Raw genomic sequence first — 56,566 nt, 5'->3', positions numbered from 1 at the left:
CGAACAGATACTCTGGCTCTACCTGTTTGATTCATGGGACCTGTACCCTGAAAAACCCAGGCTCAGATATCGCCTTGCAGGCCTGGTGTTCTTCGCCGCCTTCGTGGGGCTAATACACACGATGTTCTGGACAAAGTTCCTCCATGTAGCAAGTCCCGAGGGATTCTTTGGGGTGGCGTTTGTGCTGATGACGACCATTTCAGGGTTCATCCACATAGTGGTATGGCGTCAGTCCGGAAACATGGTTTTCACGTTCATACCACACTTTCTTCTGAACCTCGGCCCGCTCTTCTGGACGGGCTATAGCATAGTACCATACCTGTGGAGGTGAGAACCTGCGTCTCTGGTCGCTCCACCCAAAATACCTTGACGCCAAAGGGCTCGTGGCACTCTGGAGGGAAAGTTTACTGGCTAAAAAAGTGCTCGAAGGAAAGACCAGGGGGTACAGAAACCACCCGCAGCTTGAACGTTTTAAAAACCATTCAGAGCCGTTAAAGGCCATAAACGCCTACCTCTTTGAGGTATGGAGGGAAGCGGAAAGGAGGGGCTACCGCTTTGACATCAGGAAGATAGAGGTAGTGGAACTCAAGGAAAAGATCCCGGTCACGAAGGGCCAACTTGAATATGAGTTTCACCACCTCCTCAAGAAACTTCAGAAAAGAGATCCAGAGCGATATGAAACATTGAAAAGCGAAAAGGATATCCACGCCAGTCCTGTGTTTCTGATCATCGAGGGAAAAGTAGAACACTGGGAAAAAGGAGTCTTCCCTTGAATGGATACGAACCTTTTCTGGTTTACCCCGTTCTCATGCCTTCGTTTTCTTTCACTGGATACAGTCATATCCTTTTCTATCCACGAACACTTAAGGCAAGAACCCATAAAAACAAAATAACCCGGCCAAAACGGCCGGGCTGTTCATATCGATCTGGTAGCGGGGGTGGGATTTGAACCCACGACCTTTGGGTTATGAGCCCAACGAGCTGCCAGACTGCTCCACCCCGCACCGTCTAATCCCGTTTTTATAATATAGCATCACCCCGTTAGGTTGTCAAGAGGGAGAAACTCTTGAAAGGTTTCCCCAATGTATGATAAAATAATCAACGAACGAGCGGGTGTAGCTCAGCTGGTAGAGCACCAGCTTCCCAAGCTGGGGGTCGCGGGTTCGAATCCCGTCGCCCGCTCCACAACCCGGCACATGCCGGGGTATGTTTTTGTGGTATAATCATCCTTGACCCCAGTCTGGGGAAGAACCTGGGCTGGCGGAGACTGATAAAATGGAGGTGTTCGGTGGTGTCTCTCGACCCTGAAAAGAAAAACGAAATCATCAAGGAATTCCAGATCCACGAGAACGACACAGGATCCGTTGAGGTGCAGATCGCTCTTCTCACTGCGAGGATCAAACATTTGACAGAGCACCTGAGAAAGCATCCAAAGGATTTCCACTCCAGAAGAGGACTCATGAAGATGATCGGAAGAAGAAGAAAAATGTTGAAGTACCTGAGACACAAGAAACCGGAAGTTTATCGAGAACTCATCGCCAAGTTAGGAATCAGGAAATAAAATTCTAAGGAGGGGGAAGCGGGCTTGTTGCCCGCTTCCTGATTTAAATTGATTGGGTAGAGGTGATAGGAATATGAAGGAATGGCGACGTAACATCCTTGGAAGAGAACTCGTAGTTCAGTACGGAAAAGTAGCGAAACAATCGAGTGGTTCAGCCCTGGTGAGGTTTGGTGACACAGTTGTTCTGGCAACCGCAAACATTTCAGACAAAGCAGTGGAAGGAATCGACTTTGTACCTCTCACCGTTGAGTTCCAGGAAAGGTTCTACGCTGCCGGAAAGATCCCCGGTGGTTTCATAAAGAGGGAAGGTAAACCCAGCGAATCCGCTATTCTCTCAGCCCGCCTCATCGACAGACCGATAAGGCCTCTCTTTCCAAAAAAACTCAGAAACGAGGTCCAGGTTATCGTGACCGTGCTTTCGGTGGATCCGAACGTTCCACCGGACGTTGTGGGAATCTTTGCCGCGTCCCTCGCATTGAACGTTTCAAAGATACCGTTTGAAGGTATAGTGGCGGGTATCAGGGTTGGTTACAGAGACGGACAGTTCATAGCCTTACCCAGTGAGGAAGACATAGAAAAGGGCCTGATGGATATCACCGTTGCTGGAACAAAAGACGCTGTCACCATGGTCGAAGGTGAGGCGAAAGAAGTAGCAGAAGAAGATATGGTGAAGGCCCTGAGATTCGCGCATTCCGTTATAAAAGAACTCGTCGATTTCCAGGAAGAGATTCTCTCAGAGTTCAACGTGGAGAAAATCCCCGTTGTCGAGCCCACACCACCTGAAGGCCTCGTTGAGGCTTTCAAAGATCTTCTAAACAAAGAAGAACTGGAAAGAAGAATCCTCGTAAAGGTGAAGAAGGAAAGAGAAGTGGCTCTCAAAGAGTACGAAGAACAGCTTCTGAATCAGATTGCAGAAAAATTGTCCGTAACCGATTTGGAAGGAATCAAACCCTTTGTCTCGGAACTCTATGAAGATGCCGTCAAAAAAACAATGAGGAGATTGATAGTGGAGAAGGGTATCAGAGCGGACGGGAGAAAACCGACCGAGATCAGACCCATCTCCTGCGAGGTTGGATTGTTCCCGAGAACACATGGCTCTGCTCTTTTCACCAGAGGGGAAACACAGAGTCTCGGCATCGTTACTCTCGGCGCTCCCATGGACGTTCAGATCATAGACACACTCCTCGAAGAAGGCGTTAAGAGGTTCATGCTGCACTACAACTTTCCTCCGTTCTGTACAGGAGAGGTGAAGCCGCTCAGAGGTCCCAGCAGAAGGGAAATCGGGCATGGACATCTGGCAGAAAGAGCTCTGAAGAACATGCTTCCACCCGAAGAAGAGTTCCCCTACACCATAAGAGTGGTTTCTGAGATCCTGGAGTCCAACGGTTCTTCCTCAATGGCCACGGTGTGTTCAGGATCCCTGGCGCTGATGGATGCTGGAGTTCCTATCAAGAAACACGTTGCAGGAATAGCGATGGGGCTCATTCTTGAAGAAGACGCCGAGATCATACTCACAGACATCATTGGAATGGAAGACCACTACGGTGATATGGACTTCAAAGTGGCTGGAACAAGAGATGGAATCACCGCCTTTCAGATGGACTGTAAGGTCTCAGGTGTCTCAGATGAACTCCTCATGAAAGCGCTCATGCAGGCAAGGGAAGCGAGAATGTACATTCTCGACAGGATGTATGAAACCATCTCTGCTCCAAGACCGCATCTGTCCAAGTATGCACCGATCATAAAGGTAACCAAGGTCGATCCAGAAAAAGTGGCGGATGTCATAGGACCTGGAGGCAGAGTGATAAAGAAGATCATAAAAGACTTCGATGTGAAGGTGGAGATCGACGACGAAACAGGCCTCGTCAAGGTCGTTGGAAGTTCTGAAGAAAACGTTGACAAGGCCATCGAACTCATAAGGGAAATAGCCAAAGAAATAGAAGTGGGAGAAGTTCTGGAAGGAAAGGTCACAAGGATAGAACCTTACGGACTGTTCATAGAGGTGAGACCAGGTAAGATAGGCCTCCTTCATCAGAGCAAAGTAGGAGAAGATATGAGGCAGTTCTTGAAAAAGGTGAAAGTCGGTGATACCATAAAGGTACAGGTGATCAACATAGACGACCTCGGAAGACTGCAGTTCAAACGTGTCACAGAGGGGGAAAACACTCAGCATGGAAAGACACACAGTAAACGAAATTGAGATTTTCACCATACCATTCGACAAGGCGCGGACGATCTCCTGCGCCTTTTTAATTAAAAAGGGATCCGCTCACGAACCAGAAGAACTTGCGGGGATCTCCCATTTCATAGAACACATGGCTTTCAGGGGAACAAAAAGCTACGATCACTTTTCTCTCAAGTACACCGTAGAAGTGGTTGGAGGAACTCTCAATGCCTTCACCGATAAACTCGCCACCGCTTATTATGCAAAAGTTCCGGAGTTTCACTTCGGAAAAACGCTGAACGTGTTGAAAGAGATAACTTTCTATCCCATTTTCTCTCCCGAAGACACCGAGATAGAGAGAAAGATCATTCTTGAAGAGTACAAGATGTCCCAGGATGATCCAACCAGTAAACTCTTCGATACTCTGGTGGAAACTGTCTGGCCCGGGCCCTACGGAAGGCCCATCATTGGAAGGAAGGAAACTATTGAGAAGATCTCGTCGGAAGATCTCAGAGAGTATCACAGGAAAAACTACAATCTTCCGGATACCAAAATCATCCTCGCTGGAAAAGTAAACGATGACTACCTTTCTCTTCTGGAAAAAGAATTGAGCGAATTAGAAAGGAACAAGCCAGGAGATCCTCTTCCACCTCCACCTTCGTTCGAACACACGGAACCCAGATACATCGTGAGGAACGACCTAGAGCAGGTACACATTGCCTTGGCAAGACCCATCTGTGGAAGAAACAGCGAAGATATATACCCGCTTTATGTTCTCAATACTGCTCTGGGAAGTGGAATGAGCTCCATTCTGTTCCACGAAATAAGGGAGAAAGAGGGCTTCGTTTACGATGTGTTCTCTCAGATCTACGCGCTGAAGGAAACAGGAATCATCATCGTGTACGCGGCTCTTTCTCCTGAAAAGATAGATGAGTTCTTCTCGAAGATGAAAGAAGTTCTCTCCAATGAATCTCTCTTCATGAAGAATTTCGAATACGGAAAGACGAGATACCTTGGAAAGCTCGATATGGTCACAGACAATCCAGCCGGCATGATGAGTTTTGTGATCGATAATCTCTCTCACGACTCTCTGGAAACCATAGAGGAAAGGGTCGAGAGAATAAAGAACGTTTCGAAAGAAGACTACAGAAGGGCCTACGAGAGATTTATTGCGGGTAACTGGAGCGTGTTCGGAATAGGACCTGAGTCCGGGAAGATTATTGAAAAACACGAGATGATCGTTTGAGGAGGGATTGGATGAAAGAAGCCCTGACCTTTGACGATGTGCTGCTTGTTCCACAGTACAGCGAAGTCCTTCCAAAAGACGTGAAAATAGACACCAGGCTCACAAGACAGATACGAATAAATATACCACTTGTGAGTGCCGCCATGGACACAGTGACCGAAGCGGCTCTGGCAAAGGCTCTCGCAAGGGAAGGCGGCATTGGAATCATTCACAAAAATCTCACTCCCGATGAACAGGCGCGCCAGGTATCGATCGTAAAGAAGACCGAAAACGGCATCATATACGATCCTATCACCGTAACCCCGGATATGACGGTGAAAGAAGCAATTGATCTCATGGCAGAGTACAAAATAGGTGGACTTCCCGTTGTGGACGAAGAGGGAAGGCTTGTTGGCCTGCTCACAAACAGAGATGTCAGGTTCGAAAAGAACCTTTCAAAGAAGATAAAAGATCTGATGACACCAAGAGAAAAGCTCATCGTTGCCCCTCCAGACATCTCCCTTGAAAAAGCAAAAGAAATTCTCCACCAGCACAGAATAGAGAAACTTCCCCTCGTCTCAAAAGACAACAAGCTCGTTGGATTGATCACCATCAAGGACATAATGAGTGTGATAGAACATCCCAACGCGGCGAGGGACGAAAAGGGAAGGCTTCTCGTGGGCGCAGCGGTTGGAACGAGTCCTGAAACCATGGAAAGGGTGGAAAAGCTCGTAAAAGCGGGTGTGGATGTGATCGTCATAGATACCGCTCACGGTCACTCCAGAAGAGTGATAGAGACCCTCGAGATGATAAAAGCAGACTACCCGGATTTGCCGGTAGTGGCCGGAAATGTGGCGACCCCGGAAGGAACGGAGGCGCTCATAAAGGCGGGAGCGGACGCTGTGAAAGTAGGTGTGGGTCCCGGATCGATCTGTACAACGAGAGTGGTAGCTGGTGTTGGTGTTCCGCAGCTCACAGCCGTTATGGAATGTTCTGAAGTTGCGAGAAAGTACGACGTTCCCATCATAGCGGATGGAGGAATCAGATACTCTGGAGACATTGTGAAAGCACTTGCAGCCGGTGCCGAGAGTGTCATGGTCGGAAGTATCTTTGCCGGTACCGAAGAGGCACCGGGAGAAACGATACTGTATCAGGGTAGAAAGTACAAGGCCTACAGAGGTATGGGAAGCCTTGGCGCTATGAGATCTGGAAGTGCGGACAGATACGGTCAGGAAGGGGAAAACAAGTTTGTCCCCGAAGGAATAGAGGGTATGGTGCCGTACAAAGGAACCGTAAAAGACGTGGTGCATCAGCTTGTGGGCGGACTCAGATCCGGTATGGGATACATCGGTGCCAGAACAATAAAAGAACTCCAGGAAAAGGCAGTCTTCGTGAAAATCACTCCAGCTGGAGTGAAAGAAAGCCATCCACACGACATCATCATAACGAAAGAATCTCCGAACTACTGGGTCCAGGCTTAAGAGAGTTTCTTTATGATTTCGTACTCTTTCATCGCTTCTTCGTGCATGCCGATTTCTTCGTAAAGACGGGCGAGCTTCAATCGAAGCTTCACGTTTTCCGGCTGTTTCTGGAGCAGCTTCAAATAAATCGAAGCTGCTCTTTTTTTCATGCCGATTCTCCTGTAAAAAGACGCTCTGAATCGAGCAGAAAGAAACGGTAGAGCAAGAAGAACCAGGAGAAACGGGTAATATCTACCTCTTTTCTCTTCAGACACCTTCGACTTTTTTGAAACAGCGGCCAGTTTTTCTCTGAGCTTTTCCTTGGGAATGGTGAGCTGTTCGTACTCGTCGAGGATCTCTTCCACGTTCCCAGAGGCGTTCACCTTTGCAGAGATGGAAAAGTATTTCTTTATCTGTTCTTCGAGTTCGTCTGTTTCACTGTATCCCAAGTGATGTGCCACTTCAAAAAGTCTCAGAATATAGGAGTAACTCTCCTCTTTCAGAGGTATCTCCTTTGCTTTTCTCACAAGATGGTAGGCTATTTCTTCGGCATTTTCCACCTTCGAGAGAGCCTCCACCACCTCGAATGAGAACACGAAAGGATCTTCAAGAAACCTGTTCACAAGATCTTCGGCGAACTTCTCGGGGTTTTCTATTTTCAAACTGATGCCGAGTTTCCAGAAAAATGGTGAAGAGAGAAATTCCTCCACGTCTTGCAGTTTCTCAGCAAAACTCTTCAGCTCTGGAAAGATTTTTTCCAGCAGTGGTGATTCTTCCTCGGAGAACATTTCTTCTGTGTCTCTTAGTTTTTCAAGGAGACCATGAAAGTCTTCTGAGATGATTTCCCGAGAGAGGGAGGGGTGTTTTTCAACGAGCTTTTTTTTGGCAAAGAGAAACTCTCCAACATTTTCTAATTCTGGATCAGAGGGGTGCTTTTTCATGTAGTCGAGAAAAAGATCTATGGCATTGTCCAGATTCGTCTTCGAAAGGCTTTTTATTTCCTCAAGGGATAGCGCCATAGTTAGAAGAGAAGGTATCAGTAGAAGAAGAATGAAGATAATTCTCAAAACTCTCACCCCGCCTCAAAAAGGGGCCTGAGAAATTTCCTCCAGAAGACTTTGAAAAACAGAGCGAGCGGCACTCCCACAAAAGATCCGAACAATCCGAAGAGTTTCCCAAAAAACAGGATGGACAAGATTATGTAAACGGGATTCAGCTTTTCGAGGCCTTTCATCAGCTGAATGAAGACAACGAAGGCAACGGCATGTATGAGGATCGCAAAGAGTGCTATGAGAAGAACACCTTTCACACCGAGAGTGAGAGAAAAAAGAAGTACAGGGATGTATTCCAGGACCACTCCAACGATTGGAATGAAGTTGGTCACAAAAGCCCAGAGGCTTATGATGGCGCTGTACTTCAAGTTGAAAGCTTCGAAAACAATCCAGTAAGAGAGTCCTATTATCACAGCATTTATGAAGATGACCCTTATGTACCTCCCCATACTCGCGTACACATCACGGAAAAACTCTCTCGCTTCCGCTCTTACACTCTTTGGATAGATGAGAACAAAGAAGCTGGCTATTTCGCGAATATAGAACACGGTGTAGCCGAGTCCGAAAAGCGTGAAAACAATTATCGTGGTAACAGAGACAAAATTCGTTGTTACAAGCGAAAAGACATAGTTCAGGAAATCTGTGAGCTTTGGTTCAAGAAAATTCATGATCTTATCGAACACCGGCATCAGTTCAGGAGATTTTATGTAGTCTTTCCATATCTTGCTTTCAAAAACTTTTGTCATGAATTCGATGAAACTCCCAAACTCGTTGAAAACAGGAGGAATGATCATGTAAAGCGAATAAACCATCACGAAAAAGAAGAGAAGAAGTGCTGCTACCCTGGAGAAGTACTTTCCAAATTTCAGCTTCTCCAGGAAACGAATGACCGGATCCAAAAGGAGCGTGAAGAACACCATCAACACAATCACTGCAAAGACATCCGGGAAAATCTTGAATACGAGAAATGAAATCAATATGTACAGTGTCGTGAAGAAAAAAGCTTTGTCCTCTAAGATCTTCCTGAACTCCTTCAACTTATTTCCCTCCGAGTTTTTCGAGACTCCACTCGACTATCGTTTTGAAAAACTCTTTCTGGTGCTCTGGATCTTCAAAAAGTTCATGGTATCCTCCAGGAAAGCTCACCAGTTTTTTCTCTGTGCTCAGTGCTTCGAAAAACTTCTTGCTTCCCTCAAAAGACACCACCCTGTCATCAGTTCCGTGAAGAATGAGAACAGGAACCTTTATCCTTTCAGCGTCTTTGAGAACCTTTTTCATATGGGAAAGCATATCTGAAGCGAGCTTGAAGGAGATTCTGTCGTGAACGAGGGGATCTCTTATGTACGCTTCCACCGCTTCTCTGTTCCTGGAAAGATCGCTCGGGTTTATCCCGTTGCTCATCGTGAGGAATGGAACAAAAAAGGACAGAAACCTCACCATGAATTCAAGGACCGGAGAATGGGTATCTGGAAGCAGGATAGCGGGGGCCGACACCACCAACCCTTTCTGGTTCTCTGGCTGAAAAATCTGAGTGAATCTGATAGCTATCAATCCACCGAGACTGTGACCAAAGAGCACGAACCTTTCCAGATCTTTCGTGATCTCGTTCAATATTTTAAAAACGTCATCAAAACGAAGGTGCCCTCTTCTTCCGGGAGATTTGCCGTGACCTGGTAGATCGAATGTGACCACCTGAACACCCTCTGAAACGAATTCTCTCACAAGTCTTCTGTACCTCCCGGAGTGTTCACCGAGACCGTGTACGATCACAACTGTACCTTTCCAGTCTTCTCCGTGTTTCTGGATGTTCATTCTCATCCCCCCAGAGATCTTTCTATTCTTCTCAAAAAGATCTCCTTTCCAAGAAGAGGAATAATGTTGACGAGTTCAGGACCTTCTTCTCTACCAGTCAGAACTCTTCTCAACGTCATATAGAATTCTTTGGGCTTTACACCGTGTTGTTTCAGTACCTTCTTGAAGACAGGTGTGATTTCTTCCATGGTCCACCGAACGTTCTGGAGCTCTTCTTTGAGCTGTGAAAACACTTCTTTCATTTCTTCTGGTATTTCAACAGGTGCTGGATCTTCAAAGAAGAAGCGGGACTCTTCAGGAAATTCTGAAAGCACCTCTACTCTCTCTTTTGTGATCTCCAATACCTTTTTAAAGTACTCCTCGTCGATTATTTTTATCCCGGCTTTCTCAAAGAACGGCTTTGCCAGTTCTGCGAGCTTCTCAATCGGCATGTTCCTCAAATAGTAACCGTTCATCCATTTCAACTTCTGTGGGTCGAAAATCGCAGGGTTCGGGCTGAGCCTGTCCAGAGAAAACGAAGAAATCAATTCTTCGAGAGTGAGGAGTTCTTTACCCTCTGGGTGAGACCATCCAAGAAGTGCCAGATAGTTGACAAGCGCCTCCGGAAGATATCCCATGTCTCTGAACGCTTCCACAGAAGTGGCTCCATGTCTCTTGCTCAGTTTTTTTCCATCGGGTCCCAGTATGGTGGAAACGTGCGCAAAAACGGGGGGAGCCTTTTCAAACGCTTCATAGAGAGCGAGCTGTCTCAGTGTATTTGAGAGATGGTCGTCTCCACGGATAACGTGTGTTATTTCCATGAGCATGTCATCCACCACACAGGCGAAATTGTAGGTGGGAAGACCGTTGCTTCTCATTATCACAAAATCCCCAATTGCTCCTGTCTTGAACACAACTTCACCTTTCACCACATCGTTCAACACATAGTCTTTTCTGGGCATCTTGAAAAACACAGCCGGCCTCAAACCCTTTTCTTCGTATTCCCTTCTTCTCTCGGGAGTATCAAACTTTTCGAACATCTCCTGGGAGTAGTGTGGTGCCTTTCCTTCAGAGAGGAGTTTCTCCCTCATCTCTTCGATCTCTTCAGGGTAAGCGTAAACGTAATAGGCCTTCCCCTCCTTTACAAGCCTTTCAGCGTGTTCTCTGTATATCTCCACTCTCTCGCTCTGCCTGTATGGACCGTGGTCTCCTCCCACGTCCGGTCCCTCATCCCACAGAAGACCAAGCCACCTGAGAGATTCCATGAGCTTCTCTTCGTACTCCCTCTCAGATCTCTCCAAATCGGTGTCTTCTATTCTGAGGATGAACTTTCCTTTTTCTTTCCGTGCGAAAAGAAAGTTGAACAGAGCGGTTCGAGCTCCTCCAACGTGGAGAAAGCCAGTGGGGCTCGGTGCGAATCTCACCCTTACCAATTCAGAACACCTCCCAGTGTGTATTCGCTGTTGAGGATCTTTTTCAGTACTTCCTCGGGTGAATTCGGCGCTCCTGATATGTCGATGTACCTTCTTCCTATATCAGAGGGAAAATGGGCGTCCGATGTCACTATCACCCTGAGATTCTTTTTCTGGGCATTTTCTTTTCCCTCTCTACTCACCACTTCAGCAACAGGAATCTCGAGATCTGGAAAGAAACCGAGCTGGTAGAGAACACCGAATCTCTTCTCAACATGCGCGTAAACCGGTATCCCTCCAAATGATCGAATCAGCTCTACAGCCTGAGACAGTGTGAGATCTGAAGGAAAACCGAGTGGAACGTCTTCGTAGCCCGTGTAATTCCCCTTTTCGTCTACAAAGAGCTGATAGCCCATTTTCTCATGATCGTGTTTCACCGATGGAAGATGTTCGTAAACGATCTTCGTGACTTTCAATGCGCTTTCGATATCGGAAAAAAAGCCGAGCACGTGAACATCTTCCACCGTCTGTATCTCTATTCCAGGGACAACGAGTTTCTTCATTTTCAGAAAAGCAGGAACGTTTTTTGCGCTGTTGTGATCAACTATGCCGAGAATCTGTACATCTCCCGATGCCCTCTCCACAACGGGCGGTATCATGAGCAGATCTGCGCACGGTGACAGACACGTGTGCACATGTAAATCCGCCTTCATCTCAACCCCAGCTCGTACACCTTCCCAGAAACTATGAAGGAGTTCTCCTGAGATTTAAGGAGCACCACTCCGTTCTCCTCTGCCTTCTTCACAGTGTCCTTTTCGTATTCGTGACCGTCACAGAGAACGATTCCCTTTATTCCGACAACCGTGGCAACCGCTATTATGTTGACGTGAGACTGCACTGTGATCCAGAGTGTCGAAGGCTGGGCTTTCCCCAGCACTTCACTCAAAAGGTCACAGGTGAAACCGTGTTCCACTTCCGTGTTCAGATCACCGCACACATGTTCAAGCCCCAGTTTTTCCACTATCTCCCTTATCCTCACCTCTATCCCTCCTGAAGAACACCATCTCAACGATTACACCCTTTCCCACTTCTGAGATGATGACCATTTTATCGGAGTACCTTTTCATGTTTGGAAGCCCCATCCCTGCACCAAAGCCGAGCTCTCTGATGTGGTCTGGAGCCGTTGAATAGCCTTCTCTCATCGCGAGTTCCAGATTTTCTATCCCTTTTCCTCTGTCTTCTACCCTCACCGTGATTTTCTCATTGTCGATGAAGCAGTATATGTACCCATCGGATTCGCTGTGGATGACAACGTTTGCTTCCGCTTCGTAAGTAGCTATTGCAATTCTTCTTGCCAGTTCTTCATCCACTCCTCGCTCTAAGAGAAACCTCTTCAATTTGGAAGCCCCTATCCCGATCATGTTCACATCGAAGTAATCTATGTGGAAAACAAAATCCGCTTTTCCTTTTTCCAGGACCTCTCCCGTGATCAGTGAGGTTCCTTTTTCCAAGACTTCTTCCATCCTTTTGTCGTGCAGATACATGATGCCGAGTTTTGCCAGAAGAAAATAGATGATGTCGTGCTTTGTCACGATCCCCACAAGTTTTCCCTCATCGTCGACAACGGGAAATCTCCCATAACCGTATTTCTCAAAGGTCTTGACGGCGTCCTGGAGGGTGTCTGTTTCTTTCAGACATACCACGTTCTTCGTCATGCGCTTTTCAACACTGTCTTTTATGTAACTTCCCTCAAGGGCTTTTATGATGTCTTCCAAACTGACGATTCCCACTACCCGTTTTTTGTCATCCACTACGGGCACACCTGAGATCCTCTTTATCCTCATAATCTCTTTCACGTGAAGAAGTGTCTTGTCCGGTGTTACGTATATAACGTCCGGATTCATGAACTCGGAAACTCTGACATCCTGGAAAATGGCTTGCAATCTGTCTATGATGGAAACGCTCATTCTATCGCTCTCCTGACGGGCTTCAAACCTTTCATGTAAAGTCTGCCACAAGTTTCGAACATGGAAAGATTCGTTGCAAGAACGGTGATGTTGCATTCTTTCGCAAAATTGACTATAGTCTCAGGAATATCTTTTTTTCTGACGAAGAGAACAGCGGGTATCCCCACCACCATGGCGGTTCGCACGGCCTGTGGAGAGTGAAGCCCTGTGATCAGAAGAACGTTCGGCTCAGCAAACGCGAGAACATCACTCATGAGATCTGTGGCAACGGCTCTTTCTATGTTCAGATCTTTGTTTCCACAAAGGATCTCTCCTTCTACGATTCTGGCGATCTCTTCTATTGTCACGCAAACACCTCCTAAGAGACCTTCCTGAGGATTCTAGGAGGTTTTCTGTCTTTTCTTCTGAAACGAAGCAGAGAATAATAGATGAAAACGCTTCCCAGCGCAAGTACGAAGGTTACCCAATCTTTCAGCCTAAAAAGGTATCCAGTTATCACAGTCACCGCGAATATCACAAGGGGAAGAAAATAAACGAGTGTTGATACCTTCAAAGGATCGTACTCGGGTATGTCTACCACAACCTCATCACCGGGCTTCAAATCTTCTCCGTTCCAGTCTATCTCGAGTTTTATCTCGTTGTTGGAAAGACAGATGTTCTTTGCCGGGCAACTCCCACAAGCGCTCGTTCTAGCTTTTGCCACCACCACTTTCCCGTCTTTCACTTCTCGAACATACATTTTTTCTACGATGGTATCACCCCTTCACAACACCAAGAGGAATCATCCTGGCCACTCTTCTCGAAATACCTATCTCATGAACGATCTGCACCACTCTGTCCACGTCTTTGTAAACTTCAGGAGCTTCTTCAACCAGAGTCTTTTTACTTTTACTCATGACGACAATATTCTTTTCTGCCAGTTCATCGAGAACTTCCCTGTAATCCAGCTTCTTCAGGGCAGCAGACCTTCCAAGGACTCTCCCCGCTCCGTGTGCGGTGGAACCGAAGGCCTTTTCTTCGGCTTTCTTTGTTCCCACCAGAAGATAGGAAGCAGTCCCCATGTCACCCGGTATGATGACGGGCTGTCCCACTTCTCTGTAGATCGAAGGAACCTTTTCGCTTCCGGGACCAAGAGAACGTGTGGCACCCTTTCTGTGGACAACCAGTTTTCTTCTTTTTCCGTCAACTTCGTACTCTTCCACTTTTGCGATGTTATGAGCAACGTCGTAGATGAGATCAACACGTGTGTCTCTCCCGAACACTTTCCAGAAAGCTTTTCTAACGAGATGCCCGAGGATCTCCCTGTTCGCGAACGCGTAGTTTGCCGCGCAATTCATGGCAGAATAATAGGCCTGTCCGAGTGGATGTTCGAACGGAGCGTTTATAAGCTGTTTGTCGGGTAGATTTTTGTTGTGTTCTTTCAGTTTATCCCTCATGAGCCTTATGTAGTCGGTTGCAACCTGATGTCCGAATCCTCTGCTTCCGGAGTGGATCATTACCGTGATGGTACCGATCTCCAGTCCGAAGAATTCAGCGAGTTCTTCGTCGTATATTTCCTGAACCATCTGAACCTCCACGAAGTGGTTCCCCGCACCAAGAGTTCCGAGCTCGTCATTTCCTCTCTCGAATGCTTCTTCCGATACGTGTGAGGGATCCGCTGGGTGTATCTTCCCACCGTCTTCGATTCTTTCCAGATCTTCCTCAAGACCGTACCCTGCTTTGACAGCCCACTCCGCACCTTCAACGAGAACCTTCCTGAGCCCTTTCTTGCCGAGGACGATGTCACCTGTTGAACCAACACCCGCGGGAACGAATTCGTATATAGCTTCGACGAGAGGTCTTATTCTATCTTTCACATCTTCGTAAGTGAGATCTGTTTTCATCAGGCGTACTCCACAGTTTATATCGAAACCCACACCACCCGGTGAGATGACTCCTTCTCTCACATCGAAGGCGGCGACTCCCCCTATTGGGAATCCGTAACCCCAGTGTATGTCTGGCATGGCGAGGGCGTATTTCACGATACCGGGAAGCGTGGCCACGTTCACGAGCTGTTTCATCGCTTCCCTGAATTGAGGATCGTTCACACTCTCAGCGTCTGTGAACACGATCGCGTCAACCTTCATATTCCCTTCTTTTGGAATTTTCCAGATGTATTTATCGAGTCTTTCTATCTTCATAATTTCTCCCTCCCACTTTTAGTTTATCATTAAATAGTGGAGGATAGATTATGAGTGAGGTTCGTTTCGCTGTCGACACTACACTGGTACCACTCGCAAAAAAGTTGAGAACCCTCGGGTTGGATGTGAAGGTTTGCTGCTCTGAAGAACCCGGGAAAGTCCTTCTGATTTGCAGAAAAGAGGGTAGAATTCTTCTCACAAAAAGATCTTCTCTTATAAAATTTTTCGAAAAATATGGACAGAAAGTCTTTTATATCGAAAACGAAAAAGATTTGAAAACTGTGGTAGAACATTTTAAACTGAAACCAGAGCATGCAAGGTGCCCGTACTGTAACAGAGAACTCTTGCCGACACCACGTGAGGAAGTGATCGAAAAGGTGCCTCTGTACGTTTTTCTGAACGCAGAGAAATTCTCCAGATGTCCCAGCTGCGGAAGAATCTTTTGGAGAGGATCTCATTTAGACTGGATCAAGGAAGTGATACCAGATGATTCCGGAGGGGCTGAAACAGATAAAGGGAATAAAGATTCTGGAAAGCGGAGATGAAATTCCTCAAGAAGGGTTCATCTGTAGATTTGGAAAGCACACAGTTGTGACAAGTGATGAGGAGTCTTTTGAAATCGTCAGACTTTACAAAAGACTCACCGTTTATGAGCTGCTGCTCTCTCTTGTGGATTCAATGTGTGCCCACTCGAAAGAAGAAGCTCTCAGGTTTTCCCTCAAAAAAGCCAGAGAATTTCTGGATGCGGAAGAAGTCTATCTGATAGAAGGTGATGTTTCTCATTCCCCGAAGGGGGAGAAACTCTCCATCGACGAGATAAAAAAGAAACATCCAGAAGCGAAGGTGAGAGAGTGGAAGAACAAACTGCATCTTGTTGTGGTTCGCGATGAGGCACTCGATGAAGAAGAAGAGATACTCTGTACGAAACTTTTAGAATTCGTCGGAAACGTATCAGAAAAGCTCTGGAGACTTAAAGAAGAAGTCCAGAAATTGAAAAAGTCGTACGAAGAACAGCTGAAAGTTTCAGAGATACAGAAAGAACACATAAAGAAAATGAGAATAATTTACCACGTCAGCCAGGCCATGAGATCTGTTTACGACCCGAACAACCTTTACCGGGTGATTCTACTCAGTCTTGTCTCAGAAAGAGGATTCAGTTTCGACCGTGCCGTTCTTCTCAAGAAAGATGAAAACACGAATTCCCTGGTAGTTGTTTCTGCGATGGGTGGTGATACTCCTCAGGAACATGAAGAACTCAAGAGATACCTCAGAAAAAGAACCTTGAGATACACAGATCTGGTACAGTTTCTAAGGGAAGAGGCACTCACATTTTCATTTGAGACGAAATTCAACGAAAAAATAAGAGGGAAGAGATTTTACTACAGAGAACACCCGATATTTGAGAGGGTGGTTTTGAGAAAGAGTATAGTGAGGACTTCGAGAGAAACCATCGAAAAAATCAGTCACGGAGTGGAAGACGTCATAAGTATCCTTGAAAACGACGAGTTCATGGTCTTTCCACTCGTTGGGCGATGGGACACTCTCGGTGTTGTGGTGGTGGATAACAAATTCAGCAAAAAAGAAGTCACCGATCTGGATCTGGACGTGCTCAAACTCTTTTCTGAAAGTGCAGGTCTTGCTCTGGAGAATGCATACAATTATGAAAGTTTGAGAGAGAAAACACTGGATCTTCAACGTCAAAACGAACTCGTGGAACACCTCAGGAACTTCAGCGAAAGCATTCTGGAAAGCCTGGAAACAGCCATCATAACACTGAGTAAAGATGGGCGCGTAACTGAATGGAACAGAAAGGCAGAACAACTGTTTGGCCTTAAGAAAGAAACCGCATTCGGGAGAAGGCTCAAAGATCTCCCCGGCTTTGAAGAGATCGGATCTGTCGCAGAAAGCGTTTTTGAAAACAGAGAACCTGTGTTTCTCAACTTCTACAAATTCGGAGAAAAGTATTTCAACATAAGATTTTCTCCCTTTAGAAACGCCAAAACACAGCTGCTCGAAGGAGTTATCATCACGATCGACGATGTCACAGAACTTTACAAATACGAAGAGGAAAGAAAAAGAAGAGAAAGGCTCTCCATACTGGGAGAGATGACCGCAAGGGTCGCCCACGAGATAAGGAACCCGATAACGATAATAGGCGGCTTCATAATGCGTATGAAAAAACACCTTGACGATCCAGAGACGCTGAAAAAATACGTCAACATAATAACGAACGAGTTATCCAGACTTGAGACGATCGTCAAGGAAATCTTAGAATACAGCAAAGAACGGCAGGTGCTTGAATTCACCGAGTTCAACTTGAATGAACTCATAAGAGAAGTTTACGTTCTATTCGAGGAAAAGATCAGAAAGATGAACATAGACTTTTGCTTTGAAACGGACAACGAAGACCTCAGGATTGATGCCGATAGGACGAGGATAAAACAGGTACTGATAAACCTTGTTCAAAATGCAATAGAAGCGACAGGGGAAAATGGTAAGATAAAGATAACGTCGGAAGATATGTACACCAGAGTGAGAGTGAGTGTCTGGAATTCGGGTCCCCCCATACCGGAGGAGCTGAAAGAAAAGATATTCTCACCGTTCTTCACCACAAAGACTCAGGGAACAGGTTTAGGACTTTCAATCTGCAGAAAGATCATAGAGGATGAACACGGAGGAAAAATATGGACGGAAAACAGAGAAAACGGGGTTGTTTTCATCTTTGAAATTCCAAAGACACCAGAAAAGAGGTGAGAGAATGAAAAGGATACTGGTTGTCGATGATGAGCCGAACATAAGGGAACTTCTGAAAGAGGAACTTCAGGAAGAGGGTTACGAAATTGACACGGCAGAAAACGGGGAGGAAGCCTTGAAGAAATTCTTCTCTGGAAACTACGACCTGGTGATTCTCGACATAGAGATGCCCGGCATCAGTGGACTGGAGGTAGCCGGTGAGATCAGAAAGAAAAAGAAAGACGCAAAGATCATTCTGCTCACGGCCTATTCTCATTATAGAGCCGATCTTTCATCGTGGGCAGCGGATGAATACGTTGTGAAGTCGTTCAACTTCGACGAATTGAAAGAGAAAGTGAAGAAGCTACTTTCGTGACGCAGGAGGTGTAAAGAGTTGATGGACTACAAAAACACGCTGAACTTGCCAAAAACTTCATTTCCGATGAAGGCAAACTTGGTGAACAAAGAAAAAGTGTTTCTCGAAGAATGGGAAAAGATGGATCTTTACAACTACGTACTCGAACAGAGAAAAGGAAAACCCCTTTTTGTTCTGCACGATGGGCCTCCGTACGCAAACGGCCACATCCACATCGGAACGGCTCTGAACAAGATTCTGAAGGACATCGTCGTCAAATACAAAACGATGAGAGGATACAGGGCACCGTACGTTCCTGGCTGGGACACCCACGGTCTTCCCATAGAACACAGGGTGTCTCAGGAACTGGGTGAAAAGATAAAAGAAATGTCACCCGCGGAGATCAGAAAGAAGTGTGAGGAATTCGCTCTCAGATTCGTTGATATACAGAGAGAAGAATTTAAAAGACTCGGTGTTCGGGGAGACTGGGAAAATCCATACATCACGCTGAAGCCAGACTACGAGGTGAAAATACTGGATGTTTTCAAAACCCTTGTAGAGGAGGGAAACGTTTACAGATCGTTGAAACCCATCTACTGGTGTCCGAGATGCAGAACTGCCCTCGCGGAAGCGGAAATCGAATACCACGATCATAAATCTCCTTCCATATACGTGAAGTTCAGATCCAAAGAAGATCCGAATTTCTTCATCGTGATATGGACCACAACACCCTGGACACTACCGGCAAACGTTGGTATCGCTCTGCACCCGGATTACGAATACTCGGTGGTGAAGGTCGGAGAGGAAAAATGGGTCATCGCAACAGATCTTCTCGATGCTTTTTCGAAGGAGACTGGAATCGACTGTTCCAATGTCGTCGAGAAAATAAAAGGAAAGGATCTGGAAGGAAAAGAGTTCGTTCATCCCATCTTCGATGACAAAACCTCCAGAGTCATTCTTGCCGATTACGTATCTCTCGAAACAGGAACGGGCTGTGTCCACATAGCCCCCGGTCACGGTGAAGAAGACTACATCTACGGTCATGTGCAATACGGTCTTCCCATCGTCTCTCCCGTTGATGAGGAGGGACGTTTCACGGAAGAAGCGGGAAAATACAAGGGAATGTTCATAGAAGATGCCAACGAGGTGATCATAGAGGATCTAAAGAAAAAAGGAATCCTGGTTCACGCGTCAAGTATCACACACTCCTACCCACACTGCTGGCGCTGTAAGGGGCCTGTGATCTTCAGAGCAACCGAGCAGTGGTTCATTTCTGTGGATCACAACAACCTCAGGCAGAAAGTGCTGGAAGAAATAGACAAGGTGAAGTGGATACCGGAATGGGGCCGGAACAGAATCAGATCCATGGTGGAGGAAAGGCCCGACTGGTGTATCTCAAGACAGCGTGTCTGGGGAACTCCCATACCAGCGGTCAAGTGCAAGGAATGCGGAGAAGTGACTCTCGATCCGAAGGTGATAGAACACTTCATGAAAATCGTTGAAAAAGAAGGTACAAACGCCTGGTTTGAAAAAGAGGTGGAAGAACTCATCCCCGAAGATTTCGTGTGTCCAAAATGCGGCAAGCGATCTTTCGAAAAAATGCTGGATACACTCGACGTATGGATAGATTCTGGTGCCTCCTTCGAATACATAACCACGAAGAGAGAAGATCACCCGTTCCCCCTCGACATGTACCTTGAAGGTAGCGATCAGCACAGGGGATGGTTCCATTCTTCCATCTTCCTTGCCGTCGCAAAGAGGGGGTCCGCACCTTACAAAGAAGTGCTAACACACGGATTCATAAAGGACGAACAGGGAAGAAAGATGAGCAAGTCCCTCGGAAACGTAGTGGATCCCATGGAAGTGGTGGAAAAATACGGTGCCGAGATTCTGAGACTGTGGCTTGCGAGCAGCGACTACTTCAACGACATAAAGATATCCATGAGGATCGTCGAACAACAAACGGAAGTTTACAGGAAGATAAGAAACACGTTCCGATTCCTCCTTGGAAATCTAGAGGGCTTTGATCCTGAACTCGACAGAGTTCCTTATGAAAAACTCTTGACGATCGACAGATGGGCCCTTGGACGACTGCAGGAGATCATAAAACGCGCCACCGAATATTACGACAGCTACGAATTCTCGAAGGTTTACAATCTCGTGGTGAAGTACTGCACAACAGAACTCAGCTCCCTCTACCTGGACGTCGTAAAGGACAGACTCTACGTGGAAGCGAAGGATTCAATATACAGAAGATCGGCGCAGACGGTGATGCACGAAATTCTCATTGCCCTGATGAAGATCCTTGCACCCATCATGACTTTCACGATGGAAGAGGTTTACTCCCACCTTCATGAAAAGGACAGAAAATACAAGACGGTTCAGGCGGAATACTGGCCAGAGTACAAAGAAGAGTTCATCGATAGAGAGCTCATGGAAGATTTCGAAAAACTCCTCTCCATAAGAGAAGACGTGTTGAAGGCCCTCGAGGAGAAGAGACAGCAAGATGTGATCGGTCACTCTCTCGACGCTGAGGTCGTACTTGTACCCAAAAATGACACCATCAAAGCGCTTCTGGAAAAATACAGAGACATACTCGAAGAACTCTTCATAGTATCGAAGGTATCCCTTTCGGACGCTTCGGGAGAATTGAAAGGAGAACTGGTAGAGGTGACCGTCAAACACGCAGAGGGTGAAAAATGTCAGAGGTGCTGGAAATACACAACGGAGATCTCCACTTCCGAAGATTTCCCGGGAGTTTGTCCAAGGTGTCTGGCTGTTTTGAAAGGAGAAAGGAAGTGACAGCGTGGAAGACATGAAAGTTTCTTTTCTGAAGATCATCACAGAAGCGTACGGTTTGAGGGCAACCGATGTGCACATCTCGGTGGGTTGCCCTCCTTATTACCGTATAGATGGGGACCTTGTACCTCAGGAAAAGTACGGAAAACTCACAAAAGAATCTATAATGAACGCTCTGAAAGATCTGTTCACTGAGATCGGACAGCCGTTCCCACCTAAAACGAAAGAAGTGGATTTTTCCTTTACCGTGGCAGAAGCGATAAGGGTGAGGGGAAACCTCTATTACGAGAGAAAAAACCCCGCTCTCGCTTTCAGGTTGATACCAAAAAAGATCAGAACTTTTCAGGAACTGGGACTACCAGAGATCTTGAAAACATTCGTTGAGAGAAAGTACGGCTTGATATTGGTGGCTGGTCCCACAGGAAGCGGAAAATCCACCACACTCGCCGCCATGATAGATCACATCAACGAAAATTTCCCACACCACATAATAACGATAGAAGACCCGATAGAATACGTTTTCACAAACAAAAAATCTGTGATTCACCAGAGAGAACTCGGTTCAGACACGGACTCTTTCTACAACGGATTGAAGTACGCTCTGAGGCAGGACCCGGATGTGATCCTCGTGGGAGAAATGAGAGACCTTGAGACAATGGCTCTCGCTCTCACCGCGGCGGAAACGGGACACCTCGTTCTTGCCACGGTTCACACGAACTCCGCGGCTTCCGCACCTGAGAGAATCATAGATGTTTTTCCAGCACATCAGCAAAGACAGATCGCTCTTCAGCTCGCGAACACCTTGATCGCCGTGATTTATCAGAGGCTTGTACCGAAAGCCAACGGAATAGGTTTCACTCCGATCCTGGAGATCATGGTGGGAACTCCGGCCGTGAGGAACCTGATAAGAGAAAACAAACTCCACCAGCTCGAATCTCTGATACAGGCTGGTGCGAGACACGGAATGGTCCTCTTCGATGACGCACTCGTGAAAGCCGCACTCAAAGGAGAGATATCCAGAGAATCCGCTCTGCAGTTTGCCAGGAACCAGGAGGAGGTGGCTCGAAGATTAGGAATGAAGCCCTCGTAGAGAAGATCTCCTCGATAGTGAAAGAAAAGAAAAAAGAGATCGAAAAGCTCCTCGCCAGGCCAGATCTGACTCCCGAACAGATGAAGAACTACGGGATGGAATACGCAAAGATAGAAGAAATAGAGAACATCACAAACAGAATAAAAGAAACTCAAGAGTTCATCGAACTTTTGAGAGAAGAAGGAGAAAATGAACTGGAGATAGAAAAGTACGAGAAAGAACTCGATCAGCTCTATCAAGAACTTCTCTTGCTTCTTTCTTCAGAAGTGGGTGATAAAGCAATCGTAGAAATCAGACCCGGCGCAGGTGGAGAAGAAGCCGCTCTCTTCGCGCGGGATCTGTTCAGAATGTACACCAGGTACGCAGAAAGAAAAGGCTGGAACCTCGAAGTCGCTGAAATCCACGAAACGGATCTCGGTGGAATAAGGGAAGTGGTCTTCTTTGTGAAGGGAAAGAACGCTTACGGTATTTTGAAGTACGAAAGCGGTGTCCATAGAGTCCAGAGAGTTCCTGTTACAGAGTCTGGAGGGAGAATCCATACGTCCACCGCTACCGTTGCCGTTCTTCCAGAGATTGAAGAAAAGGATATAGAAATCAGGCCGGAAGACTTGAAGATAGAAACTTTCAGGGCATCGGGACACGGTGGACAGTACGTCAACAAGACCGAATCCGCTGTGAGGATCACACATCTTCCAACGGGAATAGTGGTCTCGTGTCAGAACGAAAGATCTCAGTATCAGAACAAACAAACCGCTCTGAGGATCCTCAGAGCAAGACTCTACCAGCTACAGAAGGAACAGAAAGAAAGGGAGATCTCGCAGAAGAGAAAATCACAGATAGGAACTGGTGAGAGAAGCGAAAAAATCAGAACTTACAACTTCCCCCAGAACAGAGTTACGGATCATAGAATAAACTACACTTCTTATAGACTGCAGGAGATCCTCGATGGAGACCTGGACGAAATCATATCGAAGCTTATAGAACACGACATAGAAAACAACCTAGAGGAAGTTTTAGGAATTGGAGCCTCAGTCGAAGAAAAGTAATAGTGGAGGTGTGAAGATGTTCAACACGAACTTCTACACGCTAAAACAGGCGATGGACGTTGCTCTTTTGAGACAGAACGTTCACTCACTGAACATAGCAAATGTGAGCACACCCGGTTACAAAAGAAAATACGTGGCATTCGAGGAACTTTTGAAGGAATCAGAAATGAAACTGAAGCTTTCGAAGACAAACGAAAAGCACCTCATCGGTTCAAAGAATGTCGTAGAACCACGTGTTCTTGTGGACAACACAACCACCATGAGAAACGATGGAAACAATGTTGATATCGATTACGAGATGGTCCAGCTTGTGAAGAATGGACTCAGGTATCAGGTGCTCACCAGACTCATGTCGCTGAACATAGATAGGTACAATGCCGTGCTGAGGGGTGTCAGATGATGAGCGAATTCGAGATCATGAACATCAGCGCAACTGGAATGTCCGCTCAGAGACTCAGAGTCGAGATCGTCTCAACAAACATAGCGAACGCTGAAACCACCAGAACTGAAACAGGAGAACCTTACAGGAGGAAGGTACCTGTGTTCGCCGAGTATCTGAGAAGAACACCAAATGGTAAAATAGAAAGCGCTGGGGTGAAAGTTGTAAAAATAGAGGAAGACCCTTCACCGTTCAGACTCGTGTACGATCCCGCACACCCTGACGCGGATGAGAACGGATACGTGAGGATGCCCAACGTGAATATCGTTAGAGAAATGGTGGATCTAATAAACGCGCAGAGAGCATACGATGCGAACGTGGCGGCTTTCAATGTGACAAAGGCTATGGTGAACAGCGCCCTTCAGATAGGAAGGGGGTAATGGGTGATGGTTGACAGGATAGAGGGGCTCGGCCCTTTGAGCCAGAGTGGAAAGACTCAAAAGAAAAATGAAAACAACTTTTCAGAAGCGCTGAAAGAAGCCCTGGAAAAGGTAAACGACATACAGAAGAAAGCCGAGAAGGCAGCGGATGATTTCGCCCAGGGCAGGATAAGCAACATACACGAGGTTATAATAGAAGCCGAGAAGGCTTCCATAGCGTTGAGGCTCACCGTCGAAGTAAGAAACAGAATCGTGGAAGCTTACAGAGACATCATGAGGATGCAAATCTGACGGCGACTCTTTCGCCGTCTTTTATTTTTTTCAGATCTTCCAGCCCTTCCACGATCTTTCCTATCACGTTTACAGCACTCGCTGGTTGAATTTTGTCATCGCTCATGGGAGTTTTCCCAAAGAACAGACACAGCGCTTTTCCCGGAGGCCAGTATCCAACGTCTCCTATTTCAACTACTTCCCTTGGGTTTTCCATCTTCTGAACGTTCACAGGAGTTGAGAAGTATATCTCCTCGCCCCAAGTGTTCACGACACTTTCGAATGGAATTTTTTCCTTCAACAATTTGACGACCTCGTATTCCTCATTGAGATCTATCACACATTTTCCACTTTCAAAGAGGAGTTCAACTCTCATGTTCGCTCCCTCCTCAAAGAAGAAGGGCACCTTTTTGGAGGTGCCCGGGTGGTGCCGGGGATCGGACTCGAACCGACACGGGGTTGTGAACCCCAGCGGATTTTAAGTCCGCTGCGTCTGCCAATTCCGCCACCCCGGCTCCTTTTTTTATTATACCACATCGTCAGAAAGATTATTTCAACCTTACAAAAATCAAAACTTATTCATAACAACCGCACGTGTGTTATAATCAATTAGGAAAACATAAGAGGAGGGAACGAAATGCTCAGAATAGTGAATCTGCACGCGAAGCTGAGAGACGAAGACAAGGAAATATTGAAGGGCGTGAATCTGGAGATAGAAAAGGGAGAAGTCCACGTTCTCATGGGTCCAAACGGTAGCGGAAAATCGACCCTCGCGAACGTCATCATGGGAAATCCCAGATACATTGTGACGGAAGGAGACATCGTTTTTGAAGGAAATTCCATAAAGGATCTGCCCCCAAATGAGAGAGCAAAACTCGGTATAATGATGACTTTTCAGAATCCATACGAAGTTGAGGGAGTGAAGCTTTCTCAGTTTCTCATCACAGCTCATCGGAGGATTCATGGAGAGGATAAAAACTACCTGGAGTTGAGGAAAGAACTCGAGGAAACCGCTGAAAAACTCGGTTTAGACAAGGATTTCCTAGAAAGGTACCTGAACGTCGGATTTTCCGGTGGAGAAAAGAAAAGGTCTGAGATCCTTCAGAGTCTCTTCCTTCGACCGAAACTGCTCATCCTCGATGAGATAGACTCGGGTCTCGATGTCGATGCGTTGAGATTGATCGCAAATCTGATAGCTAGACTGAACGAAGAGGGAGTGACACTTCTCATCATCACGCACTACAAAAGACTCCTCGATCACTTGAAGAGAATAGATAAGGTTCACGTTTACGTAGATGGACGTATAGTCACAAGCGGCGGTCCGGAACTGGCAGACGAAATAGAAGAGAAGGGCTACTCCCTGGAGGGTGTGAGATGATGGAAAGACTGATAATTGACGATTCACGATTCAATTTCGTGCCGAAGGTGAAGACCGCCTACAAAGCACCTCCCGGTCTTGACGAGAAGCTGATAAAAGAGATATCCCGTGCGAAAGATGAACCGGAGTGGATGTTAAAGCACAGGTTAGAATCACTGAAAGTGTTCAACGAGTGGCACAATCCCAGATTCGGTGTGGACATATCCGGCCTCGACCTCGGAAAGATAGTCTCCTACATAAAACCCGACGCGAAGAAGAGCACCTCCTGGGAAGAAGTTCCAGAAGAGGTGAAAGAGGCTTTCGATAAACTCGGGATACCGGAAGCGGAAAGAAAGTACCTCGCGGGTGTGGGAGCTCAGCTCGACTCGGAGATTGTCTATCAGAACATGAAGAAAGAGCTTGAAAAGATGGGCGTTATCTTCCTCGATATGGAAAGCGCTGTGAGGGAGTACCCCGATCTTGTGAAGAAATACTTCATGAAACTCGTCCCCATCACCGATCACAAGTTCGCTGCTCTTCATGGAGCCATATGGAGCGGTGGAACCTTCTTGTACGTCCCGGCGGGTGTGAAAATTCCCATGCCGCTTCAGGCGTATTTTCTGATGAGCAATCCCGGTATGGGGCAGTTCGAGCACACCATCATAGTCGCTGAAGAAGGCAGTGAAGTTACCTTCATAGAGGGTTGTTCTGCTCCAAGGTACAACATCATCAATCTTCACGCTGGAATGGTCGAAATATACGTCAAAAAAGGCGCAAAGGTCAAGTACCTCACCATTCAGAACTGGAGCAAGAACACGTACAACCTCAACACAAAGAGATCGATAGTCGACGAAGAAGGGTCGATGACCTGGGTCTCGGGCTCACTGGGAAGTCAGAAGACAATGTTGTATCCAATGACCATACTCAAGGGAAAAGGAGCAAGGGCAGAGAGCATGTCCATCACTTACGCGGGACCGGGACAGCACATGGACACCGGTTCCAAGGTTGTTCACCTCGCTCCATACACGAGTTCGATCGTCAGCGCAAAGAGCATTTCTCTCGGTGGAGGCTGGGCTTTCTACAGAGGCCTTTTGAAAATCACAAAGGAAGCCGTGAAGAGCAAGGCCTCCGTTGAGTGCGCGGCTTTGATGCTCGACAACCGATCGAAGAGTGATACCGTTCCGATCATAGAAGTGGAAACAGACAGGGCAGACGTCGGGCACGAGGCGAGGATTGGAAGGATAGGGGAAGACCAGATTTTCTACCTCATGAGCAGGGGGCTCTCTGAACAGGAAGCAAAGGCGATGATAGTGAAAGGATTCGTTGAACCCGTGGTGAAAGAGCTTCCATTCGAGTACGCCGTTGAGCTGAACAAGTTACTCGAACTGGAAATAGAGAAGAGCATAGGGTGAGGTGTTCATTATGGAAAAGACTCTGGTGATAGAACATGACGGTGAAAAAGCGGTCGTTTGGGAAACTCCTCAGATTTTTTCCGAAAACGATTACGACTACGAAGTGCTTGAAAAGGCCCTGGAGAACACCGGTGGCCCTCTGAAAGAGTGGAGAAAGAAGAAGTACCAGGAGTACAAAGAATGGGGATTTCCGAGATGGAAAAGGTGTAATCTCGATGGTATGTCTCTTCCAGAATTGTCTTTCAAGTGGATAGACCTCGATGTTGATATCTCGCTCCTTGAAAGGCTGGACTTCGAAGGTGCTCACAGGAAATTCGTTCTTCTTGGAGATACGTTCTTTACGGATTTCAGAGTATACGGCGATGGAAAACACGTGATGAGATTCGACGGAGACGGGATCGAAAACGTACTCGTGGTCGTCGAAAAAGAGGCGGAGATCTACAAGCTCTCCAGCACGGATCGATTCAGAAATACGGTGATGAGGATCCTGGTGAAAAAGAACGCATCGCTGAAGTTCTTCAATCTGGACTTTTTTGGGAATTTTTCTTTCGACAACGTGTTCATCGTTCTCGAAGAAGGTGCGAGACTCGTGTTGAGGGATTTCAAAGCGTTCGGTTACAGAAAAACCGGGCATATCCTTGTGAAATTGAACAAATCGAGCAAAGCCGATATAAAATCCTTCTTCTACCAGAATGGATCAGGAATAACCGATTTGCTCTACCTCATGAGATTTGAGGGAGAGGACGCCGAAGGAAAGCTGAAGGGAAATGGTGTAGTGGATGGCGCTGGAAAGATCGTTTTCCGTGGAATCCTGGATGTGAAAAGAGGTTCTAAGAACATCGTCGCAGAAGAAACAGAACACACACTCGTTCTCTCTCCAGACGCCCGAATGGATGCCATTCCGAGTCTCTGGGTGGACGAGAACGATGTCACCGCTTCACACTCTGCGAGTTCTTCCTCTCTCGATGAAGACGAACTCTTCTATCTGATGACCAGAGGCGTTGATGAGATAGAATCCAAGAAATTGATCGTGCGAGGGGTGTTCAACGAGCTGCTCGACGAACTGGACGAGTCGGTGAAGGGAGAGGTAGAAGGTGTTGTCAACAAGATTGTATGAAGACTTTCCCACCCTGAAGATGAAGATTAACGGAAAAAGGATCGTTTATCTGGACAGCGCAGCCACTACACTGAAGCCAAAACAGGTCGTGAAAAAGCTGGAAGAATTCTACTACAACAGCTACGCGAACGTTCACAGAGCGGTTCACACTCTCGCTGTGCGTGCCACCACCGAATTCGAGGAAACCAGGGAGGAGTTCGCAGAGTTTTTAGGTGCTTCTCCAGAGGAGATAATCTTCACCTCGGGCACCACCATGGCCATAAATCTCGCTGTGGTGTCCCTTCTGAGGAGTGGCATATTGAAAGAGGACGATCTGGTTCTGGTTTCCCTTCTGGAACACCACGCGAACTTTGTCCCCTGGCTCAGACTTTCGAAACTCCATGGGTACAGGATCGACTTCATCAAGCCCTCGGGAAGATTCGGAACACTCGAGATGGATGACCTGTTGAAACACAGAGACAAAAACCCGAAAGTCGTTGCCATAACAGGCCTTTCCAACGTGACCGGTCAAAGAATACCCGTTGAAGAGCTGAGAAACGTCTTTCCTAATTCCATCATTCTCCTGGATGGTGCTCAACTGATACCTCATGAACCGGTGAAACCGAAGGAGATAGGAGTAGATTTTCTTGCCTTTTCACTCCACAAGATGCTCGGTCCCACCGGTGTGGGTGTGCTTTACGGAAAGAGAGAGCTGATGGAACAGATGGAACCGTTTCTCTACGGCGGAGAGATGATCGACAGAGTGTCCCTCGAAGACGTCACATTCAACGAATTACCTTACAAGTTCGAAGCGGGAACTCCAAACATAGCGGATATAGTCGCATCCAGGGAAGCCTTGAGGTATTTGAAAGAAACGGGTTTCGATTCAGTTCATGAAAAGATAGAACAGCTCACTCAGATGGCCTTGAAAGAGATGATGAAAATCGGCGGAGTAGAAATCTACGGCCCACTCGACGAAAGACAGCACGGGATAGTCTCGTTCAATGTAAAGGGAATACACCCGCACGATGTGGCTCACATTCTCGATCAGGAGTTTGGAATAGCCGTAAGGAGTGGGCACCACTGCGCACAGCCTCTGATGAGTATTTTGAAAGAACAGTCGCAAATCGATTTTCCAAACTCCACCTGCAGAGCCAGTTTTTACATCTACAACACGGAAGAAGATGTTAAAATTCTCGTTGAAGGTGTGAAAAAAGTAAAGGAGTGGTTTTCAAGATGATGTACTCGGAAGCCATCCTGGACTACGCGAATTCCAAAAAATTCAGAGGAAAACTGGACGATGCCACCGTTATCGAAGAGGGAAAGAACATCTCTTGTGGCGACGAAATCACACTCTACTTGAAGGTGGAAGACGGTGTTGTGAAAGATGCCAAATTCGAGGGAATGGGATGTGTTATCAGTCAGGCTTCGGCTTCTCTGATGCTGGAGAGGATCGTCGGAGAAAGGGTAGAAGAAATATTCTCCCTCATCGAAGAGGCAGAAAAAATGAGCCGGGGTGAAAACTTCGATGAGGGAAAGTTGAAGAACGTAACACTCATGTCAGACATAAAGAACTACCCCGCAAGGGTGAAGTGTTTCATTCTTGCCTGGAAAACCCTGAAAGAGGCGCTCAAAAAGATTTCACGGCCTTGAGAAAATCTATGAGGTATCCCTTCAAGTACGATGATACCTTCCCTATGAGTTCAAGGGTGTAACGTTTCAAAAGAACGAGGTCTCCTCTCCGATCCGCCTCTCTGAATTCTTCAACAGAGACAACGGTGAAGCTTTCCAGATCACCCGTTCTTTCTTTCAGTTTTTCTCCAAAGACCTTCTTTATCTCTCTGTGGACTTTTGGAAAGTGCGATAAAGCGAGTTTTCTCACTTCCTGAACGAGGTGCCACTCGGACTTCAAAAATACAGGTGTAGCTTCTTCGATCGTTTTTATCGTTTCTTCATCTCCGGAATAGATGAGATACGCTAAATAATCATCGTACACGTAATGGGCGTTCATCAACATCTTCATGATGGATCTGTCGAAGAGTGCCTGAAAGATTTCTCCCACCTCACCAGGAGTGTTGTGATAGGGCTGTGATAGATCTTCGATGTAGTGAAGAGCCCTGGCGAGGAACCTGTAGCCCCAGTATCTGTCTCCCTTTCTAAAGGCTTCTTTTGCCATATCGTGGAAGTAGTAAAAACTCTTGTCCGCTTCGAAGAACTCGAGGCCAAGGATTCGATACTTCATGTGACGCACACCCTGACTGTTTCCTATGAGGAACTGATACGGTGACAGATCGAGGCCCTGGTCCATTCCCCAATCCGGCTCCGAAGAGTACACGGTCAGGATCTGCCAGGCAGGAACCTTTTCGTCTTCAGGAGGGGGATTTGGAGGTAAAATTGCTCCTTCCCAGGCAGATATCGTATCTTGACCACACACGTCTTCAAGAACGAGTTTTGAGAGATTGTAAACTCTGTTTTCCTGGTAGTTGTACGGTGTGATGGTGACCATCTCATCTGGTACAATATCTTTCACGATGTAGTAGGTCAAACCTTCGTGACCGCTCCAGGAGAAAACAAGGGCGGAAACGACTATCAGAAAGACGATTGAAAGTTTTCTCAACCCGATCACCTCCAATCAAAGTCTAACACAAAGAGGTGCATAGAAGTATGAAACTCTATCTCATAAGACACGGTGAAACCATCTGGAACGAAAAGGGTCTGTGGCAGGGAATCACGGATGTTCCTCTCAACGAAAAAGGAAGAGAACAGGCAAAAAAGCTGGCAAACAGCCTGGAAAGAGTCGATGCCATTTACTCGAGTCCCCTCAAAAGAAGCCTCGAGACAGCAGAAGAGATCGCCAGGCGCTTTGAAAAAGAAATCATCGTCGAAGAAGATCTGAGAGAATGTGAAATATCACTCTGGAACGGTCTCACAGTGGAAGAAGCCATCAGGGAGTATCCTGTGGAGTTCAAGAAGTGGTCATCGGATCCAAATTTTGGAATGGAAGGTTTAGAATCCATGAGAAATGTACAGAATCGTGTGGTGAAGGCTATCATGAAAATCGTCTCACAGGAGAAGTTGAACGGTTCAGAGAACGTGGTCATCGTATCACACTCTCTGTCTTTGAGAGCTTTCATCTGCTGGGTCCTCGGGCTTCCTCTTTACCTTCACAGAAATTTCAAGCTGGACAACGCGTCCCTCAGTGTGGTGGAAATAGAGAGCAAACCGAGGCTTGTTTTGTTGAACGATACGTGTCACCTTAAGGGATCTTGAACACCCTTGCATATGTGGTATTATATTCTATGTGGATGGCGGCGTAGCCAAGCGGTCAAAGGCGGGGGTCTGCAAAATCCCTATTCGTGGGTTCGAATCCCACCGCCGCCTCCAGAGAGCCAGGCTACACGGCCTGGCTTTTTATATTGGAAGAAGGGAGGTATTGATGATGAAAAAGGTGCTTCTTGCTCTGCTGGTAGTTCTGTCGATCTCGATCTTCGCGAAGGCCACCCTTTACATCTACAACTGGGCCGATTACATTCCTGAAGACGTGATCAGAGCATTCGAAGAGAAATACGATTGCCGTGTGGTGTATGACAACTACGCTTCAAACGAAGAGATGTACGCCAAATTCAAAGCCGGTGGTGGAAAAGGCTACGATCTGATATTCCCTTCCGGTGACTATGTTTCGATAATGAAAAAAGAAGGAATGCTCCAGAAACTCGATCTTTCGAGGATACCGAACTTCAAATATCTAGATAAAGACATTCTCACAAAGACCACTTACGATCCCAACCATGAGTACAGCATTCCTTACATGATGGGATCCACTGTTGTTATTGTGAATAAAAAATACGTGAAAGAGTACGAGAAGTCCTGGTCCATCTTCGATAGAGAAGACCTCAGGGGAAGAATGACTCTCCTCGATGACATGAGGGAAGTCCTCGGCGCTGCCTTGAAGTATCTCGGATACTCCGTCAACACGAAGAACCCGAAAGAACTGGAAGAAGCGAAACAGGTTGTTCTCAGATGGAAAAAGAACATAGCCAAATTCGACGCCTCTTCGTACGCTGATGGTGTTGTTTCCGGTGAGTACTGGGTGGTGCACGGATACGCAGAAGACGTCTATCAAAGAATACCCGAAGGAGAGGAAGAATACTTCGACTTCTTCATACCAAAAGAAGGCGGTACGTTGTGGATCGACAACATGGTGATCCCCAAAGGGGCAAAGAACGTGGACCTCGCCTACAAGTTCATCAACTTCATTCTCGAGCCAGAAAACGCAGCGAAGATAGCGGATTATCTCGGTCTTCCCTCACCGAACGTGGAAGCCAGAAAGTACATGCAGACAGAACCCATTTACACCATAGAAGATCTCAAAAACTGTGAATTCATAGAAGACGTGGGAGAAGCCCTCGAACTTTACAACAAAATATGGCTCGAGATCATCATGTGACGGAGTGAGTGAAGTTGATCGGAGGAGAAGTTTCAATAAAGAACGTCAGCAAATTTTTCGATGACTTCCAGGTTTTGAAGAACGTCTCCCTGGATATAAAGAAAGGAGAGTTTTTTTCCATACTCGGCCCATCGGGTTGTGGGAAAACAACGCTCCTTCGCGTGATAGCGGGCTTCGAGGGTGTGGAAAGTGGAGATGTTCTCCTGGATGGAAAGTCGATACTGAATTTGCCTCCAAACAAAAGGCCCGTGAACATCATATTTCAGAACTACGCTCTGTTTCCTCATCTCACAGTTTTTGAAAACATCGCGTTCCCCTTGAAACTCAAAAAACTATCCGAGAACGAAATAAACCAGAGAGTGAACGAACTGCTTTCGCTCATAAGAATGGAAGAACATGCTCAGAAAATGCCTTCCCAACTGTCTGGTGGTCAGAAGCAGAGAGTGGCGATAGCGAGGGCCCTCGCCAACGAGCCGAGGGTCCTCCTTCTCGATGAACCGCTGAGCGCTCTCGACGCGAAACTGAGACAGGAACTCCTTGTCGAGCTCGACAATCTTCACGATAGAGTCGGTATCACCTTCATTTACGTAACACACGATCAGGCTGAAGCGATCAGTGTTTCAGACAGAGTCGCTCTCATGAACGAAGGAGAAATCGTTCAGGTTGGAACTCCCTACGAGGTGTATGAGAGCCCGGTCAACGTCTTTGCGGCGACTTTCATCGGAGAAACGAACCTCATGAAAGCCGAGGTTGTTGAAGTGGAAGATGAATATTACGTCGTAGAAAGTCCAGGAATCGGCCAGTTCAGGTGTTACAGAGACAAGGAGGCGAAAAAGGGTGATGTATTGCTCATCACCCTGAGGCCCGAAAAGATCAGAATTTCGAAGAGGGAATTTCAGTCCGGTAAAATTTTCAACGTGTTTCACGGAATCGTAGAAGAAGAAATATACATGGGACACCAGACGAAGTACTTCGTTCGACTCGACGAAGGCTACATAATGAAAGTTTACAAACAGCACGCAAGGTACATACTCGATGAGCCGATCATAAAATGGGAAGATGAAGTGTTCATTACGTGGAATCCAGATGACAGCTTCATTGTAGAGGTGCTTGAAGAATGAAATACGTGTACTTTCTGTGGTTGCTCTTTCTTTTCATTCTTCCCATCTCAATAGTTTTTGTTTATAGCTTTCTGGAGCCACAGATCTACGGTGGGATCAAGTGGAGCTTTTCCCTCGAAGCGTATAGCTATCTTCCAAGGTATCTGGCACTCATCTGGAGATCCGTCTGGATCGCCGGTGTTGCGACGTTCATTACCCTCGCTGTGGCGGTTCCTGTTGCCTTCTACATAGCCAGAAGCAAGCTTAAAAACTTTCTTTTACTTTTGACGGTTATACCCTTTTGGACCAACTCTCTCATCAGAATTTACGCTTGGAAGATAGTTCTTGGCAACAACGGACTCATAAATCAGTTTCTCGGCCTGTTCGGCATTGGTCCCGTTCAATTTCTCTACAACTCTTTCGCTGTCATACTGGTGATAGTCTATACCTACCTTCCTTTCGCTATACTTCCTCTTTATGCCGCCATGGAAAAGGTGGAAGACAGTATCCTTGAAGTGTCCTTGGATCTTGGAGCCAGCAGGATGTACACGTTCACCAGGGTCCTTCTTCCCAACGTCAGAGCGGGCCTTCTCACAGCTTTCGTTTTCGTATTCATTCCCGCCCTTGGATCCTACGCCATACCGGATCTCGTCGGTGGCGTGAACTCCAAGATGATAGGAAACGAGATCGTAAGGCAACTTCTGACCGTCAGAAACTGGCCCGTCGCGTCCGCGATGTCCAACATTCTCACCCTGATAGCTCTCCTGAGTATCATCTTTGTGATGAAAAGGGGAGAGAGACGTTGAAACCAGGAAGATTCATAAAAACCATCGTGATCCTGACAATGGTGTTCTTCTATTTGCCGCTTTTCATAGTGGTGTTGATGTCCTTCAATTCGGCGAAATCTCCTGTCTGGAGCGGCTTCACACTCAAGTGGTACCTGGAGCTGTTCACGCGGGAATATTCGGTCTGGCATGCGTTCAGAAATTCGCTCATCGTGGCCATCGTCTCCAGCACGGTATCAACGGCGATTGGAACCTTAACGGCGATAGAACTCTTTTGGAGAAAGAGCAGGTTAGAAAACTCTATCTGGTTTCTCACGTATCTTCCATTCGTGGTACCCGACGTGATCATCGGTATATCCCTGCTTTTACTTTTCTCGATGTTCAAGGTTCAGCTGGGACTCTTCACCATAACACTCGCACACATAACGTTTTCGATTCCGTACACTATGATGATCGTTCACTCCAGACTTCAGGATTTCGACAGGAGCATCATAGAGGCAGCTTACGACCTTGGAAGCACGGACTTCCAGGTGTTTTACAGAGTGATTATCCCAAATCTCGTTCCCGGCATAGTTGCTGCCTTCCTTCTTGCCTTCACACTCTCCATAGACGATTTTGTGATCACCTTCTTCGTGGCTGGCCCAGGATCGACCACCCTTCCGATTCAAATCTACTCCATGATAAGGTTCGGCATCTCACCTACAGTAAACGCCATTTCCACCTTCATGATCGCCGGGACTATCCTGATCGGTTTTGTGCTCAGGAAATTCGTGAGGTACATCTTCTGATAGAATTGTGGTAAGGGGAGGGATAAGATGATAGATATAAAGCTCATCAGACAAAATCCCGATCTCGTGAAAGAAGCCCTCAGAAAACGAGGAGAGGATCCTGCTACAATCGATGAGATTTTGAAGATCGATGCCGACTGGCGCACTACCATCACGAAAACAAACGAGCTGAGATCCAGAAGAAACGAAATTTCCAAAAATGTGGCAAGGTTGAAAAAAGAAGGGAAAAACACAGAGGCAGAGGCACTCATCGAAGAAGGGAAAAGATTAGGAGAAGAGATAAAAGCGTTAGAAGAAAAAGAAAAAGAACTTCAGAAGCAGTTGAACGACCTCCTTTTGATGGTCCCGAACATCCCACATGAGAGCGTTCCCGTTGGAGAAGACGAATCCCAGAACGTTGAAGTGAGAAGGTGGGGAGAGCCGAGAGAATTCGATTTCACCCCGCTCGCTCACTGGGACCTCGGACCCGCGTGGGGGCTCATGGATTTCGACAGGGCGACCAAACTCAGCGGTTCCAGATTCACCGTCATGTATGGAAAACTCGCAAGACTCGAGAGAGCTCTGATAAACTTCATGCTTGACGTTCATACAAAGGAACACGGTTACACGGAAGTGTGGGTCCCACATCTGGTGAAAAGGGAAACCATCACTATAACCGGACAGCTTCCCAAATTCGAAGAAGAGCTTTACCTCGCTGAGAGGGATGACCTGTTCCTCATTCCGACGGCTGAGGTTCCCCTCGCAGCGCTTCACAGTGGAGAGATCCTCGAAGAGAAAGAACTACCGAAGAAATACGTCGCTTACACTCCCTGTTACCGTAGAGAAGCGGGAAGTTACGGGAAAGATGTGAGGGGGATGATCAGACAGCATCAATTCGACAAGGTCGAGCTCGTCTGGGTGACCACACCGGAAAGATCTTTCGAAGATCTTGAACAGCTTGTGAAAGACGCCGAAACCATTCTTCAAAAACTGGAGCTCCCATACAGAGTCGTTTCGCTCTGTACGGGAGATCTCGGGTTCACCTCCGCAAAAACCTACGATATAGAAGTGTGGCTTCCTTCCTACAACGCATACAAAGAGATATCTTCCTGCAGTAACGTGACGGACTTTCAGGCAAGAAGAGGAAACATGAGATACAGAAGGAGATCGGATGGAAAGCTCGAATACGTTCACACGTTGAACGGATCGGGCATTGCCGTTGGAAGGGCACTCGTTGCGATACTGGAAAACTACCAGCAACCAGACGGCAGTGTGAGAGTGCCGGAGGTGCTCGTTCCCTACACAGGGTTCGAGGTGATACCGTAGTGCCTCACCTCTTCTACGGAACGGCTCAAAACGGTGAGGTGATATTCGACGAAAGGGAAACACACCACATGAGGGTCGTGCGCTTAAAAGAAGGAGATGTGATCGAAGCAACAGATGGAAAAGGCTTTTCATACACGTGCATTCTTGAAAGCTTGAAGAAAAAAGTAGCTACAGCCAGGATCGTAAAGGCAGAAGAGAAAGAAAAAAAATCTGCTGAGAAATTGAGCGTTGTTGTTCCGATCGGCAGGTGGGAAAGAACACGTTTTCTCATAGAAAAGTGTGTTGAACTCGGGGTGGATGAGATCTTTTTCCACAAGTTCGAAAGATCCCAGCACGAGATCAGCCTGGATAAGACAAAAATTGTTGTTAGAGAATCAGCAAAGCAGTGCAGAAGATATCTTTTTCCAAAGGTGAGTTTCCTGGAGAAACTGGAACTCAGCGGAAACGTGATAACACTGGATCTGGATGCCTCTCAAAACCTGCTCGACGTGAACTTAGAAGGCTCGATAACGGTGGTGGTCGGCCCCGAGGGAGGGTTCTCTGAGAAAGAAAGAGAACTGCTGAGGTCTTCCACAACCGTTGTTAGTCTTGGGAAGAAAATCCTCAGATTCGAAACAGCTGCGATATTGACCGTTGGATACATCGCTTTAAAAAAACAAAAAATCTGAACGGAGGTGTTCACACATGAAGAAAGGCGAAAAGATACTCTCTTTTGTCAAGCAGGAAAAAGAATTGATAGAAGACTACAGGAAAAGCCTTCACGATGTTAAAAGAAGTGACGAAGTGGGAGATGTTTTCATCGAGTTCGCTCTCAAGTTCCTTGAAAAGGTCCTGGAGGACTTCAAGCCTGAAGAATACACCGAAGATATCGCTTTCGAACCAGAGAAAGAGAGCTACACTCTGAGCGAGCGCCTGAAGGAAAGGATAGGGGAGGATCTTCTCAAGAAGAGCGATCTTCCTGCTATTCTTCAGCGATTCTGTGAGATGGCAGCGCACAGGTGGAAACAGCTCAAAGCCGACGAGGAAAAGACAGATTTCTTCAAGAGACCCGGCCACGAGATGAGGAGAGATTGAATGAAGAGTGAAAGAATACTGGTCGTGAAAACGGAAGACTTTTTAAAAGAGTTCGGTGAATTCGAAGGATTCATGAGAGTGAACTTCGAGAACTTCTTGAACTTCCTGGACCAGTACGGATTTTTCCGGGAAAGAGAGGAAGCAGAATACGATGAAACGACGAAACAGGTGATACCTTACGTAGTTATAATGGATGGCGACAGAGTCCTCATCACAAAAAGAACAACAAAACAGTCCGAGAAGAGGCTCCACAATCTTTACTCTCTCGGAATAGGCGGTCATGTGAGAGAAGAGGACGGAGCAACACAACGGGAAGCGTTTTTGAAAGGGCTCGAACGCGAAGTAAACGAGGAAGTGGATGTCTCGCTAAGAGAACTGGAATTTCTCGGACTCATAAATTCGTCAACAACCGAAGTGAGCAGAGTACACCTTGGTGCTCTATTTCTCGGCAAGGGAGAGTTTTTCTCTGTAAAAGAAAAAGATCTGTTCGAATGGGAACTCATAAAGCTCGAAGAACTGGAGAAGTTCTCAGGAGTGATGGAAGGTTGGTCGAAAATATCGGCAACGGTTCTGCTGAACTTGTTTCGTACGCAAAACTGAATCTCTACCTGGATGTGCTTGGAAAAAGATCCGATGAATACCACGAAATAGTGGGATTGTTTCAAACGATTTCTCTTCACGACACACTCACTGTAGAAATCTGTGATGGAGGTTTCTACCTGGAAAGCAACGTAGCTCTGCCCTCGGACAACACGATCAAAAGAGCCTGGGAGATGTTCAGGAAAAACACAGGAGAAGAATTCGGCCTCAAAGTCACGTTGAAAAAGAAGGTCCCAGTAGGCTCTGGCCTTGGAGGAGGGAGTTCCAACGCTGCAGCGATTCTCAGATATCTTGGTGAAGTTTTCAAAATACCTCTTGAAGACCTTCTGAATATAGCAGCTCAGGTGGGAAGCGATGTACCCTTTTTTCTTTACGGAGGAACCGCTCTTGTGAGAGGAAGAGGAGAAATCGTGGAAAAACTCGAAGATATTGAAGGGTACTCTGTCAATCTGTTCTTCCCGGGCATTCACTCTTCAACGAAAGAAATGTATCTGTCTCTCACACCAGAGATGTACAGAAAAGGACCCGGCAGGGTAGAGGAACTACACAGGGCTTATCTTGAAAGGGATTACGAAAAGATAAGGAAACTCTCCTACAACGTGTTTGAGAAGGTGTTCTTAGAGAAACACCCGGAGGTAATGTATGGACTGAGAAACTTTGGCGATGGTTCCATAGTGAAAATGATGACGGGAAGCGGAAGTGCCTTTTTCGCTCTCTACCCTCTAGACGAAGGAAATTACCCGTTTGTGGGAGGTGTTTAAGTTGGATCTCAAACGCTTCATAAGAGATATACCTGATTTCCCGCAGAAAGGCATCGTATTTCGCGACATAACACCTCTTTTGAGAAATCAAGAAGCCTTCAAAGAAGCGATCGACAGAATGTGCGAACTCGTTTCTGACAGGGATTTCGATCTCGTGGTGGCTCCCGAAGCGAGGGGGTTCATCCTCGGAGCTACCATGGCGTACAAACTGGGAAAGGGTTTCGTTCCGGTGAGAAAACCGGGGAAACTCCCGTATAAAACCGTGTACGAAGAGTATCAGCTGGAGTACGGCACTGAACGGCTCCATATACACGAGGACGCTGTAGAGAAAGGCCAGAGAGTGCTCATAGTGGACGATGTGCTCGCAACGGGAGGAACAGCAGAAGCGCTCATAAGACTGGTTAAAAAACTCGGTGGGGAAGTGGTTTCCCTCGCTTTCCTCGTCGAGCTTTCATACTTGGAACCAAGAAAGAGACTGAAAAGTTACGATATCAAAACTCTGATAGTCTACTGAGGGGTGAAAGTATGAGTTTAAAATTCGACTTTTCCAATTTGTTTGAACCGAACATCTCCGGTGGTTTGACAGATGAGGACGTAAAAAGCGTAGAGGAGAAAGTTACAAGTGCAGTTCGAAACTTCGTAGAAAACACTCCCGATTTTGCAAAGCTGGACAGAAGCTGGATCGATTCTGTTAAATCTCTCGAGGACTGGATAATAAACTTCGATACGGTCGTTGTGCTGGGAATTGGAGGTTCTGGACTTGGAAACCTGGCTCTTCACTACTCCCTCAGGCCTTTGAACTGGAATGAGATGACCAGAGAGGAAAGAAACGGGTACGCCAGAGTGTTTGTGGTGGACAACGTGGATCCAGATCTCATGAGCTCTGTTCTGGACAGAATCGATCCCAAAACAACTCTTTTCAACGTGATATCGAAATCCGGTTCCACCGCTGAAGTAATGGCGACCTATTCGATAGCACGTGGGATCCTCGAAGCTTATGGACTAGATCCAAGAGAACACATGCTCATCACAACAGACCCGGAAAAGGGCTTTTTGAGAAAACTCGTGAAAGAAGAAGGTTTCAGAAGTCTCGAAGTGCCTCCTGGAGTGGGAGGAAGGTTCAGCGTTCTCACACCTGTTGGCCTCCTCTCAGCCATGGCGGAAGGCATAGACATAGACGAACTGCACGAAGGTGCAAAGGATGCCTTCGAGAAGAGCATGAAAGAGAACATCCTTGAAAATCCAGCGGCAATGATAGCACTCACACACTACCTCTACTTGAACAAAGGAAAGTCCATTTCTGTGATGATGGCGTATTCGAACAGAATGATCTATCTTATGGACTGGTACAGACAGCTCTGGGCGGAAAGTCTTGGAAAAAGGTACAATCTCAAGGGAGAAGAGGTTTTCACCGGCCAAACTCCCGTGAAAGCGCTGGGTGCAACCGATCAGCACTCACAGATACAGCTTTACAACGAAGGGCCGAACGACAAGGTAATAACCTTCCTGAGAGTTGAAAACTTCGACAGAGAAATAGTGATCCCGGAAACCGGAAGAGCTGAACTCAGCTATCTTGCAAGGAAGAAGCTCTCCGAACTCCTACTCGCAGAGCAGACAGGAACAGAAGAAGCACTGCGAGAAAACAACAGACCGAACATGAGAGTGACATTTGACGGACTCACACCGTACAACGTAGGTCAGTTCTTCGCTTACTACGAGGCAGCCACCGCCTTCATGGGTTATCTTCTTGAGATCAATCCGTTCGATCAGCCCGGTGTGGAGCTCGGGAAGAAGATCACGTTCGCTCTCATGGGAAGAGAAGGTTACACTTACGAAATAAAGGAAAGGTCGAAGAAGGTGATTGTAGAATGAAAATCTTCGAGGAAGTGATGCGTGAAGGAGAGAAGGTTTTCTTCATAGAGGGCGGTCCTCTCGGTGAAGAGGGAACGTACATCATCGTTTCGGACGATCCAACCGTTGAGGAGAGGATCGCAAAAGTCATCGAGGAACTGAACACAACGAGTGTCATCTTTCTTGCCGAAGATGAATATGAAAGGTTCAAGAACGAACTGGAGAAAAAGGCAAAGAGAATATGGTGATCGGTGTTACAGGAAAGATAGGAACGGGAAAGTCTACCGTCTGTGAGATTCTAAAGAATAAATACGGAGCCCACGTTGTGAACGTGGATAGAATAGGTCATGAAGTGCTCGAAGAAGTGAAGGAAAAGCTCGTCGAGCTTTTTGGAGGATCTGTCCTGGAAGACAGGAAAGTAAACCGAAAAAAACTCGCCGACATCGTCTTTAAATCACAGGAGAACTTGAAGAAGCTCGAATCAATCGTCCATCCCTTGATGAAGAAGAGGGTACAGGAAATAATAAACAAAACGAGCGGCCTCGTAGTAATAGAGGCCGCTCTTCTGAAAAGAATGGGACTGGATCAGCTGTGCGATCACGTCATCACAGTAGTCGCAAGCAGAGAGAAGATACTGGAGAGAAACAGAGAAGCCGACAGACGTTTGAAGTTTCAGGAAGACATCGTTCCACAGGGAATAGTAGTAGCGAACAATTCCACTCTCGAAGATCTCGAAAAGAAGGTAGAGGAAGTGATGAAACTCTTATGGGAGAAACGAGAATAACAGGGGGAAAGTACAGGGGAAGGAAGTTAAAAACAGGAAATTTCTTCAGACCCACCATGTCTTCTGTGAGAAGCGCCCTGTTCAACATGATAGACGTCGAGGGAAAAAGCTTTCTCGAACTCTTCTGCGGAAGCTGCGTGGTGAGCTGTGAGGCTCTGAGCAGAGGAGCGGAAAGAGTGGTCTGTGTTGACAGATCAAAGCGTGCCCTCAGTATATGCAGAAAGAATCTCGAATCACTCAACGAGACAGCCACGATCATTCACAGTAACGTAGTGGACTTTCTTCAAAACACCGATGAAAAGTTCGACGTTGTCTTTCTCGATCCTCCGTACAACGATGTAGAGATCATAAACAAAACACTTTCCTTGCTTCCGAAAGTCATGAAAGAAAACAGTTTGGCTGTTCTGGAGAAGAGTAAGAGAATCGAACTGGATTTTTCAAACTTTGAAGTCGTCAAAAGAAAAGATTACGGTGAGACCGAACTTGTTTTTCTGAAGGTGAAACGATGAAACTGAGGCCATGGGAATTCTACGACAGAATAGCAAGAGCGTACGACAGTATGTACGAAACACCGAAGTGGAAGCTCTATCACAGACTGATCGGATCTTTCTTAGAGGAGTATTTGAAAAACCCCTGCAGAGTTCTCGATCTCGGTGGAGGAACCGGAAAGTGGAGTCTGTTCTTGCAGGAAAGAGGTTTCGAAGTAGTTCTCGTCGATCCATCGAAAGAGATGCTGGAGGTTGCGAGGGAAAAGGGTGTCAAAAACGTCGTTGAAGCCAGGGCGGAAGATCTCCCCTTTCCTTCAGGTGCCTTTGAAGCAGTTCTCGCTCTCGGCGACGTTCTGAGCTACGTTGAAAACAAGGATAAAGCGTTTTCAGAGATAAGAAGAGTGCTTGTACCCGATGGATTGTTGATAGCAACCGTGGACAACTTTTACACTTTTCTTCAGCAGATGATCGAAAAGGACGCGTGGGATCAAATAACACACTTTTTGAAAACACAAACCACAAGTGTGGGAACCACACTCTTTTCTTTCAATTCTTACGCCTTCAAACCAGAAGATTTGGATTCTCTGGAAGGATTTGAGACGGTAGATATCCGCGGAATCGGTGTGATGGAATACTCGGACGAACAGATCAGTGAAAGGAAAGAAACCATCTTCCAGCTGGAACGGGAACTTTCAAAGGACAGAAACATCATCTGGAAGGCCGGTCATATATTCTTCGTTCTGAAAAAGAAAAGAGGAGCCTGAAGGCTCCTCTGTGGTGGGTGCGGCAGGGATTGAACCTGCGACCTCTTCCTCGTCAAGGAAGCGCTCTCCCACTGAGCTACGCACCCATTCCGTTTAATTATGATACTACAAGCATCTGACTATGTCAACCATCCAGTTCGATGCCGTTCAACATTTAACAGAAAAATTTCCGATGAGGGTACTTGAAAAGGGTGAAAACCTGTGCTATTATATATGTCGGAGTTGCCGAGGTGGTGGAACTGGCAGACACGCATGGTTGAGGGCCATGTGGCTTCGGCCCGTGCGGGTTCAAGTCCCGCCCTCGGCACCACAAAATCAGCCGGAGGATTTTCCCTCCGGTTTTTTTGTTAACCTCCCCAGTCCAAGAAGAATCCCCAAAATTATGAACAGATAATAATTGAAGAATCTCCAGACGAGCATGGATACCATCGCATCAGTCTTTTCGATTATGTTCGAGTATACAACGTAGTAAGCCAGTTCCGTTGCACCGCTGGCACCGGGTGTAGGAGCAAAATACACAATCAGGCTGAGAGCAAGCTGGATACTGACCACCTGGAACAGAGAAACATTCACATTACGATTGACGGCTTTCATCGCAAAATAAGTACTCGTGTGTATTAGCACGACCATCAAACCCGACAGAATCGCTACCGCTAAAAACTTCAGTTTGGAAGCTTTTCAGAACTCCCTGGTGGCCGAAACGTATCCAAGTATTCTTTCCTCCACGAGTCTTTTTAAATCGTCTTCAGATTTTCTGGAGAAAAACGTGAAGATCTTCAAAACAAGTCGTGACATGAAGAATCTTCGCAGAAAACCCTTACTGAAGGACAGGAGGATTATGAAAACGTAGAAAAGCAAAGCCAGAACTATTCCTGCAAAGAAAAAGTCACCGAGGATACCGAGTTCTTCGAAGGTATCAAAATAGACCATGAAGAAGGCAAAACCGGAGATGACGGAAAATGAGAAAGAAGAGAAAAACCTCACCGCTATCGCAGATGCCGATTTTTCAAAGGGAATTCCAGCCTTTGTGAGATGATAGATCTGGAAAGGCTGCCCTCCCGCAGCGAAAGGTGTTACTGCCCCCACATAGAATCCCCAAAGAGAGTTGGCCACACAGGTTCCGAAAGGAACATCTTTCAGAAGTATCTTGGTTCTGAAGGCGTCCACTAAAACAATACCTGAAAAGTTCAGTGAAAGAACCATCAAGAAGAGTGGTTCTACGTTCTTCAACTCCTTCCACGCATCACCGCTGCCCCAAAAGGAAACCATGAGAGCCGTGGCACCGAGGCCTATGATCAGAGCTAAGAGTAGATTCCTCTTCATAATCATCTCCTTCCAGTGTCTTTATTAGAAATATTAACACACCACGTGGTAAGATTTTTCTGGGAGGTGATGCTACATGTTCAATCTGGAAGAGTACACGGAAAAGGCGCAGAAAGTGATGATGAGCATTCAGGATATAATGACCCGATACAGACAAAATCAGCTTTCCAGTGAGCACATACTGCTTGCGATATTGGAAGAAGGAAACAACGTTGGTGTGGAGCTTCTGAAGGAGCTGAACGTGGACATAAACAGGCTCAAAGATGAGGTGGAGGTGTTCATTGGGAAATACGGAGTTAGAGTTCCTGAAGGAGCATCTGTTTCTCAGATTTTCATAACTCCGGACGCGAGGCACGTCATTGAAAAAGCGCGAGAAGAAGCGAGAAGAATGGGAGATTCAAAAATAGGAACCGAGCACCTTATTTTGGGAATGGTCCTGTCACCCGATTCCACGGCGTTCCGAATTCTCTCGAGATATGGTGTGACACCTGAGAGAGTCTATGAAGCAATAAGGAAGATCAGATCAACGGGTAAAACAGATGAGGCAGAGAACGTGGAAGCGCTCGCTCGCTTCACAATGGATCTCACACAGCTAGCCCGCGAAAAAAAGCTCATGCCTGTAGTAGATCGTGAAAAGGAAATCAGAAGGGTGATACAGATACTGTCCAGAAGAACAAAGAACAACCCGGTCCTCATAGGAGACCCGGGAGTGGGAAAGACAGCTGTCGTCGAGGGGCTCGCCCAGAGAATAGTTGAAGGGAAAGTTCCTCTGTTTTTGAGAAACGTCAGAGTCTTAAAACTCGACATGGGCAGACTGGTGGCAGGGACCCGTTTCAGAGGAGATTTTGAAGAAAGACTGAAACGCCTCCTCGATGAATTGAAGAGAAAAAAAGGAGAAGTAATACTCTTCATCGACGAGGTTCACACGGTGGTAGGAGCGGGAGCAGCCGAAGGTGCTCTCGATGCCGCGAACATAATGAAACCAGAACTCACAACGGGAGAGATTCAGATAATAGGAGCAACCACCGTTGAGGAGTACAGAAAATACATAGAAAAAGACAGGGCGCTTGAGAGAAGATTCCAGCCGGTCATAGTGGAAGAGCCGACGGTCGAGCAGACGATTGAAATATTGAAAGGGTTAAGAAAGGTCTTTGAAGAACATCATCACGTGAAGATAACGGATGACGCTCTGGAGACTGCGGCGAAACTCTCCGCGCGATACATAACAAACAGATTCCTCCCGGACAAGGCCGTTGATCTGATAGACGAAGCGGCCGCTTATGTTCGCCTTGAATCCTCGTACCCTTCAGAAGAACTCCTGAAACTCGAAGAAGAGATCAAAAACCTTGAGGAAAAAATAAACGACGCCGTTGTGAAGGGAGAATACGAAGAAGCGGCAAAGCTGAAGGTCGAACTCCAGAGATTGAAAAACGAATACGAAGAAAAAAGGAAAAAACAAGAAAAGGTGGAACCGGTTGTCGATGAGAACGTTGTGGCAAGGATCGTGGAACAGTGGACCGGCATTCCCGTGTCTCGAATCATGGAATCCGAAAGAGAGAAACTCCTGAAACTCGAAGAATTCATACACCAGCGCCTGGTGAATCAGGAGGAAGCCGTGAAGATAGTGGCGCGGACCATAAGACGCGCAAGGGTTGGTATCAAAAATCCGAGAAGGCCCATCGGTGTCTTTCTGTTCCTCGGACCAACGGGCGTGGGAAAGACAGAACTCGCCAGAACTCTCGCAGATGTGCTCTTCGGCAGTGAAGACGCCATGATCAGGCTCGACATGAGTGAGTACATGGAGAAACACTCCGTTGCCAGACTCATAGGGGCACCTCCGGGTTACGTGGGTTACGAAGAGGGAGGACAGCTCACCGAGGCTGTGAGAAAAAGGCCCTACAGTGTGATTCTCCTCGATGAGATAGAAAAGGCACATCCAGACGTATTCAACATCCTGCTTCAGGTGTTCGAAGACGGGCGATTGACCGATGGAAAAGGAAACACTGTGGACTTCAGAAACACCATCATCATCATGACGAGCAACATAGGAAGCGAGAAGATCCTCGAAATGTCGGAAAACGGTGTGAGAATTGAGATAGAAAGAGAACTTCGAAACACCTTCAAACCCGAGTTCCTGAACAGAATAGACGCCATAGTTTACTTCAAACCGCTCACGATGGAAGAGGTGAAGAAGATAGTGGAAATCATGGTGAGACAGCTCCAGGAAATACTGAAAGAGAAGAACATCTCCATCGAGCTCACAGAAAGGGCGAAAGATTACCTGGCAGAGGCGGGTTACGTGCCGTCTCTCGGCGCAAGACCACTCCGAAGAATCATAGAACTCGAACTCGAGTCGATGATAGCGGATAAAATACTGGAGGGAGAGATAAAAGAGGGAGACAGGGTTCTGGTCGACGCGGACGAATACGGTCTGAAGATAGAGAGGAGGTGACGATCCGTGGAGGAAAAGAAAGAAAAACTCTCCATGAAGGATCTCATACTCCTCTTCTTCAGCACCATAAGTGCTCGATGCTGGGCACGGCTCGGCCTCACAGAAGACGAATACGGAGATTTCTATCAAGATCTCGAAGAAGCACGACTTGGAATAGACACGCTCGACGCGATATTCAACAGGATAAAGGACCTCGTGGATGAGGAAGTTCGCCGAGAAATGGAGGGAGTTCTCTCCACCCTGAAGCTCAACTACTTCCATCAGTATCAAAAAAGCAAGAAGAAGGAGACAGAAAACGCATGAACGTAGCGATTCTCCTTGCAGCGGGAAAAGGTGAAAGAATGTCTGAAAACGTTCCAAAACAGTTCCTCGAGATAGAGGGAAGGATGCTTTTCGAGTATCCGCTTTCCACGTTTTTGAAAAGTGAAGCGATAGATGGTGTTGTAATAGTGACACGAAGAGAGTGGTTCGAAGTTGTAGAGAAAAGAGTGTTCCACGAAAAAGTACTCGGAATTGTCGAGGGTGGAGATACACGAAGCCAGAGTGTGAGAAGCGCCCTCGAATTTCTTGAAAAGTTCTCTCCCTCTTACGTTCTCGTACACGACTCAGCACGACCGTTTCTGAGAAAGAAACACGTGTCTGAGGTTCTCAGAAGAGCCCGCGAAACGGGAGCGGCAACCCTCGCGTTGAAGAATTCCGATGCGCTCGTAAGAGTTGAGAACGACAGAATGGAATACATCCCAAGAAAAGGAGTGTACAGAATTCTTACACCGCAGGCTTTTTCTTACGAGATTTTGAAAAAGGCCCATGAAAACGGTGGCGAATGGGCAGACGACACGGAACCCGTTCAAAAGCTCGGAGTGAAAATAGCTTTGGTCGAAGGAGATCCTCTGTGTTTCAAAGTGACGTTTAAAGAAGATCTGGAACTGGCGAGAATCATCGCCAGAGAATGGGAGAGGATACCATGATTTATTACGGCACGATGTTCGATCACAAGGTGAGATTTTCGATCGTTCGAATGAGAGAAGTGGTGGAAGAGGCTCGAAACAGGCACAGCCTTTCATACCTCGCCACGGTGGTTCTGGGAAGAGCCCTCATCGGTGCAGCTCTTGTGACACCATGGCTCGCCGAAAAAGAAAGGTGGACGCTGGACATAGAGGGAAACGGACCGATAAGGAGAGTCGTTGCACAGTCGACCAGTGAATTCACTGTCAGGGGATATGTGGCAAATCCCAAGGTGGAACTGCCCTTAAATGAAAAGGGAAAGTTTGATGTTGCCGGTGCTATCGGTCAGGGTGTTCTCAGGGTAGTAAGAGATCTTGGGTTGAAAACCCCCTTTGTCTCTCAGTTACCTTTGGTGAGCGGTGAGATCGCCGAAGATCTGGCTTATTATTTCGCGGTTTCTGAACAGATACCATCCGCTTTTTCCATCGGTGTTCTTGTGGACTCAGGCGGTGTGAAGATCGCGGGAGGATTCGCCGTTCAAATCATCGATCGCACCCTTGAACAGGAGAAGGTGGAATTGATCGAAAGGAACATAAAGAATCTTCCGTACATAACCGAGCTTTTCCAAAAAGCAGAACCTCTGGACGTTCTGGAAAGAATATTCGGTGAGAAGGTAGGATTCGTCGAAACAGCGGAAATAAGGTACAAATGTGATTGCAACAGGGAAAAAGCCAAAAACGCCCTTCTCGTTCTGGACAAAAAAGAACTGGAGGACATGCGAAAAGAAGGGAAAGGAGAGGTCGTCTGTAAGTGGTGCAACACAAAATACGTTTTCTCCGAGGAGGAATTAGAAGAACTCCTCAAGTTCAAGGTAGATAACTCTGGTTCCTGAAAAATTGGAGATCTTCAGGAACCTTTCTGTGATCTCAAGAAATATCCTTTCGGTGTCCATCCGTGCGAGGGCACTTCTCAATTTCTTCGAAGGAAACACCACAACAAAATCTCTTCCGGATTCCACAAAAAGTTCCGCAGTGTAACTGAGATTCTTTCGTTTTACCTGAACTTTCAGACTTTCCCCTCTTCTTGAGATCGTGGCGTAATCTCCTCTTGAGAGCACTGAGGCTTTTCTCACGAGCTTTGCAAGGACCTGCTTCTTCGCTTCTATCCGTTCTACGGTCTTTTCTTCCAGCAAAGCCCTCAGTTTTTTGATCTCTCCTTCTTTCACTTCGTCACCACAAACTTCCATAACAAAATGAGGATACTTCACCACGAGTTTTCCAGATTTCTCATAGAAGTCCAGAGTCTGAACATCCAGTCTTTGAAAAGCTTTGAAAATGTGCCTCACCGTGACGTACGGAATTTTTGTAGAAAAGGGATTCTTCGGAATTGTAGAGATCTGTGCGAGGGTCATAATGCCTGCTGATGATCCAAACATCAAAACATCTTTTTCCTCAAAAAGAAGAATCAGGAATTCCCCTTCGTCGAGATTAGAACTGGCAAAGTTCAACGCTCCTTCGAATTCACGCTTCGTGAGTGTGCAGAGAAATTCCTCTTCGCCATCTCCTGGAGGAATTTCTCCCGTTTTGCACCGAACGTCCAGAACTTCATTCCCCGCTCTCAGAACGAGCCGTTCCTGAAGGACGGTGATTCGAACATCACTGACTCTAACATCACTCAAAAAATACTTCACAAGATCTAGAGAAACGATCCTGCTGCCTTCGAATCGGGGTATCTCCCCCAGGAATATCTCCACTTTAGCACAGTTGTCGCTCGCACTCACCCAGAGCCCATCTCTGTAAAAGAAACTGAGAAATCTCGCAGTGGGTTCGGTTGTTCCAACCAGTTTATCGAGCAGATAGACCCACTCTTTGAGTTCATGAGCATCAACGACAAGTTCCACAGAGTTTCACCTCAGAAACTCTTCGAGACGTTCCAGAACGCCTCTTATCTTTTCCGGATGTCTTCCACCCGCCTGGGCAAAATTCCTTCGGCCCCCTCCACTTCCACCGAGTTCCTTCGCTATGTTCCGTGCTATGGAAGAGGCATCGTACTTGTCAAGGAGATTCTCAGAAACCTTCACAACGAGGGAAACCTTGTCTTCGAACTTACTGAGGAGAATAACAATGCCTTCCCTTTCCTTTTTCAAAACGTTGTCCGCTATTCCTCCAAGGTGTTTTGCTTCGACATCTTCAAAAACAGCGTAGAAGACCCTCGCACCATCTTCCAGCTGTTTCATGGCTATCTTTTCTTCGGAAATCCTTCCCTGAGAGAGTTTCTTTTCGAGTTCCTTCACTTTCTCTCTCAAACCCAGAACCCTGTCCGTGAGCTCGTCTTCCCTTGCTCCGAGGATTTCTTTCAGCTGATCGATCAGTTTTTTCTGGTTTCTCAGGAGTTCCAGGGTACTAAAGCCAGTGACCGCTTCGATTCTTCGCACACCTGACGAAACGGATTCCTCCGAGATGATCTTGAACAGACCTATCTGCCCTGTGTTGCTCACATGCGTTCCGCCACAGAGTTCTTTACTCACACCAGGAACCTCGACGACCCTGACCACATCTCCATACTTTTCCGTGAAAAGCGCAACAACTCCGGACTTTACCGCTTCTTCGTAGCTTGTGTACCTCACCTCGACCGGAATCGCTTCCATGATCCATTCGTTCACCAGATTCTCCACCTGTTCTATTTCTGCCATCGAAAGACCCTTGAAATGTGTGAAATCAAATCTCAGCCTGTCGGGTGCAACCAAGGATCCTGCCTGCCTCACGTGGTCTCCCAGGACCTTCTTCAAAGCCGCGTGAAGTAGATGCGTCGCCGTGTGATTTCTCATTGTGGCCTCTCTTCTCTTCTTATCCACTCTGAGAACCACTTTCTGACCTCTTCTCAGAGTGCCGGCCAGTACCTTGATTCTGTGGACGATCACACCCTCTGAAGCTTCAAAAACGTATTCTACAAGCGCTTTTCCATCTTCCCATTCCACCGTTCCCGTGTCGGATACCTGACCACCCTTCTCAGCGTAGAATGGTGTTTTTGAAAACACTACTTCCACCGCGTCTTCTGTTGCATCTTCCACCGCTTTTTCGTTCTTGGCTATGAGGACGACCTCACCCTCATCCTCGAGTTTTTCGTACCCAGTGAATTCGGTTCGGAAATCTTTGGGGAGTTCTTCAAGGTACTCGTACCTCCTGGCAAATTCCACATCTCCCAGAGCAACCCTTGACTTTCGCTGTTGTTCTTCCATGTATTTGTTGAATTCTTTCACATCGACTTCCACACCCTTCTCCCTTGCGATTTCGAGTGTGAGTTCCAGTGGAAGTCCGTATGTGTCGTAGAGTTTGAACGCGTCTTCGGAATCTATCCTTCCCTTTTTCTCAACGATCTCGTCGAAGACCTTCATTCCCTGCTCGAGAGTCTTTAGAAATCTGCTTTCTTCTGCAGAGAGAACTTCTTTCACCATACTTTCACCGCGAACGATCTCCGGATAGACCTTTCCCATCTTCTCCGCCACAGCATCAACGATTCTGTAAAGGAACGGTTCACTCATGCCAAGGAGTATTCCGTGTCTCATCGCGCGTCTTATGATCCTTCTGAGAACGTATCCTCTTCCCTCGTTGGAAGGGAAAACACCTTCACTGATCAGGAAGGTGATGGCCCTCATATGATCGGCTATGACCCTGATGGAAACGTCTTTTTCTTCATCTGTTTTGTAGCCAACCCCCGTCAATTCCTCTATGCGGTTTATTATCGGCTGGAACAGATCTGTGTCGAAATTGCTGTAAACTCCCTGCATCATCGCACAGAACCTTTCAAGACCAGCTCCCGTATCGATGTTCTTTCGTGGAAGCGGATGGAGCTTTCCTTCTTCGTCCTGGTAATACTCGGTGAAAACAAGGTTCCATATCTCCACGAATCGCCCTTCAGAATTGGCAGGAGTACACTCTTCGCCCTCAGGACAGCCCTTCGAGTACCCTGTATCGTAAAAGATCTCCGTATCGGGACCGCACGGCCCCGTTGGCCCAGCCGGCCCCCAGAAATTGTCTTCTTTTCCCATTCTCAAAATTTTCTTCTCGGGAAGACCTATCTTTTCGTTCCAGATTCTGAAGGCCTCTTCGTCTTCCTCGTAGACGGAGACCCACAGTTTTTCTTCAGGAACCCCAAGCACCTGGGTGAGAAACTCCCAGGCCCACTCTATGGCTTCTTCTTTGAAATAGTCTCCAAAGGAGAAATTACCGAGCATTTCAAAGAACGTATGGTGCCTTGGAGTCTTTCCCACGTTCTCTATATCAACGGTTCTCAAACACTTCTGACAGGTAGCCACCCTCGTGTAAACGGGTTCGACTTTGCCCCAGAAAATGGGCTTGAAAGGAACCATGCCGGCCACGGTGAAGAGAAGCTGAGGATCGTCCGGTATGAGAGAAGCACTCGGTAGTATCTTGTGTCCCTTTTTCTCAAAGAATTTCAAAAAAGCTTCTCTGATCTCTTCGGAAGTCATGTATCTCATCGCACCACTCCTTCTAAGATTTTGAACACGATGTAGCTGACAGGAGCAACAAAGAGCAGTCCATCTATTCTGTCGAGCATCCCTCCGTGACCCGGAAGGGTTTTCCCAGAATCTTTGACACCGTAGTGTCTCTTCAGGGCCGATTCAAAAATATCACCGAAGGTGTCCATAACCGCGACCGTTGCGGCGAAAGGAAGGAACGTTCTGAAATTTATCACGTTCACAGAGAGCAGATCATTCACAACGAGTCGATACAAAAAGGTGTAGATGACAACACCCAGGAATCCTCCTATCACTCCCTCAAGACTCTTTCTTGGACTGTATCGGGGAGAGATCCTCGTTTTGCCAAATTTCAAACCCGCGAAGTATGCGAAGGAATCGAACACCCAGGTGGAGGTGAGAACGAGAAGAGCGTTCGCGGCACCAAAATTCCGATAAATCGGAAGAAAGAAACTGAGGAAGAAGGTAATGTAAATGAGAGCGATCGAAAAGGAAGCGATCGTCTTGAACACCTGCGAAGGATCTTTGTCTGCTATCAGAGAGAAAACCACTCCAGTTATGAAGAGGATCGACAGCGGCTGTGTAGGTTCTTCAAAAACTAAGCCGTAGAGAACGGGATACAGAGCAAGGAGTATCACATAGAAAAATCGCGCATCACGTTCTTTCATTTCAAGTGTGATGAATTCGTAGCCTGCCAGAATGACGATAGCGGAAACGAGTCCTATCAGACTCTCGTAACTCACGAAACACAGAACAACGAAAGGTGCTACGATACTCGCGGTTATGACTCTGGTTTTCAAATCATCCATTGATCAGACCCCCGAATCTTCTTTCCCTTTTTGAATAACTCTCTATAGCCCTCAGAAAATCCCTCTTCGTGAAATCCGGCCACGGTTTTTTGAAAAAATAAAGCTCGGAGTATGCGGACTGCCAGAGAAGGAAATTACTGAGTCTCATCTCACCTGAGGTCCTTATTATCAAATCCGGATCTGGAACATCGGGTAAATACAGATACTGACGGAAAGTCTCCTCAGTGAGCTCTATTTTCTTCCCCTGAGACACATCCTTTAAAATAGATTCTACCGCGTCGAGAATCTCCCTTCTACCTCCGTAGTTGAACGCAATTACAAGCGTCATCCGATCGAACTCTTTCGTTTTTTCTTCCACTTCCTGCCACTTTTTCAACACCTTCTCCGAAAGACCTTCTTTTCTTCCAAGGATTCTCACTCTGACTCTTTCTTTTCTGAGGAGTTCCATTTCACGGTCTATCATCTGAACGAAAAGATCCATGAGGAACTCCACTTCTTCCTTCGGCCTTTTCCAGTTCTCTGTGGAGAAAGAAAAAGCCGTGAGATACTTTATTCCCATTTCCAATGACCATTTCACGGTATTATGAAGCACCTTTGCACCTCGCTGGTGCCCTTTTATTCTGGGAAGACCCCGCTTTTTCGCCCATCTGCCGTTTCCATCCATTATAATCGCAACGTGCTGTGGTATTCTCAAAATTCCATGATCTCCTCTTTCTTGATTTCGAATACCTTGTCCAGATTTTCAATGAACTCATCTGTTAGCTTCTGTATTTCGTTTTCCAGTCTTTTGGCATCATCTTCTGGAATTTTGCCTTCCTTCTGATCTTCTTTTATCTTCTTCAAAATATCTCTTCTGATGTTTCTGATGGCGATTTTCCCTTCCTCGACGATCTCCTTCGCCTTTTTAACCCACTTTTCCCTCTGCTCAGTGGTTGGAGAAGGAAAGACAAGCCTGATCACGTTTCCATCATTTATGGGGTTCAAACCAAGATCAGATGCATTGATCGCTTTCTCTATGAGAGAAAGAACGCTTTTATCCCAGGGTTTTATAACGAGGGTTCTTTCTTCAGAAACAGAGATCGTGGCGAGCTGATTCACAGGAGTTGGAACACCGTAGTAATCTACCTTGATTTCCTCAAGAATGGCTGGAGAGGGCTTTCCTGTTCTCATCTTCCTCAGTTCATCCTCAATCCTTTCCAGCGTTTTCTTCATCTTTTCCTTCGCTTCTTTTATGATTGGATTCACCATGCCTTTCCCCTCCTCGTTTGAAATTTGTGTTTACACTGTCGATGGCCATTGTATAATATTCCCAACACCTCTCAAGATTATAGCAAACAGATTTTTTTGGTTTCTCGTCTCTTTTGATAAATATGCTTCATCCGTCTGTAAAAATTCTGGTAGTATAATTAGTTAAAAAAATAACAAGCACCACCATCCTGGAAAGGGGGAGTTCCATGGGAAAGTTTCTTAAGAAACACTACATAATGGCACCCGGACCAACTCCAGTACCAAACGATATTTTAACAGAAGGAGCGAAGGAAACAATCCACCACAGAACACCTCAGTTCATTTCCATAATGGAAGAAACCCTCGAAAACGCAAAGTACGTCTTCCAAACAAAAAACAACGTGTACGCCTTTGCTTCTACGGGAACAGGAGCTATGGAGGCGGCGGTGGCGAATCTCGTTAGTCCCGGAGACAAGGCGATAGTGGTTGTGGCCGGGAAATTCGGTGAAAGATGGAAAGAGCTCTGTCAGGCTTACGGTGCCGATATCGTAGAAATCGCCCTCGAATGGGGAGACGCGGTCACACCTGAACAGATCGAAGAGGCTCTCAACAAAAACCCCGATGCGAAAGTCGTTTTCACCACCTACAGTGAAACCTCGACAGGTACAGTCATAGACCTTGAAGGAATCGCCAGAGTCACGAAGGAAAAAGACGTTGTTCTTGTAACAGACGCTGTCAGCGCTCTTGGGGCAGAACCACTGAAGATGGACGAGTGGGGTGTAGACGTCGTTGTCACAGGTTCTCAGAAGGGTTTGATGTTGCCTCCTGGACTGGCTCTCATCTCTCTCAACGACAAAGCGTGGGAGCTCGTGGAAAAATCCAGGTCTCCAAGATATTACTTCGATCTGAGGGCCTACAAGAAATCTTACCCTGACAATCCTTACACTCCCGCAGTAAATATGATATACATGTTGAGAAAGGCTCTTCAGATGATAAAAGAGGAAGGCATAGAGAACGTGTGGGAAAGGCACAGAATACTGGGAGACGCGACAAGAGCGGCGGTGAAAGCACTTGGATTGGAACTCCTTTCGAAAAGACCAGGAAACGTTGTAACGGCTGTGAAAGTACCTGAGGGTATCGATGGAAAACAGATTCCCAAGATTATGAGAGACAAATACGGTGTGAGCATTGCCGGTGGACAAGGAAAACTCAAAGGAAAGATATTCAGGATAGCACATCTCGGCTACATGTCACCCTTCGACACCATAACCGCCATCTCCGCTCTTGAATTTACCTTGAAAGAACTCGGTTATGAATTCGAACTCGGAGCCGGTGTTAAAGCAGCCGAAGCCGTCTTCGCTAAAGAATTCATTGGGGAGTGATGAAGATGGCGAGATACAGAGTGCACGTGAACGATCCTCTCGATAAAGAGGCAACGCAGCTTCTTATGAGCAAAGATGAACTCGAAGTCACATCGGAACACCTGGAAAAAGACGAATTGATGAAGATCATACCAGAGATTGATGTTCTTGTCGTCAGAAGCGCCACTAAGGTCACGGCTGATATCATAGAAGCCGGAAAGAACTTGAAGATCATAGCAAGGGCAGGTATTGGGCTGGATAACATAGACGTTCAAAAGGCCAAGGAGAAAGGAATAAAAATTCTCAACACTCCAGGTGCCAGCGCTCCATCCGTGGCAGAACTCGCGATGGGTTTGATGCTCGCCTGCGCTCGTCACATAGCAAGAGCCACCATATCCCTCAAAGAAGGAAAATGGGAAAAGAAAGCACTCAATGGAAAGGAACTTCTTGGAAAAACACTGGGACTCATTGGATTTGGAAACATCGGACAGGAAGTGGCAAAAAGAGCCCTTGCCTTTGGAATGAAAATCATCGCTTACGATCCCGCAAAACCCGCAACGGATCTTCCCGTTGAATATGTGGATCTGGATACTCTTTTCAGAGAAAGCGACTTCATTTCTCTGCATGTGCCTCTCACGGAATCAACCAGGCACATCATAAACAGAGAGAGCATCGCAAAGATGAAAGACGGTGTCATCATAGTAAACACAGCCCGCGGAGGGACGATCGACGAAGAAGCCCTGTACGAAGCCCTTGTGAGTGGAAAAGTTTACGCCGCGGGGCTCGACGTTTTCGAGGTGGAACCACCCACTGATGAGATCAGAAGAAAACTTTTGAACCTGGACAACGTTGTTGCAACTCCCCATATAGGTGCCTCTACAGACGAAGCCCAGAATAGAGTTGGAACAGAACTCGTGGAGAAGATTTTCAAGGAACTGGGAATCTGAAGCCGGGGGTTGTCTCCCGGCTTTTTTTCTTCTTTACGGATCTGAACATTATTCTCACGTTCAAAGCAAGGAATTCGTAAACAAAAAGTAAAACACAAAAGAGTAGAATGAAGAAATCTCGTACTCTCTCCATGCTTTCCCCTCCAAGTTAATAGATCCTCTTCTCTGTCTTCAGGTTCAAACCGATTGACACATCCATTCATACTATTTTATAATCAATTTCGGAGGATATATCTATCGATATATCTTTTGACTCTATGGAGGTGACAAAGATGGAAGACATCATCGTCGTGGAAGACCTGGTGAAAAAGTTCGGAAACTTTGAAGCAGTCAAGGGAGTCAGCTTTTCGGTGAAAAAAGGAGAAGTCTTCGCCTTTCTTGGCCCAAACGGAGCGGGAAAAACCACCACCATTCACATGCTCACCACACTTTTGAAGCCGACAAGCGGAAAAGCATGGGTCGCCGGCT

61 protein-coding genes, 6 tRNA genes and 1 pseudogene (2 of these 68 cut by a window edge) are annotated in these 56,566 nt (G+C 46.7%); 46 read left to right on the top strand and 22 right to left on the bottom strand.

The genetic code is table 11. The features are described 5' to 3' along the window. Both TPET_RS07380 and TPET_RS07375 read left to right on the top strand, forming a co-directional pair. On the top strand, window positions 1-331 hold the 3' end of the coding sequence (locus TPET_RS07380) for a hypothetical protein (RefSeq protein WP_004081539.1). 362 nt of this gene lie to the left of the window's left edge; 331 of the gene's 693 nt are visible here — the last part of the coding sequence; its start codon lies beyond the left edge, outside the window; its stop codon occupies window positions 329-331. A gap of 4 nt (window positions 332-335) precedes the next feature. Next, window positions 336-773: a pyrimidine dimer DNA glycosylase/endonuclease V gene (locus tag TPET_RS07375; protein ID WP_012896509.1), complete on the top strand. Its 438-nt coding sequence runs from the start codon at window positions 336-338 to the stop codon at window positions 771-773. Window positions 774-927: 154 nt separating this feature from the next. On the opposite strand, the gene TPET_RS07370 is transcribed toward TPET_RS07375, so the two are convergent. Then, window positions 928-1,004 (bottom strand) — tRNA-Met (locus TPET_RS07370). A gap of 105 nt (window positions 1,005-1,109) precedes the next feature. Between TPET_RS07370 and TPET_RS07365 the strand changes: the two genes are divergently transcribed. The 5 genes from TPET_RS07365 to guaB all read left to right on the top strand — a co-directional run bounded on the left by TPET_RS07365 (window position 1,110) and on the right by guaB (window position 6,431). Continuing rightward, window positions 1,110-1,185, top strand: a tRNA-Gly gene (locus TPET_RS07365). Between the two features lie 106 nt (window positions 1,186-1,291). Beyond that, window positions 1,292-1,561, top strand: a complete 270-nt coding sequence (gene rpsO / locus TPET_RS07360; protein ID WP_008195245.1) for a 30S ribosomal protein S15 — start codon at window positions 1,292-1,294, stop codon at window positions 1,559-1,561. A gap of 73 nt (window positions 1,562-1,634) precedes the next feature. Next, a complete protein-coding gene (pnp, locus tag TPET_RS07355; RefSeq protein ID WP_011943899.1) occupies window positions 1,635-3,761 on the top strand; it encodes a polyribonucleotide nucleotidyltransferase in 2,127 nt (708 codons plus the stop codon). Then, window positions 3,733-4,971: a M16 family metallopeptidase gene (locus tag TPET_RS07350; RefSeq protein ID WP_011943898.1), complete on the top strand. Its 1,239-nt coding sequence runs from the start codon at window positions 3,733-3,735 to the stop codon at window positions 4,969-4,971. Before pnp ends, TPET_RS07350 begins: the two co-directional genes overlap by 29 nt. An 11-nt stretch (window positions 4,972-4,982) precedes the next feature. After that, window positions 4,983-6,431 (top strand): IMP dehydrogenase, encoded by a 1,449-nt coding sequence (gene guaB, locus TPET_RS07345; RefSeq protein WP_004081543.1) that lies wholly within the window; start codon window positions 4,983-4,985, stop codon window positions 6,429-6,431. Here guaB and TPET_RS07340 read toward each other — a convergent pair. The 10 genes from TPET_RS07340 to TPET_RS07295 are packed head-to-tail and all read right to left on the bottom strand — an operon-like array spanning window position 6,428 to window position 14,812. Next, on the bottom strand, window positions 6,428-7,477 hold the full coding sequence (locus TPET_RS07340; protein ID WP_012896505.1) for a tetratricopeptide repeat protein: 1,050 nt from the start codon (window positions 7,475-7,477) through the stop codon (window positions 6,428-6,430). The two genes, guaB and TPET_RS07340, sit on opposite strands and share 4 nt — an antisense overlap. A gap of 5 nt (window positions 7,478-7,482) precedes the next feature. Continuing rightward, entirely contained in the window at window positions 7,483-8,499 is a 1,017-nt protein-coding gene (locus TPET_RS07335) for an AI-2E family transporter (RefSeq protein ID WP_004081545.1), read from the bottom strand. 1 nt (window position 8,500) lies between these two features. Then, complete coding sequence (locus TPET_RS07330; RefSeq protein ID WP_011943896.1) at window positions 8,501-9,274, bottom strand: alpha/beta hydrolase; 774 nt, start codon at window positions 9,272-9,274, stop codon at window positions 8,501-8,503. Between the two features lie 2 nt (window positions 9,275-9,276). Beyond that, a complete protein-coding gene (gltX, locus tag TPET_RS07325; protein ID WP_004081547.1) occupies window positions 9,277-10,686 on the bottom strand; it encodes a glutamate--tRNA ligase in 1,410 nt (469 codons plus the stop codon). Next, on the bottom strand, window positions 10,680-11,378 hold the full coding sequence (locus tag TPET_RS07320; RefSeq protein WP_010865325.1) for a PHP-associated domain-containing protein: 699 nt from the start codon (window positions 11,376-11,378) through the stop codon (window positions 10,680-10,682). Before TPET_RS07320 ends, gltX begins: the two co-directional genes overlap by 7 nt. Next, entirely contained in the window at window positions 11,375-11,704 is a 330-nt protein-coding gene (locus TPET_RS07315; protein ID WP_004081549.1) for a DRTGG domain-containing protein, read from the bottom strand. The genes TPET_RS07320 and TPET_RS07315 overlap by 4 nt, the downstream gene beginning before the upstream one ends. Beyond that, window positions 11,667-12,632: a CBS domain-containing protein gene (locus TPET_RS07310; RefSeq protein ID WP_004081550.1), complete on the bottom strand. Its 966-nt coding sequence runs from the start codon at window positions 12,630-12,632 to the stop codon at window positions 11,667-11,669. The genes TPET_RS07315 and TPET_RS07310 overlap by 38 nt, the downstream gene beginning before the upstream one ends. Further along, entirely contained in the window at window positions 12,629-12,979 is a 351-nt protein-coding gene (locus TPET_RS07305) for a DRTGG domain-containing protein (protein WP_011943895.1), read from the bottom strand. Before TPET_RS07305 ends, TPET_RS07310 begins: the two co-directional genes overlap by 4 nt. Before the next feature lie 11 nt (window positions 12,980-12,990). After that, complete coding sequence (locus TPET_RS07300; protein WP_029682982.1) at window positions 12,991-13,371, bottom strand: SoxR reducing system RseC family protein; 381 nt, start codon at window positions 13,369-13,371, stop codon at window positions 12,991-12,993. Between the two features lie 16 nt (window positions 13,372-13,387). After that, on the bottom strand, window positions 13,388-14,812 hold the full coding sequence (locus tag TPET_RS07295; RefSeq protein WP_011943893.1) for an RtcB family protein: 1,425 nt from the start codon (window positions 14,810-14,812) through the stop codon (window positions 13,388-13,390). A gap of 50 nt (window positions 14,813-14,862) precedes the next feature. On the opposite strand from TPET_RS07295, the gene TPET_RS07290 reads away from it, so the two are divergent. From TPET_RS07290 to fliE, 9 genes are read left to right on the top strand one after another with little or no spacing between them, the layout of a single operon-like run. Continuing rightward, entirely contained in the window at window positions 14,863-15,357 is a 495-nt protein-coding gene (locus TPET_RS07290; protein WP_011943892.1) for a Mut7-C RNAse domain-containing protein, read from the top strand. Then, window positions 15,299-17,566 carry an ATP-binding protein gene (locus tag TPET_RS07285; protein ID WP_048810884.1) on the top strand — a complete coding sequence of 756 codons (2,268 nt, stop codon included), beginning with the start codon at window positions 15,299-15,301 and terminating at the stop codon, window positions 17,564-17,566. The genes TPET_RS07290 and TPET_RS07285 overlap by 59 nt, the downstream gene beginning before the upstream one ends. A 4-nt stretch (window positions 17,567-17,570) precedes the next feature. Continuing rightward, window positions 17,571-17,921 carry a response regulator gene (locus TPET_RS07280; protein ID WP_011943890.1) on the top strand — a complete coding sequence of 117 codons (351 nt, stop codon included), beginning with the start codon at window positions 17,571-17,573 and terminating at the stop codon, window positions 17,919-17,921. A gap of 21 nt (window positions 17,922-17,942) precedes the next feature. After that, window positions 17,943-20,702: an isoleucine--tRNA ligase gene (gene ileS / locus TPET_RS07275; RefSeq protein WP_011943889.1), complete on the top strand. Its 2,760-nt coding sequence runs from the start codon at window positions 17,943-17,945 to the stop codon at window positions 20,700-20,702. A gap of 4 nt (window positions 20,703-20,706) precedes the next feature. Then, window positions 20,707-21,789: a type IV pilus twitching motility protein PilT gene (locus TPET_RS07270; RefSeq protein ID WP_004081558.1), complete on the top strand. Its 1,083-nt coding sequence runs from the start codon at window positions 20,707-20,709 to the stop codon at window positions 21,787-21,789. 17 nt (window positions 21,790-21,806) lie between these two features. Next, window positions 21,807-22,835, top strand: coding sequence for a peptide chain release factor 1 (gene prfA, locus TPET_RS07265; protein ID WP_011943888.1), 1,029 nt, complete (start codon window positions 21,807-21,809; stop codon window positions 22,833-22,835). Between the two features lie 16 nt (window positions 22,836-22,851). After that, window positions 22,852-23,235 (top strand): flagellar basal body rod protein FlgB, encoded by a 384-nt coding sequence (gene flgB, locus TPET_RS07260; RefSeq protein WP_004081560.1) that lies wholly within the window; start codon window positions 22,852-22,854, stop codon window positions 23,233-23,235. Next, window positions 23,232-23,654, top strand: coding sequence for a flagellar basal body rod protein FlgC (flgC, locus tag TPET_RS07255; RefSeq protein ID WP_011943887.1), 423 nt, complete (start codon window positions 23,232-23,234; stop codon window positions 23,652-23,654). Before flgB ends, flgC begins: the two co-directional genes overlap by 4 nt. A gap of 6 nt (window positions 23,655-23,660) precedes the next feature. Then, window positions 23,661-23,945, top strand: a complete 285-nt coding sequence (gene fliE / locus TPET_RS07250; RefSeq protein WP_011943886.1) for a flagellar hook-basal body complex protein FliE — start codon at window positions 23,661-23,663, stop codon at window positions 23,943-23,945. Here the strand turns inward: fliE and TPET_RS07245 are convergent. Together TPET_RS07245 and TPET_RS07240 are read right to left on the bottom strand one after the other, a co-directional pair. Further along, window positions 23,926-24,300 (bottom strand): cyclophilin-like fold protein, encoded by a 375-nt coding sequence (locus tag TPET_RS07245; RefSeq protein ID WP_011943885.1) that lies wholly within the window; start codon window positions 24,298-24,300, stop codon window positions 23,926-23,928. The genes fliE and TPET_RS07245 overlap by 20 nt on opposite strands. Before the next feature lie 49 nt (window positions 24,301-24,349). Then, a tRNA-Leu gene (locus TPET_RS07240) sits at window positions 24,350-24,439 on the bottom strand. Window positions 24,440-24,561: 122 nt separating this feature from the next. Here TPET_RS07240 and sufC point away from each other — a divergent pair. From sufC to sufU, 5 genes are read left to right on the top strand one after another with little or no spacing between them, the layout of a single operon-like run. Then, window positions 24,562-25,302 (top strand): Fe-S cluster assembly ATPase SufC, encoded by a 741-nt coding sequence (sufC, locus tag TPET_RS07235; protein WP_004081564.1) that lies wholly within the window; start codon window positions 24,562-24,564, stop codon window positions 25,300-25,302. Beyond that, window positions 25,299-26,693 (top strand): Fe-S cluster assembly protein SufB, encoded by a 1,395-nt coding sequence (gene sufB / locus TPET_RS07230; RefSeq protein ID WP_011943884.1) that lies wholly within the window; start codon window positions 25,299-25,301, stop codon window positions 26,691-26,693. Before sufC ends, sufB begins: the two co-directional genes overlap by 4 nt. A gap of 10 nt (window positions 26,694-26,703) precedes the next feature. After that, complete coding sequence (locus TPET_RS07225; protein ID WP_011943883.1) at window positions 26,704-27,810, top strand: SufD family Fe-S cluster assembly protein; 1,107 nt, start codon at window positions 26,704-26,706, stop codon at window positions 27,808-27,810. Then, window positions 27,788-29,029: a SufS family cysteine desulfurase gene (locus tag TPET_RS07220; RefSeq protein WP_011943882.1), complete on the top strand. Its 1,242-nt coding sequence runs from the start codon at window positions 27,788-27,790 to the stop codon at window positions 29,027-29,029. The genes TPET_RS07225 and TPET_RS07220 overlap by 23 nt, the downstream gene beginning before the upstream one ends. Further along, entirely contained in the window at window positions 29,026-29,442 is a 417-nt protein-coding gene (sufU, locus tag TPET_RS07215; protein ID WP_011943881.1) for a Fe-S cluster assembly sulfur transfer protein SufU, read from the top strand. Before TPET_RS07220 ends, sufU begins: the two co-directional genes overlap by 4 nt. On the opposite strand, the gene TPET_RS07210 is transcribed toward sufU, so the two are convergent. Beyond that, window positions 29,420-30,406, bottom strand: coding sequence for a phospholipase C/P1 nuclease family protein (locus tag TPET_RS07210; protein WP_011943880.1), 987 nt, complete (start codon window positions 30,404-30,406; stop codon window positions 29,420-29,422). The genes sufU and TPET_RS07210 overlap by 23 nt on opposite strands. A 47-nt stretch (window positions 30,407-30,453) precedes the next feature. Here TPET_RS07210 and TPET_RS07205 point away from each other — a divergent pair, with 47 nt between their 5' ends. The 17 genes from TPET_RS07205 to TPET_RS07125 all read left to right on the top strand — a co-directional run bounded on the left by TPET_RS07205 (window position 30,454) and on the right by TPET_RS07125 (window position 42,536). Then, complete coding sequence (locus TPET_RS07205) at window positions 30,454-31,059, top strand: histidine phosphatase family protein (protein WP_011943879.1); 606 nt, start codon at window positions 30,454-30,456, stop codon at window positions 31,057-31,059. A 37-nt stretch (window positions 31,060-31,096) separates the two neighbouring features. Beyond that, a tRNA-Cys gene (locus tag TPET_RS07200) sits at window positions 31,097-31,173 on the top strand. A 52-nt stretch (window positions 31,174-31,225) separates the two neighbouring features. Continuing rightward, the gene (locus TPET_RS07195) at window positions 31,226-32,236 is read left to right on the top strand and encodes an extracellular solute-binding protein (protein WP_011943878.1); all 1,011 of its coding nucleotides are present in this window, start codon (window positions 31,226-31,228) and stop codon (window positions 32,234-32,236) included. A gap of 14 nt (window positions 32,237-32,250) precedes the next feature. Further along, on the top strand, window positions 32,251-33,357 hold the full coding sequence (locus TPET_RS07190; RefSeq protein WP_012896496.1) for an ABC transporter ATP-binding protein: 1,107 nt from the start codon (window positions 32,251-32,253) through the stop codon (window positions 33,355-33,357). Beyond that, on the top strand, window positions 33,354-34,142 hold the full coding sequence (locus TPET_RS07185; protein ID WP_011943876.1) for an ABC transporter permease: 789 nt from the start codon (window positions 33,354-33,356) through the stop codon (window positions 34,140-34,142). The genes TPET_RS07190 and TPET_RS07185 overlap by 4 nt, the downstream gene beginning before the upstream one ends. Next, window positions 34,139-34,909, top strand: a complete 771-nt coding sequence (locus tag TPET_RS07180; protein ID WP_011943875.1) for an ABC transporter permease — start codon at window positions 34,139-34,141, stop codon at window positions 34,907-34,909. The genes TPET_RS07185 and TPET_RS07180 overlap by 4 nt, the downstream gene beginning before the upstream one ends. 27 nt (window positions 34,910-34,936) lie before the next feature. Further along, the gene (gene serS, locus TPET_RS07175; RefSeq protein WP_011943874.1) at window positions 34,937-36,214 is read left to right on the top strand and encodes a serine--tRNA ligase; all 1,278 of its coding nucleotides are present in this window, start codon (window positions 34,937-34,939) and stop codon (window positions 36,212-36,214) included. Further along, on the top strand, window positions 36,214-36,882 hold the full coding sequence (locus TPET_RS07170) for a 16S rRNA (uracil(1498)-N(3))-methyltransferase (protein WP_011943873.1): 669 nt from the start codon (window positions 36,214-36,216) through the stop codon (window positions 36,880-36,882). The genes serS and TPET_RS07170 overlap by 1 nt, the downstream gene beginning before the upstream one ends. A gap of 16 nt (window positions 36,883-36,898) precedes the next feature. After that, on the top strand, window positions 36,899-37,288 hold the full coding sequence (locus TPET_RS07165; RefSeq protein ID WP_004081579.1) for a hypothetical protein: 390 nt from the start codon (window positions 36,899-36,901) through the stop codon (window positions 37,286-37,288). Next, complete coding sequence (locus TPET_RS07160) at window positions 37,289-37,888, top strand: NUDIX domain-containing protein (protein WP_011943872.1); 600 nt, start codon at window positions 37,289-37,291, stop codon at window positions 37,886-37,888. Next, window positions 37,834-38,649: a 4-(cytidine 5'-diphospho)-2-C-methyl-D-erythritol kinase gene (gene ispE, locus TPET_RS07155; RefSeq protein WP_011943871.1), complete on the top strand. Its 816-nt coding sequence runs from the start codon at window positions 37,834-37,836 to the stop codon at window positions 38,647-38,649. Before TPET_RS07160 ends, ispE begins: the two co-directional genes overlap by 55 nt. A gap of 1 nt (window position 38,650) precedes the next feature. Continuing rightward, window positions 38,651-39,163, top strand: coding sequence for an adenine phosphoribosyltransferase (apt, locus tag TPET_RS07150; RefSeq protein WP_011943870.1), 513 nt, complete (start codon window positions 38,651-38,653; stop codon window positions 39,161-39,163). 11 nt (window positions 39,164-39,174) lie between these two features. Continuing rightward, window positions 39,175-40,521 carry a glucose-6-phosphate isomerase gene (locus TPET_RS07145; RefSeq protein ID WP_011943869.1) on the top strand — a complete coding sequence of 449 codons (1,347 nt, stop codon included), beginning with the start codon at window positions 39,175-39,177 and terminating at the stop codon, window positions 40,519-40,521. Next, window positions 40,518-40,748: a hypothetical protein gene (locus TPET_RS07140; RefSeq protein ID WP_004081587.1), complete on the top strand. Its 231-nt coding sequence runs from the start codon at window positions 40,518-40,520 to the stop codon at window positions 40,746-40,748. The genes TPET_RS07145 and TPET_RS07140 overlap by 4 nt, the downstream gene beginning before the upstream one ends. After that, complete coding sequence (gene coaE, locus TPET_RS07135; protein WP_011943868.1) at window positions 40,742-41,284, top strand: dephospho-CoA kinase; 543 nt, start codon at window positions 40,742-40,744, stop codon at window positions 41,282-41,284. The genes TPET_RS07140 and coaE overlap by 7 nt, the downstream gene beginning before the upstream one ends. Further along, a complete protein-coding gene (gene rsmD, locus TPET_RS07130) occupies window positions 41,266-41,793 on the top strand; it encodes a 16S rRNA (guanine(966)-N(2))-methyltransferase RsmD (RefSeq protein WP_011943867.1) in 528 nt (175 codons plus the stop codon). The genes coaE and rsmD overlap by 19 nt, the downstream gene beginning before the upstream one ends. Then, complete coding sequence (locus TPET_RS07125; RefSeq protein WP_011943866.1) at window positions 41,790-42,536, top strand: class I SAM-dependent methyltransferase; 747 nt, start codon at window positions 41,790-41,792, stop codon at window positions 42,534-42,536. The genes rsmD and TPET_RS07125 overlap by 4 nt, the downstream gene beginning before the upstream one ends. A gap of 11 nt (window positions 42,537-42,547) precedes the next feature. Here TPET_RS07125 and TPET_RS07120 read toward each other — a convergent pair. Continuing rightward, window positions 42,548-42,622, bottom strand: a tRNA-Val gene (locus TPET_RS07120). Between the two features lie 138 nt (window positions 42,623-42,760). Here TPET_RS07120 and TPET_RS07115 point away from each other — a divergent pair. Continuing rightward, a tRNA-Leu gene (locus tag TPET_RS07115) sits at window positions 42,761-42,846 on the top strand. A gap of 5 nt (window positions 42,847-42,851) precedes the next feature. Here TPET_RS07115 and TPET_RS07110 read toward each other — a convergent pair. Beyond that, window positions 42,852-43,859 (bottom strand): annotated as a pseudogene (locus TPET_RS07110) (lysylphosphatidylglycerol synthase transmembrane domain-containing protein). 76 nt (window positions 43,860-43,935) lie between these two features. Between TPET_RS07110 and TPET_RS07105 the strand changes: the two are divergent. The 4 genes from TPET_RS07105 to hslO are packed head-to-tail and all read left to right on the top strand — an operon-like array spanning window position 43,936 to window position 48,148. Then, window positions 43,936-46,311 (top strand): ATP-dependent Clp protease ATP-binding subunit, encoded by a 2,376-nt coding sequence (locus tag TPET_RS07105; protein WP_011943865.1) that lies wholly within the window; start codon window positions 43,936-43,938, stop codon window positions 46,309-46,311. 6 nt (window positions 46,312-46,317) lie between these two features. Further along, the gene (locus TPET_RS07100) at window positions 46,318-46,614 is read left to right on the top strand and encodes a DUF1844 domain-containing protein (protein WP_011943864.1); all 297 of its coding nucleotides are present in this window, start codon (window positions 46,318-46,320) and stop codon (window positions 46,612-46,614) included. After that, on the top strand, window positions 46,611-47,279 hold the full coding sequence (gene ispD, locus TPET_RS07095) for a 2-C-methyl-D-erythritol 4-phosphate cytidylyltransferase (protein ID WP_011943863.1): 669 nt from the start codon (window positions 46,611-46,613) through the stop codon (window positions 47,277-47,279). Before TPET_RS07100 ends, ispD begins: the two co-directional genes overlap by 4 nt. Then, window positions 47,276-48,148, top strand: a complete 873-nt coding sequence (hslO, locus tag TPET_RS07090) for an Hsp33 family molecular chaperone HslO (RefSeq protein WP_011943862.1) — start codon at window positions 47,276-47,278, stop codon at window positions 48,146-48,148. Before ispD ends, hslO begins: the two co-directional genes overlap by 4 nt. Here hslO and TPET_RS07085 read toward each other — a convergent pair. The 5 genes from TPET_RS07085 to frr are packed head-to-tail and all read right to left on the bottom strand — an operon-like array spanning window position 48,104 to window position 53,811. Beyond that, complete coding sequence (locus TPET_RS07085) at window positions 48,104-49,156, bottom strand: hypothetical protein (RefSeq protein ID WP_011943861.1); 1,053 nt, start codon at window positions 49,154-49,156, stop codon at window positions 48,104-48,106. The two genes, hslO and TPET_RS07085, sit on opposite strands and share 45 nt — an antisense overlap. A 6-nt stretch (window positions 49,157-49,162) precedes the next feature. Next, entirely contained in the window at window positions 49,163-51,754 is a 2,592-nt protein-coding gene (gene alaS / locus TPET_RS07080) for an alanine--tRNA ligase (RefSeq protein ID WP_011943860.1), read from the bottom strand. Continuing rightward, window positions 51,751-52,563 (bottom strand): phosphatidate cytidylyltransferase, encoded by an 813-nt coding sequence (cdsA, locus tag TPET_RS07075; protein ID WP_011943859.1) that lies wholly within the window; start codon window positions 52,561-52,563, stop codon window positions 51,751-51,753. Before cdsA ends, alaS begins: the two co-directional genes overlap by 4 nt. Next, entirely contained in the window at window positions 52,556-53,257 is a 702-nt protein-coding gene (locus TPET_RS07070; RefSeq protein WP_011943858.1) for an isoprenyl transferase, read from the bottom strand. The genes cdsA and TPET_RS07070 overlap by 8 nt, the downstream gene beginning before the upstream one ends. Then, window positions 53,254-53,811, bottom strand: coding sequence for a ribosome recycling factor (frr, locus tag TPET_RS07065; protein ID WP_011943857.1), 558 nt, complete (start codon window positions 53,809-53,811; stop codon window positions 53,254-53,256). The genes TPET_RS07070 and frr overlap by 4 nt, the downstream gene beginning before the upstream one ends. Before the next feature lie 206 nt (window positions 53,812-54,017). Here frr and TPET_RS07060 point away from each other — a divergent pair, with 206 nt between their 5' ends. Further along, window positions 54,018-55,172: a serine-pyruvate aminotransferase gene (locus TPET_RS07060; protein WP_011943856.1), complete on the top strand. Its 1,155-nt coding sequence runs from the start codon at window positions 54,018-54,020 to the stop codon at window positions 55,170-55,172. Window positions 55,173-55,177: 5 nt separating this feature from the next. Continuing rightward, complete coding sequence (locus TPET_RS07055) at window positions 55,178-56,098, top strand: hydroxypyruvate reductase (RefSeq protein ID WP_048810883.1); 921 nt, start codon at window positions 55,178-55,180, stop codon at window positions 56,096-56,098. On the opposite strand, the gene TPET_RS09455 is transcribed toward TPET_RS07055, so the two are convergent. Next, a complete protein-coding gene (locus TPET_RS09455; protein WP_148186811.1) occupies window positions 56,079-56,231 on the bottom strand; it encodes a hypothetical protein in 153 nt (50 codons plus the stop codon). The genes TPET_RS07055 and TPET_RS09455 overlap by 20 nt on opposite strands. A 139-nt stretch (window positions 56,232-56,370) precedes the next feature. Here TPET_RS09455 and TPET_RS07050 point away from each other — a divergent pair, with 139 nt between their 5' ends. Beyond that, a protein-coding gene (locus TPET_RS07050) for an ATP-binding cassette domain-containing protein (protein ID WP_011943854.1) crosses the window boundary here: on the top strand, window positions 56,371-56,566 show its 5' end (the start). 788 nt of this gene lie beyond the right edge of the window; 196 of the gene's 984 nt are visible here — the first part of the coding sequence; its start codon is at window positions 56,371-56,373; the stop codon falls past the right edge of the window.

The sequence above is a fragment of the Thermotoga petrophila RKU-1 genome, assembly GCF_000016785.1.
In the GTDB taxonomy this organism is placed as follows: Bacteria; Thermotogota; Thermotogae; order Thermotogales; family Thermotogaceae; genus Thermotoga; species Thermotoga petrophila.
Note: the sequence above shows the minus strand (reverse complement) of the source record. Positions and strands in the feature narration are given on the sequence as shown.

Excerpts from the sequence above, each read along its gene's own strand:
- pnp (WP_011943899.1), top strand. The coding sequence starts at position 1,635 with ATGAAGGAATGGCGACGTAACATCCTTGGAAGAGAACTCGTAGTTCAG.
- TPET_RS07350 (WP_011943898.1), top strand. The coding sequence starts at position 3,733 with ATGGAAAGACACACAGTAAACGAAATTGAGATTTTCACCATACCATTC.
- guaB (WP_004081543.1), top strand. The coding sequence starts at position 4,983 with ATGAAAGAAGCCCTGACCTTTGACGATGTGCTGCTTGTTCCACAGTAC.
- TPET_RS07330 (WP_011943896.1), bottom strand. The coding sequence starts at position 9,274 with ATGAACATCCAGAAACACGGAGAAGACTGGAAAGGTACAGTTGTGATC.
- TPET_RS07320 (WP_010865325.1), bottom strand. The coding sequence starts at position 11,378 with ATGAAGGCGGATTTACATGTGCACACGTGTCTGTCACCGTGCGCAGAT.
- TPET_RS07310 (WP_004081550.1), bottom strand. The coding sequence starts at position 12,632 with ATGAGCGTTTCCATCATAGACAGATTGCAAGCCATTTTCCAGGATGTC.
- TPET_RS07300 (WP_029682982.1), bottom strand. The coding sequence starts at position 13,371 with ATGTATGTTCGAGAAGTGAAAGACGGGAAAGTGGTGGTGGCAAAAGCT.
- TPET_RS07295 (WP_011943893.1), bottom strand. The coding sequence starts at position 14,812 with ATGAAGATAGAAAGACTCGATAAATACATCTGGAAAATTCCAAAAGAA.
- TPET_RS07290 (WP_011943892.1), top strand. The coding sequence starts at position 14,863 with ATGAGTGAGGTTCGTTTCGCTGTCGACACTACACTGGTACCACTCGCA.
- TPET_RS07285 (WP_048810884.1), top strand. The coding sequence starts at position 15,299 with ATGATTCCGGAGGGGCTGAAACAGATAAAGGGAATAAAGATTCTGGAA.
- TPET_RS07280 (WP_011943890.1), top strand. The coding sequence starts at position 17,571 with ATGAAAAGGATACTGGTTGTCGATGATGAGCCGAACATAAGGGAACTT.
- ileS (WP_011943889.1), top strand. The coding sequence starts at position 17,943 with ATGGACTACAAAAACACGCTGAACTTGCCAAAAACTTCATTTCCGATG.
- flgB (WP_004081560.1), top strand. The coding sequence starts at position 22,852 with ATGTTCAACACGAACTTCTACACGCTAAAACAGGCGATGGACGTTGCT.
- flgC (WP_011943887.1), top strand. The coding sequence starts at position 23,232 with ATGATGAGCGAATTCGAGATCATGAACATCAGCGCAACTGGAATGTCC.
- fliE (WP_011943886.1), top strand. The coding sequence starts at position 23,661 with ATGGTTGACAGGATAGAGGGGCTCGGCCCTTTGAGCCAGAGTGGAAAG.
- TPET_RS07245 (WP_011943885.1), bottom strand. The coding sequence starts at position 24,300 with ATGAGAGTTGAACTCCTCTTTGAAAGTGGAAAATGTGTGATAGATCTC.
- sufC (WP_004081564.1), top strand. The coding sequence starts at position 24,562 with ATGCTCAGAATAGTGAATCTGCACGCGAAGCTGAGAGACGAAGACAAG.
- sufB (WP_011943884.1), top strand. The coding sequence starts at position 25,299 with ATGATGGAAAGACTGATAATTGACGATTCACGATTCAATTTCGTGCCG.
- TPET_RS07225 (WP_011943883.1), top strand. The coding sequence starts at position 26,704 with ATGGAAAAGACTCTGGTGATAGAACATGACGGTGAAAAAGCGGTCGTT.
- sufU (WP_011943881.1), top strand. The coding sequence starts at position 29,026 with ATGATGTACTCGGAAGCCATCCTGGACTACGCGAATTCCAAAAAATTC.
- TPET_RS07205 (WP_011943879.1), top strand. The coding sequence starts at position 30,454 with ATGAAACTCTATCTCATAAGACACGGTGAAACCATCTGGAACGAAAAG.
- TPET_RS07195 (WP_011943878.1), top strand. The coding sequence starts at position 31,226 with ATGATGAAAAAGGTGCTTCTTGCTCTGCTGGTAGTTCTGTCGATCTCG.
- TPET_RS07185 (WP_011943876.1), top strand. The coding sequence starts at position 33,354 with ATGAAATACGTGTACTTTCTGTGGTTGCTCTTTCTTTTCATTCTTCCC.
- serS (WP_011943874.1), top strand. The coding sequence starts at position 34,937 with ATGATAGATATAAAGCTCATCAGACAAAATCCCGATCTCGTGAAAGAA.
- TPET_RS07165 (WP_004081579.1), top strand. The coding sequence starts at position 36,899 with ATGAAGAAAGGCGAAAAGATACTCTCTTTTGTCAAGCAGGAAAAAGAA.
- TPET_RS07160 (WP_011943872.1), top strand. The coding sequence starts at position 37,289 with ATGAAGAGTGAAAGAATACTGGTCGTGAAAACGGAAGACTTTTTAAAA.
- TPET_RS07145 (WP_011943869.1), top strand. The coding sequence starts at position 39,175 with ATGAGTTTAAAATTCGACTTTTCCAATTTGTTTGAACCGAACATCTCC.
- TPET_RS07140 (WP_004081587.1), top strand. The coding sequence starts at position 40,518 with ATGAAAATCTTCGAGGAAGTGATGCGTGAAGGAGAGAAGGTTTTCTTC.
- coaE (WP_011943868.1), top strand. The coding sequence starts at position 40,742 with ATGGTGATCGGTGTTACAGGAAAGATAGGAACGGGAAAGTCTACCGTC.
- rsmD (WP_011943867.1), top strand. The coding sequence starts at position 41,266 with ATGGGAGAAACGAGAATAACAGGGGGAAAGTACAGGGGAAGGAAGTTA.
- TPET_RS07125 (WP_011943866.1), top strand. The coding sequence starts at position 41,790 with ATGAAACTGAGGCCATGGGAATTCTACGACAGAATAGCAAGAGCGTAC.
- TPET_RS07105 (WP_011943865.1), top strand. The coding sequence starts at position 43,936 with ATGTTCAATCTGGAAGAGTACACGGAAAAGGCGCAGAAAGTGATGATG.
- ispD (WP_011943863.1), top strand. The coding sequence starts at position 46,611 with ATGAACGTAGCGATTCTCCTTGCAGCGGGAAAAGGTGAAAGAATGTCT.
- hslO (WP_011943862.1), top strand. The coding sequence starts at position 47,276 with ATGATTTATTACGGCACGATGTTCGATCACAAGGTGAGATTTTCGATC.
- alaS (WP_011943860.1), bottom strand. The coding sequence starts at position 51,754 with ATGAGATACATGACTTCCGAAGAGATCAGAGAAGCTTTTTTGAAATTC.
- cdsA (WP_011943859.1), bottom strand. The coding sequence starts at position 52,563 with ATGGATGATTTGAAAACCAGAGTCATAACCGCGAGTATCGTAGCACCT.
- frr (WP_011943857.1), bottom strand. The coding sequence starts at position 53,811 with ATGGTGAATCCAATCATAAAAGAAGCGAAGGAAAAGATGAAGAAAACG.
- TPET_RS07060 (WP_011943856.1), top strand. The coding sequence starts at position 54,018 with ATGGGAAAGTTTCTTAAGAAACACTACATAATGGCACCCGGACCAACT.
- TPET_RS07055 (WP_048810883.1), top strand. The coding sequence starts at position 55,178 with ATGGCGAGATACAGAGTGCACGTGAACGATCCTCTCGATAAAGAGGCA.
- TPET_RS09455 (WP_148186811.1), bottom strand. The coding sequence starts at position 56,231 with ATGGAGAGAGTACGAGATTTCTTCATTCTACTCTTTTGTGTTTTACTT.